Genomic DNA, 56,171 nt, shown 5'->3' with positions numbered 1-56,171 from the left:
CGCGTACGAGGCGGCCGGCGATCCCGAGCAGTTCCCCGGAACGGGCGAGGCGTGGGAGGTCTCGAAGCTCTACTACTCCCACGGCTTCATCCGCCAGCGCATGCAGTTGTTCGACGACGAGATGATCGCCTCCGGTCAGGAGGGGCCGTTCACGGAATGGCTCGCGCAGTGGCCGAAGGATCGCGGCGAGATCATGGAGCGCGTCACCACCCAGGTGGAGTGCGCGGACTACTTCCAGCAGCGTGACGACGCACTGCGTGCGCACCGCACCCAGATCGATCCGAACGGCCGCTTCTTCGCGGTCCCGGTCGACGTGCAGAAGAAGCTGTGGCCGACCGAGGAGTACGAGCTGGCGCGGACCCGCGTGCGCACGTCGCTGCCCGAGACCGACCTGTTCGCCGGGATCGAGTCCTAGATGACCGTGCTCAGCGCGTCGATCATACTGGCGCAGAACAACACCGGGCCCGAGTTCGGTAAGGCGTCACCCGTCGGCCTCGTCATCATCGTGCTGTTGCTCATCGGTACCGCCCTGTTGGTGCGGTCGATGAACGCGCACTTCAAGAAGCTTCCGGCGTCCTTCGAGCCGGAGGATCCGACGCCGGACCAGGCGGCGGACGAGGGCACGGACCGCGGAGGCTTCCGACCCGAGCGGTGAGGGGTTTGCGACCCGAGCGGTGATTGCGCCGGGTGTCACGGGGGACACTGCAGGGGTGGCCACCCGTGAGCGCAACACCCTGTCCGACTCGACGAGCCCCTACCTGCGTCAGCACGCCGACAATCCCGTGCACTGGCAGCAGTGGGGTGACGACGCCCTGGCGTGGGCTCGCGAACGAGACGTCCCGGTCCTGCTGTCGGTGGGCTACTCGGCGTGTCACTGGTGTCACGTGATGGCACACGAGTCGTTCGAGAACGACGCCATCGCGGAGATCATGAACGCGAACTTCGTGTGCATCAAGGTCGATCGCGAGGAACGTCCAGACATCGACGCCGTCTACATGAACGCGACGGTCGCGATGACGGGTCAGGGCGGTTGGCCGATGACGGCGTTCCTCACCCCCGACGCGGAACCGTTCTACTGCGGCACCTACTTCCCGCCCACACCTCGGCAGGGGATGCCGTCGTTCACGCAGCTGCTCGAGGCCATCTCCGAGACGTGGCGCACCCGTCGTGACGAGGTGCAGCAGGCGTCGGCCTCGGTGGTCGCCGAACTGCGCAGGACCGCCGCGGGCATTCCGGAGGGCGACCGAGTCGTCGACGCCGCCCTGCTCGACGAGGCGGTGGCGCGCGTTCTGGCGGACGAGGACGTGCCGCGCGGCGGCTTCGGCGGAGCACCGAAGTTCCCACCGTCGTCTCTCGTGGAGGGGCTGCTCCGCCACGTCGAGCGCACCGGGTCGGAGCCTGCCCGCGCTGCGGTGGGCCGTACCGCCGACGCCATGGCCCGCGGCGGGATGTACGACCAGCTCGGGGGCGGTTTCGCTCGGTACTCCGTCGATGCGGACTGGGTGGTGCCGCACTTCGAGAAGATGCTCTACGACAACGCGTTGCTGCTGCGCTTCTACGCTCACCTGGCGCGCCGCGGCGATGCGTTCGCTCATCGTGTGGCCGTCGACACCGCCGACTTCCTCCTGCGCGATCTCGGCACGGACGACGGGTGCTTCGCCTCCGCCCTGGACGCCGACACCGACGGGGTGGAGGGTCTGACCTACGCGTGGACACCCGCGCAGCTGGTCGAGGTGCTGGGCGACGAGGACGGGGCTCGGGCCGCACAGGTGTTCGGGGTGACCGACACGGGCACGTTCGAGGAGGGGGCGTCCGTGTTGCAGCTGCGGGCCGAACCGACGGACCCCGAGCGTTTCGCACGCATGCGCGCAGCACTGGCCGCGTCGCGTGCCACGCGTCCTCAGCCGGGGCGCGACGACAAGGTGGTGACCGCCTGGAACGGCTTCGCGATCACGGCGCTGGCCGAGGGCGGCGCCGCGCTGGGGTACCGGAACTGGGTCGATGCGGCAGTACGCTGCGCGGACCGCATCCTGGACCTGCACCGCGTCGACGGCCGACTACGGCGTGCGTCCCTGGGCGGTGTCGTGGGCGATGCGGCGGCTATCGCGGAGGATCACGGCGCACTCGCCGTCGCTCTCGCCGCGCTGCACCAGGCGACCGGGGAGGCACGCTGGCTGACGGCGGCGGAGGAGGTACTCGACGTCGCGCTCGACCACTTCGCCGATCCTGAGCAGCCGGGCAGCTGGTTCGACACCGCCGACGACGCGGAGACGCTCGTGACCCGGCCTCGCGATCCACTCGACAACGCGACCCCGTCCGGAGCGGCACTGATCACCGAGGCTCTGCTGACGGTGGCCGCGTCCAGCGAGAACTCCTCGCGCTTCGGTGCGGCGGCGGACAGGTCGCTTGCGCGAGCGTCGATCTTGCTCGAGCGGGCACCCCGTTCAGCCGGCCACTGGTTGACCGTCGCGGAAGCCGCGGTGGCGGGACCGGTGCAGGTGGCGATCGCCACGGAGTCGGTCGACGACGACCTCGTACGCACCGCCCGCCGCGTTGCCGCCGGCGGCACGGTGGTGGTCGCGGGTCCGCCCGACTCGGTCCCGCTGCTCGCGGATCGCCCGCTGGTGAGCGGCGAGTCGGCCGCGTACGTGTGTCACGGCTTCGTGTGCGACCGACCGGTCACCGACCCCGAGGACCTGACCGCACTCCTGGTCCGGTGACGCCGGATCAGGTGAAGAGCACCAGCCACACAGCGACGTAGTGGCACACCGCGGCGACGACCGTCGCGGCGTGGAAGAACTCGTGATGGCCGAACGTGGTGGGCCACGGGTTGGGCCACTTCGTTGCGTAGAGAATCGCGCCGATGCTGTAGAACACGCCGCCCGCCACCAGCAGTGCCATCGGTCCGACGCCCACACGATGGGTGAGTTCGCCCGCGACCGGCACGATGGCCCAGCCCAGCACGAGATACAGGGGCACGCCCAGCCAGCGAGGGGCCGTGGGCCACAGCATCTTCAGCGTCACTCCGGCCAGCGCACCGGCCCACACCACGATCAGCACGATGGTGCCGGTGCGGCTCGGCAGCCCGAGCACCGCGAACGGCGTGTAACTGCCGGCGATGAACAGGAAGATCATCGAGTGATCGGCGCGCTTCATCCACGTCCGGCTGCGAACGGTCTGCCAGTGAACGCGGTGGTATGTCGCGCTCACTCCGAAGAGACCGCACGTCGCGACGGCGTAGACAGTGATCGCGAGACCGGCCCGGACGGACACCGCCGAGTAGGCGAGCACCACGAGCACGATCCCGCAGACCACCGACACCCCGAAGGCGTACAGGTGGATCCATCCGCGCATGCGCGGCTTCACCGGCAGTTCGTCGAGCCCGAAGACAGTCACGAACCTACGGTACCGTAGGTTCGCGCTCCGACCGTGGCCGAACTAGCGGTCACCGAGTGTCAGATCCATCAGGGCACTGATCGTCTTGCGGTGAACCCATCCGCGCACACCGTCGCTCGCCAACGCGGCCCTCGCCGCAGCCAGTCCCGGTGCCCCGTGCACGCCGCCGCCCGGATGGGCGGACGCGCTCCCGAGGAACAACCGACCGACGGGAGTCTCCGTACGTCCGAGTCCGGGAACGGGCCGGAACACCAACTGCTGCTGCAGTTGCGACGTTCCGCCGTTCACCGCGCCACCGAACAGGTTGGCGTCGTCCGCTGTCAGGTCGCCCGGCCGCTGGACGTGCTTGCCGACGATCGACGCCGCGAACCCGGGCGCGTACTCCTCGAGGACGGTGTCGACCCGCTCGGCGAGCAGGTCGCCCGAGGCGTCGTCCGTCACACCGCGGGGGAGGTGTGTGTACGCCCATGCGCTCTCCGTCCCGGCCGGGGAGCGGGTGGCGTCCGCGGTCGTCATCTGACCGAACAGCATGAACGGCCGCTCCGGGATGCGGCCTGTCACCAGGTCGGCGTTCCATCGCACCAGACCGTCGTCGTCTGCGCCGACGTGCACCGTGCCCGCCTCGTTCAGACTCTTCGAGCGCCACGGGATCGGGGAGTCGAGCGCGTAGTTGATCTTCACCACCGGGGTGTCCCACTCGAACTTCTCGAGATCGCTGTGCACCCGGGCGGGAACCGCGTCCCGCGGCAACAGCGAGCCGTACAGCGCGGGAGCGGACACGTCTGCGACGACGGCTCGCCGTGCGACGTACGTGTCGCCGCCTGCCGTCCGCACGCCGCGGGCGACACCGCCGGAGACGTCGATCGAGGTCACCTCGGTTCCGCAGACGACCCGCGCCCCGGCGCTCTCGGCACGGCGCACGAGCGCGCTGGTCAGCTCCTGCGCACCGCCGACCGGGACGGGGTAGCCGACATCCTGCGCGAGCATCGTCAGCAGGTAGCCCATGATGCCGCTCGCGGGTGCGTCGGTGGGGACGTCGGCATGCATGGCGTTGCCGAGCAGCAGGCATCGCGCCGCCTCGCTGTGGAACAACTCGTGCGCCATCGCCCGGGCCGGGAGTACTGCGAAGCGCAGGAACCGCAGTGTCTCCGCGGTCCCGAGGCGCCGGAAGAGCGTCGCGGCACCCTTGACAGGCGGGAAGGAGCTGCCGAACAGCGAGTGCAGCAGAGGATCGCGGATCCGGTTCCACTGGTCCACCACGTACATCCACGCCTCGCCGTCGCGCGGATCGTGCTCCGCCAGCATGGCGGCGGTGTCCTCGGGATCGTGGTGGACCACCGGGGCGTCCTCGTCGTCGGGCGAGCGCGGGTGACCGAAGACGACGGGTGAGTGGGTCCAGCGGAGTCCGTGGCGGTCGAGCTCGAGCGCCGTGAACGCCGGGGACGACGCACCGAGGGGATAGAAGGCACTGAACAGGTCGCTCACGTATCCCGGGGTGAGCTCGGCGCTGCGGACCGCGCCGCCGGGCACCGGGGCGGATTCCAGGACGACGACGTCCCATCCTGCGTCGGCGAGCACGGACGCCGCGACGAGTCCGTTGTGGCCCGCTCCGATCACGACGGCGTCCACCGTCGTGGTCGTCATCGGGGAACCGCGGAACGCTCGGCCAGCAGCGCGAGTCGCCGTGTCGCCTCGGTGTTGCGGGGATACACGAGTGCGTGCTGGACCGACTCGGGAACGAGCGAGAACGGAAGGGTCCGAGCGTGCTCGATCATCTCGATCCGGCACCCCGAGCCTCGCGGCGTCAGGCGCAGGACGATCGTCGCCTTGCCTGCCGGCATCCCGCGCGCTTCGAGTGTCACCTCGTGTCCCTCCGTCATGCTCAGTACCCGCGTCTCGTCGTTCAGCACGGCGGGCCACAGCCCGACCGAATGGTGGATCCGCGAGCCGGGCGCGGGGAACTCGGGGTCGACGGCGCGGATGCGCGAGGCGCCCACCACCCACGTCGCGTAGCTCCACCCGTCGGAGAGCACGTTCCACACGGCTTCGACGCTCGCCGTGGTGTCCCGGACAACAGTCATGACTGCTCCTGTTCTCTCGTGTGCGGTCGGAGCCGGGTACCCCGTACGCCACGGAACCATCATGCGGCGCGGTGACGAGTCGGTCACGCCGATCGCGTCGTACTGCGGGCGTAGGGTGATCACCTGCTGAACAATTCTGTCGAAGTGGGGAGCTGGGTGAAGGCTCGCGGTCTGCTGTACACGCTCTACGAGAGGCGCCTGCTGCGTCAGCTCGAGGGCGCTCAGCACCCTCGGCACGTCGCCGTGATGTGCGACGGCAACCGTCGCTGGGCTCGGGAGAACGGCTTCACCGACGTCAGCCACGGGCACCGGATGGGCGCGCTCAAGATCGCGGAGCTGCTCACGTGGTGTGACATGGCCGGCGTCGAGATGGCCACCATCTACCTGTTGTCCACCGAGAACCTGCGCCGGTCACCGGACGAGCTCGACTCGCTGCTCGAGATCATCACCGACGTCGTCGAGGAGATCAGCGGACCGGGAAAGAACTGGTCCGTGAAGATCGTCGGCACGATGGATCTGCTTCCCGCCGAATCCGCCCGCCGCCTCAAGGAGGCCGCCGCCGGTACGGCCGGCCGCTCGGGAACGCACGTCAACGTCGCGGTCGGGTACGGCGGCCGTCAGGAGATCGCCGACGCCGTGCAGTCGCTCATCGCGGAACGGCTGTCCGACGGTGCCGACGGGGAGGAGTTGCTCCGCTCGGTCACCGTCGAGGGCATCGACTCGCACCTCTACACGTCGGGCCAGCCGGATCCGGATCTGGTGATCCGCACGTCGGGGGAGCAGCGGTTGTCCGGGTTCCTGCTGTGGCAGAGCGCGTACTCGGAGATCTGGTTCACCGAGGCCTACTGGCCCGAGTTCCGCCGCGTCGACTTCCTGCGCGCGCTGCGCGACTTCGCCGCGCGGCACCGGAGATTCGGTACCTGAGCCGGAGCCGGGCAGGCCGGAGGCCGGCCGTCACAATTTGCGCAGGCGCAGCCGGTTGATGGTGTGGTCGGCGTCCTTGCGCAGCACCAGGGTGGCGCGGGGGCGCGTCGGCAGGATGTTCTCCACCAGGTTGGGCCGGTTGATCGACTGCCAGATGTCCGCGGCCGCGATCCTGGCGTGCTCGTCGGACAGTCCCGAGTAGTGGTGGAAGTGCGAGGCCGGGTCGGCGAACGACGTGGAGCGCAGGGCGAGAAAGCGGTCGACGTACCACTTCTCGATGTCCTCGATGCGGGCGTCGACGTAGATGGAGAAGTCGAAGAGGTCCGAGACCATGAGGCGCGGACCGGTCTGCAGGACGTTGAGTCCCTCGATGACGAGGATGTCCGGCTGTCGCACCTCGGTGTACTTGCCCGGCACGATGTCGTACGAGACGTGCGAGTACACGGGTGCGCGTGCGGATTCGGCGCCGGATTTCACCTCGGTGACGAAGCGCAGAAGCTTGCGCCGGTCGTAGCTCTCGGGAAAACCCTTGCGGTGCATGATTCCTCGACGCACCAGCTCGGCCGACGAGTAGAGGAACCCGTCCGTCGTCACCAGGTCCACGCGCGGGTGGTGCTCCCATCGCGCCAGCAGTGCCTGCAGCACGCGCGCGGTCGTGGACTTGCCGACGGCGACGCTGCCGGCGATGCCGATGACGAAGGGGACCTGGCGGTCCGGCGTCTTCTCCCCGAGGAACGTGGCCGTCGCCGCGAACAGGCGTTGGCGGGCGGCCACCTGGAGATGGATGAGTCGAGCGAGGGGGAGGTAGACCTCCGCGACCTCGTCGAGGTCGATCTGTTCGCCCAGGCCGCGCAGGCCGGTGAGCTCGTCCTCGGTCAGGACCAGGGGTGTCGCGTTCCGGAGAGTGCGCCACTGTCGACGGTCGAATTCGACGTACGGACTCGACTCGCTCACTCGGGACACGCTGCCTCCATGACTGAATTGTGCTGGGTGGCTCCGGCGAACCGACAGCCGGGTGGTGCGTGACTAGAGTCGAGCGTCATGCACGCCGACACTCTCGTCCACGACTACCTCGTGCTGGGGTTGTCCTTCGATCGCCTCGAGGAGGGGTTCGTCGACGCCTACACCGGCGACCCCGCTCTGCGACGCCAGGTCGAGAACGCGCCCCCGCCCGAACCCCGCGCGCTGGCGCGGCGGGCGGCGGAACTGCGGACCGAACTGCCCTCGTCGGGGCTCTCCGAGGACCGCGCCGCGTTCCTCGACGTCCACCTGCGCGCGCTCGAGACGTCGGCACGGAAATTGGCCGGTGACGAGATCGGATTCGTCGACGAGGTGCACGACTACTTCGACGTCGCGATCGCACCGGGCGACACCGACGACTACCGCGAGGCACATCGCCTGATGGACGAGGTGCTGGCCGGGGCGGGGCCACTGGGGGAGCGGGTGCGCGCTCACCGCGTGGCCGACGAGATCCCGCCCGAGCGGCTCGCCGAGTGCGTCGAGGCGTTCTCCAGTGCGTTGCGCGACAAGGTGCGCGGCCGATACCCGCTGCCCGACACCGAGAAGGTCACCTACGAGGTGGTGGGCGACAAGCCGTGGTCCGGGTTCAACTACTACCTGGGCGACTACCGGTCCACCGTCGCGATCAACTCGGACCTCAAGCAGCACATGGCGCATCTGCCCCATCTCATCGCACACGAGTCGTACCCGGGCCACCACACCGAGCACTGCCGCAAGGAGGCCGGGCTCGTGCGCGGTGCCGGGCAGGCGGAGCAGACGCTCTTCGTCGTCAACACTCCGCAGTGCCTGATGGCCGAGGGCCTCGCGGACCTGGCGCTCGAGTCGATCGTCGGGCCGGGCTGGGGAGTGTGGGCGCAGGAGGTCTACGCCGACCTCGGCCTGCGATTCGACGGGGAACGCGCCGAGGCGCTGCAGACCGCGTCGGCGAAGCTGCTGGGGGTCCGTCAGGACGCCGCGCTGCTGATGCACGACGAGCACCGCAGCGAGGACGACGTGGCCGCGTTCCTGGTGCAGTGGTCGCTCGCGACACCGGAACGCGCCCGTCAGATGCTGCGATTCCTGTCCTCACCGCTCTGGCGTGCCTACACCAGCACCTATGTCGAGGGGTATCGCCTGCTGCACTCGTGGCTGCACCGGGCCGACTCGGCGGACGGCCGAGCCGACCGCTTCGAGCGGCTGCTCGACGAACCCCTCATCCCGTCTCAACTGCGCTGATCACGGGCATTAGACTCGGCGGCATGACTGCTGCGCCCGTCTCTGCCACCAACATCGACACCGCCTCCCTCGCCGAGGTGGATCCCGAGGTCGCCGCGGCGATGGCCGGCGAGCTGGGACGCCAGCGCGACACCCTGGAGATGATCGCGTCGGAGAACTTCGTTCCCCGCGCGGTGCTCCAGGCGCAGGGCAGCGTCCTCACCAACAAGTACGCCGAGGGTTACCCCGGTCGTCGGTACTACGGCGGGTGTGAGCACGTCGACATCGTCGAAGATCTGGCTCGGACCAGGGCGAAGGAGCTGTTCGGTGCCGAGTTCGCCAACGTGCAGCCGCACGCGGGCGCCCAGGCCAACGCCGCCGTTCTCATGGCTCTGATCAACCCGGGCGACAAGATCATGGGTCTGGACCTGGCGCACGGCGGCCACCTGACGCACGGCATGAAGCTGAACTTCTCGGGCAAGCTCTACGAGGTCGAGTCCTACGGTGTGAGCAAGGAAGACCACCGCATCGACATGGACGAGGTGCGCAAGCAGGCGCTGCACGCACGCCCACAGGTGCTCATCGCCGGATGGTCGGCCTACCCGCGGCACCAGGACTTCGCCGCGTTCCGCTCCATCGCCGACGAGGTCGGTGCGCTTCTGTGGGTCGACATGGCGCACTTCGCCGGGCTCGTCGCCGCCGGTGTGCACCCGTCGCCGGTGCCCTACGCGGACGTCGTGTCCTCCACCGTCCACAAGACCCTCGGTGGGCCCCGCTCGGGCATCATCCTCGCCAAGAAGGAGTGGGCGAAGAAGCTCAACTCCGCGGTGTTCCCCGGCCAGCAGGGCGGTCCGCTCATGCACGCGATCGCGGCCAAGGCCGTCGCCTTCAAGATCGCCGGCACTCCCGAGTTCCGGGAGCGTCAGGAACGCACCCTGCTCGGTGCGTCGCTGCTCGCGGAGCGGCTGACCGGCGCCGACGTCTCCGACAAGGGTGTCTCGGTGCTGACGGGCGGAACCGACGTCCACCTCGCGCTGGTGGACCTGCGCAACTCGCAGCTCGACGGCCAGCAGGCCGAGGATCTGCTGCACGAGGTCGGCATCACCGTGAACCGCAACGCGGTGCCGTTCGATCCGCGCCCGCCGATGGTCACCTCCGGTCTGCGTATCGGTACCGCGGCGCTCGCGACCCGTGGGTTCGGCGAGGCCGAGTTCACCGAGGTCGCCGACATCATCGCGACGGCGCTCGCCACCGGCGAGGCCACCGACGACCTGCGTGGTCGCGTCAGCACGCTCGCCCACGACTTCCCGCTGTACGAGGGACTCGAGGGCTGGGGACTGCTGGGCTGATCCGACATGCGGCTCACCGTGGCGGGTCTGCAGACGGCGGGGTCACCCGGTGACGTCGACGCCAACCTCGCGGAACTCGACGGAGCCGCGGGGGCGGCTCTGGCGCGCGGAGCCGACCTCCTGGTCACGCCGGAGATGTTCGTGACCGGGTACGACATCGGCGATCGCCTCGGTGACCTGACGTCACGGGACCTTCTCTCCGAGGTGTGCGCACTGGCGCGCCGCCGCGGCATCGCGCTGCTCGTGGGTCTGCCGGAGACCGAGGCGGGAGCGGTGTACAACACGGTCGCACTCGTCGATGCGGACGGCAGTGTGATTGCGCAGCACCGCAAGTCGCACCTCTACGGTGAGCTCGACCGGGAGTGGTACTCGCCCGGGCTCGACTCGGTGACGGTCGTCGACTTCCGCGGGGTGCGGCTCGGTCTGATGATCTGTTACGACGTCGAGTTCCCCGAGAACGTCCGAGCCGCGGCCCTCGCGGGCGCGCACGCCCTGCTCGTTCCCACCGCGCAGATGGTGCCGTTCACGTTCGTGGCCGACGTCGTCATCCGCACCCGCGCATGGGAGAACCAGCTCTACGTCGCGTACGTCAACCACGTCGGAACCGAGCGCGCCACCACCTACGTCGGCCGTAGCAGCATCGTCGGCCCCGACGCAGAGGTGATCGACCGGCTCGACGACGAGACCGGCCTGATTCTCGGCACGGTGGACACCGAGGTCGTGGCGGCGGCCCATCGAGACAACCCCTACCTGGTGGACCGCCGCCCCGGCCTCTACTCGTCGATCGCCCGCGACCTCAGTCGCGAGTGAGCGGCAGGCCGGCGCGGCCCAGGAAGTCGAGGATGTCCGACTCGACCTCGCTGCGGTTGGTCTCGTTCAGGATCTCGTGCCGCGCACCGGGGTAGACCTTCTCCTCGAACGACGGGCCGCGCAGTGAGCGCATCGCCTCGGTCGTCGGCTCCAGCGGCACCAGCTGATCGTCGCCGCCGTGCAGCCACAACGTCGGCTGGTCGCCGAGAGTGCCGGAGGACGACACCGTCTCCACCGCGGCCGTGAAGGTCTCGAGGGTGACGCGCGCGAAGGGGCCGTGGAAGACCAGCGGGTCCGCCTGGTACGCGGCGCCGACCTCGGGGTCGCGGGACAGCACGGACGGGTCGATCGGGATCTCGGGGATCTCGTCCATCGACAGCAGCATCGAGAAGGCCGGGTTCTGCCCGACCAGCGGACCGGACAGCACGAGTGCCGCCAGCTCGCCGGGGTGGGTCTGCGCGTAGCGCGTGGCGATGAGACCGCCCATCGAGTGGCCCAGCAGCATCACCGGTAGATCGGGGTGCTCGCCGCGGGCGATGTCCGCGATCGAGTGCAGATCGGCGACGATGCCGTCCACGTCCGTGATCTCGGCGGGCGTCCCGTCGGACTGCCCGTGACCGTGATGGTCGGGGGCATACACCGCCGCTCCGGCCGACGTCAGGGTCGACGCCAGGTGGCCGTAGCGACCCGAGTGTTCGCCGTATCCGTGCGCGAGCAGCGCGACGAATCCCGGCGTGGTGGACGGCCAGGAACGGTAGGCGACGGTGCCGTAGGTTCCCCTGAGCTGCTGCATTTCCTGCGCGTTCTGCATCGGCCGAAGTTAACACCGTGGCCTTCGGCCCCGTGCGCCTTTTGCGTACTCCTGGATGCGCGAAAGGCGCACGGGCGTGTAACGCAGACTTCACCCACACGTCCCCACGTGTCGCCGAGCCTGCGCCCCCGATCCGGTCTAGCGTCAGCAGTGCGGGTGGCGGGGAAGCCGTCCGTACGGGAGGTCCTCACACATGACTGAGTCATTCGGTCGGGAGGGGCCGGCCCCGGTCCCTGCGGTGTCGGGATCGACCGGTCCAGCGATCGACGGATGCGCGGTGACCGCGCGTCCTTAGGAGCCCCACGTGACTGCAGCTCGCTCCGGTTCTTCCGTCCGCACCTACGTGCTGGACACCTCGGTTCTGCTCTCGGACCCCTGGGCCGTGACTCGGTTCGCCGAGCACGCGATCGTCCTTCCACTCGTCGTCATCAGCGAGCTCGAGGGCAAGCGGCATCATCACGAACTGGGGTGGTTCGCGCGCGAGTCGTTGCGGATGCTCGACGACCTGCGGATCCGCCACGGGCGCCTCGATCAGCCCGTGCCCATCGGCACCGAGAACGGCACCCTGCAGGTCGAGCTCAATCACACCGACCCCGCTGTTCTTCCCGTCGGCTTCCGGACCGACTCCAACGACTCGCGGATCCTCGCGTGCGCACTGAACCTCGCCGCCGAGGGCAAGGACGTGGTGCTGGTCAGCAAGGACATCCCGCTGCGCGTCAAGGCCGGTGCGGTGGGTCTGCCGGCCGACGAGTACCACGCTCACGACGTCGTCCCGTCGGGATGGACGGGCATGGCCGAGATCGAGGCGTCGCGCGCGACCATCGACGGCCTGTTCGCCGAGGGATTCGCCGACATCGACGAAGCGCGAGAGTTGCCGTGCCACACCGGTGTTCGACTGCTCGGCGGCACGTCCAGCGCATTGGGTCGGGTGACGGCGAACAAGCAGGTGCAGCTGGTGCGCGGCGAGCGTGAGGCGTTCGGCCTGCACGGCCGGTCCGCCGAGCAGCGCGTCGCCCTGGATCTGCTGCTCGACGAGAGCATCGGCATCGTCTCGCTCGGCGGGAAGGCCGGCACCGGCAAGTCCGCGCTCGCGCTCACCGCGGGCCTCGACGCGGTGCTCGAACGACGGACCCATCGCAAGGTCGTCGTGTTCCGGCCGCTGTACGCGGTCGGCGGCCAGGAGCTCGGCTACCTCCCCGGCAGCGAGAGCGACAAGATGGGCCCGTGGGCGCAGGCGGTGTTCGACACGCTCGACGGTCTCGCGAGTCCGGAGGTCATCGAGGAGGTCACCGCACGCGGCATGCTCGAGGTGCTGCCGCTCACGCACATCCGCGGACGGTCGCTGCACGACTCGTTCGTCATCGTGGACGAGGCGCAGTCGCTGGAACGCAACGTCCTGCTGACGGTGCTCTCGCGGCTCGGCACGGGATCACGCGTGGTGCTCACGCACGACGTGGCACAGCGCGACAACCTGCGGGTCGGACGCCACGACGGTGTCGCCGCCGTGATCGAGAAGTTGAAGGGGCACCCTCTCTTCGCCCACATCACACTGACCCGTTCGGAGCGCTCGCCCATCGCCGCACTGGTCACCGAGATGCTCGAGGAGTTCGGGCCGGCCTGAGTCACCGTTCGCGCCGGGCGGCACGGACCGCCCGGCGCGGTGTGACGCCGAACTATCACCGACCTCTTTGTCAGGGAGATCACCGGAATCCGCGTCGCGCGGTCCGAAGGTTCGGAGTGGACACCTACGGCCGTTATGCTGCTGTGATGCCGAAGAGTGACCAGGACCTGTTGAGCGAGCTCGAAGCCGATGCCGCGCACCTGCTGCAGAAGCACATCGACGCTGCTCGGGACTGGCAGCCCCACGACTACGTCCCGTGGGACTCGGGTCGCAACTTCGCGTTCCTCGGCGGCGAGGACTGGTCTCCGGAGCAGGTGACGCTCGGTGACGCCGAGGTCGTCGGTGCCACCGTCAGCGTGCTGGTCGCCGACAACCTGCCCGAGTACCACCGCGACCTGGCGTTCGCTCTCCGGAGCAGCGACGTCTGGTGGAAGCTGATCGGCCGGTGGACCGCGGAGGAGAACCGGCACGCCATCGTGCTGCGCAACTACCTCATGACAACTCGCGCGGTCGACCCGGTGGATCTCGAGCGTGTGCGCATCGAGCACATGACCACCGGCTACTCCGCACCGTCTCTGCACGTGCTGCACATCCTCGCCAAGTTCGCCCTCGACGAGCGCGCAGCGGCCGTGCGCCACCGTCGCGCCTCCGCGTCGTCGCAGGACGCTCTCCTGTCGAGCATCCTCGACCGCATTGCCGAGGACGACGAGCTGCAGACCACGCTCTTCACCGACCTGGTCTCCGCCGCGATCCGCGTCGATGCCGACGGCGCCGTCCGCGCCATCGCCGACACCGTCGCGTCTTTCTCGGTCCCCACCGTCGATCTCCCCGGCCGCGGCGGCAGCGCCGAACTGCTCGCCGGCATCGGGCTCTACGACCGCACCATCGAGACCGAAGAGGTGATCAAGCCACTGCTCGAGGCGTGGAACGTGTTCACCCTCGACGGCCTCGGCGAGGACGGCCTCGCGGCCCGCGCGGAGCTCGAGAGCGCACTCGCCACTGCCGCGTCCTGATCAGCGCGTGATCGCGAACCCGCCCACCACCACCGGCTGACCGGCACCGACGAAGTACACGGTGCCGTTCCAACGGTTCGGGTTCACGGCGTCGCGCGTCATCTCGTCGTGGAAGACGGCTCCGAAGGCGGGGGACAGGCGCGAGTAGTCGACGTGGACCACGTCGGCCCCGGTCGCGATGCTCGGGGCGCGGTAGACGTCGCCCGGGATCGCGTTCACGCCGAGAAGTCGGTTGACCGTCGTGTCGCCGGTGATGGTCTTGCCGTCCCACAGCGGGACGGGAGCGCCGTCGGGCGTGGTGCCGACGTAGACGCCGTCGGGAACGGGTCCGGCGGACGCCAGTGCGGGGGCGGCCAGCGCCGCGCCGATCGCGGCGGCGCCGCCGAGGAGTGCCACTGCAGTTCGTGTCATGACACGTCACACTCCTCCTGATCGCCCCGCACCACAGCGTTTCGCCGTGATGCGGGGCGGGGAGTGCTGGGTCAGTCCTGGACCTTGGCCATCGCCAGGACGTCGAGGCGCTTGTCGAGTTCTTCTTCCGACAACTTCTCGGGGACGAGTCCACGCTCGAGGACGACCTCGCGAATGGTCTTCTTGTCCTTCAAGGCCTGCTTGGCGACGGCCGCAGCTTCCTCGTAGCCGATCGCACTGTTGAGAGGTGTCACGATGGACGGCGACGACTCGGCGAGCTGCTTGAGGTGCTCCTCGTTGGCGACGAGGCCGTCGACACACTTGTCGGCGAACAGGCGGGAGACGTTGGCGAGCAACGTGAACGACTCGAGCAGGTTGCGCGCCATCATGGGGATGTAGACGTTGAGTTCGAAGGCTCCGGCTGCGCCGCCCCATGCGATCGCCGCGTCGTTGCCGACGATCTGCGCCGCCACCTGGGTGGCCGCCTCGGGGAGAACCGGGTTGACCTTACCGGGCATGATCGAGCTGCCGGGCTGCAGGTCGGGGAGCCGGATCTCGCCGAGACCGGTGAGCGGGCCCGACCCCATCCAGCGGATGTCGTTGGCGATCTTGGTCAACGAGACGGCGATGGTGCGCAGCGCGCCCGACGCCTCGACCAGACCGTCACGAGCCGCCTGGGCCTCGAACGAGTTCTTCGCCGCGGTGAGGGCGTCGACACCGGTCGACTTCACCAGCTCGGTCACGACCTTCGGGCCGAAGCCGTCGGGGGCGTTGAGACCCGTGCCGACGGCGGTGCCGCCGATGGGGAGTTCGCCGAGGCGGGGGAGCGTGGACTGCACGCGCTCGATGCCGGCCTCGATCTGACGTGCGTAGCCGCCGAACTCCTGGCCGAGCGTGACGGGCACCGCGTCCATGAGGTGGGTGCGGCCCGACTTCACGACGGTCTTCCACTCGGTCGCCTTGGCCGCCAGAGCGGTGTGCAGGTACTCGAGGGCCGGGATCAGGCTGGTGACCGCGGCCTCGGTCGCGGCGACGTGCGTCGCGGTGGGGAACGTGTCGTTGGACGACTGCGACATGTTGACGTGGTCGTTGGGATGCACCTCGACGCCCGCGTTCTTCGCGATGCTCGCGATGACCTCGTTCGCGTTCATGTTGGAGCTGGTGCCCGAGCCGGTCTGGAACACGTCGATGGGGAACTGATCGTCGTGTTTGCCGTCCGCGATCTCGCCGGCCGCCGCGATGATGGCGTCGGCCTTGTCCGCATCGAGCAGACCCAGGTCTTTGTTGACCTGTGCACATGCGGCCTTGAGCAGCCCCATCGCGCGGATCTGGGTGCGCTCGAGGGGGCGGCCCGAGATGGGGAAGTTCTCGACGGCGCGCTGTGTCTGCGCACGCCACAGCGCGTCGACGGGTACGCGAACTTCTCCCATCGTGTCGTGCTCGATGCGGAACTGCTGATCGTTGTCTGTCATGTACCTCGTGCCTCGGTAGATGGGTCGGGAAGTCGGAGTGCGCGTCAGAAGGACGGGACGGCGCCGGAGGTGTCCCCGTCGAAGTCCACGGACGAATACTCCCGCAGTTTGTTCAGCTGGTGGTACGCGTCGATCATCCGCACGGTGCCCGACTTGGAGCGCATGACGATGGACTGCGTGTGGGCACCGCCGCCGGAGTAGCGCACTCCGCGCAGCAGATCGCCGTCGGTGACGCCGGTCGCGGTGAAGAAGACGTTCTCCCCGGCGACCAGGTCGTTGGTGTTCAGGATGCGATCGAGATCGTGGCCTGCGTCGACGGCCTTCTGGCGCTCGTCGTCGTCCGTCGGGGCGAGCCGGCCCTGCAGTGCTCCCCCCATGCAGCGCATGGCCGCCGCGGCGATGATGCCCTCGGGCGTGCCGCCGGTGCCGATCAGGATGTCGGTGCCCGAATCGGGGCGGGCGGCCGCGATGGCGCCGGCGACGTCACCGTCCGAGATCAACCGGATGCGGGCACCGGTGTCGCGGATCTGCTGCATCAGCTCGGTGTGGCGGGGACGGTCGAGCACACACACGGTGACGTCCGAGGACGACCCCTTCTTGATCTTCGCGATCCGGGCGATGTTCTCGGCGACCGGAGCGGTGATGTCGATGGCATCGGCGTAGTCGGGGCCGACGGCGATCTTCTCCATGTAGAACACGGCCGACGGATCGAACATCGCACCGCGCTCGGCCACCGCGAGCACGGAGATCGCGTTGGGCATGCCCTTGGCCATCAGCGTCGTGCCGTCGACGGGATCGACGGCGAAGTCGACCTCGGGACCGTTGCCGTTGCCCACCTGCTCGCCGTTGTAGAGCATGGGCGCCTCGTCCTTCTCGCCCTCTCCGATGACCACGACGCCGCGCATCGACACCGAGCTCACCAGCTGGCGCATGGCGTCCACGGCAGCGCCGTCGCCACCCTCCTTGTCGCCGCGGCCGACCCAACGTCCGGACGCGAGCGCCCCGGCCTCGGTGACGCGGACGAGTTCGAGCGCGAGGTTTCGATCCGGCGCCATTTGCGTGGGAACGTCGGTGTTGGCCGTCATGGGGCTGTGCCTCCTTGCACATGGCGCGGTTCGCAGCCCGACTGACGGGCGTCGTCCGCACGGAATGAACATCGACTCGGGCGAAAAAGACTCGGCGTGATTGTCGCACTAGTCGCACGGCCCCGGCCTGCCGGGGGAAGCGCGGAGCTGCGCGGATGGCGAGCCCCCGCGCGCTCGGTGCGATACTGGAGAGGTGGCCGACAAGAAACCCAGGTACCTGCAGAACAACAAGGACATGGCCTGGTCCCTGATCCCGCTTCTTCTCGCATGCCTGGTGATCGCGGCCATCGCCGGTCAGTGTTCGTTGCGTGTGGGCGGCCCCGAGGCGGGTGAGGTTCCTCGCATCGATCTGGGGGCGTCCCTGCAGGCGGACGCGAATGCGCTGACCTTCCCGGTGCGCAGTCCCGACGTGCCCGATCAGTGGATTCCGAACTCGGCGAACCGTGGCCCTGTCTCGGGCTCGGAGTTCCAGTCCAGCACCGTCGGCTTCGTCACCGAGAACGGCAATTTCCTCTCGCTCACCCAGAGCGACGCCTCCGAGGACGAGCTGGTCCGCTCGAAGACCGAGGGATCACGGGTGTCCGCCGGCGGCGCGGAGGCCATCGCCGGGCTGAACTGGGTGGTCTACGGCAACGACGACACGGAACCGTACTGGGTGGCCGATCTCGGCGACACCCGCGCGATGCTCACCGGTTCCGGGTCGCAGGAGGAGTTCGTCGCGCTGGCATCCGCCACGGCGACGGCTCCGGTACTCGACAAGCGCTGACGCGCTCGCTCACTCCTCGTCGCGGGCCAGCGCCTTCTCGATGCGCGTGCGCGCGCCGGCCAGGTGCTGCTCGCAGTGCGTCGCCAGTGCTTCGCCGCGCTCCCACAGCGCCAGTGAGGCATCGAGATCCAGGCCGCCCTGCTCGAGCAGCTTGACCACGTCGACCAACTCGTCGCGCGCGTCCTCGTAGCCCAGCTCGGCGATCGGTGTCTCGTTCATGATTCCCCATGCTGCCTCGAGAGTCCGACAGCGGACGAGTCAGGTGGCGGAACTGCGACCCATCGTGACGGCCGTGACCACGCCGTCCGCGACGCGGACCCGGAGCTGCGTACCCGGCGCGGCGTCGTCGACCGACCGGAGCACCTCGGGGTCGGATCCGGGGACCATGCGCTGCACCACCGAGTAGCCCCTCGCCAGAGTCGCCGCCGGTCCGAGCGTGGTCAGACGCGCGCGCATGTGCTCCACCGTCGTCGCCTCTCGCGACACCGCGCGCTCCACGTCGCGGCGGACGACGCGGCGCATCTCGGCGATCTCCTCCTCGCGGCGGGCGACCGCGGAGAGGGGATCGGCCAGCACGGGCCGGTGCCGCAGGGCGTCCAGTGCGCGCGCCTCGCGCTGCACCCAACTGCGGAGCGCTGCGGCGCTGCGGCTCCGCAGCTCGGCGACCAGTTCCCGTTCGGCCACGGCGTCGGGCACGACGAGCTTGGCGGCATCGGTGGGGGTGGCCGCACGAAGATCCGCCACGTGATCGCTGAGCGGACTGTCCGGTTCGTGTCCGATGGCGCTCACTATGGGCGTCGTCGCACGGGAGATCGCGCGGCAGAGCGCCTCGTCGGAGAACGGCAGCAGATCCTCGACACTGCCGCCGCCACGGGCGAGTATCACCACGTCGACCGTGGGGTCCTCGTCCAGCTCGGCCAGCGCGCGCAGGATGCCGGGCACCGCCGACGGGCCCTGCACGGGAGTGTTGCGTACCTCGAAGCGCACCGCCGGCCACCGCCGTTCCGCGACGCTGAGCACGTCCCGTTCGGCAGCACTGGCGCGTGCGGTGACGAGCCCGACGACGCGGGGCAGGAAGGGCAGCGGCCGCTTGAGTCGCGGATCGAAGAGTCCCTCGGCCGCGAGAAGACCGCGCAGGCGCTCGATGCGGGCGAGCAGCTCGCCGACTCCCACCGCTCGAATCTCCGTGGCGCGCAACGACAGTGTGCCGCGACCGGTGAAGAAACTGAGCTTGCCGTAGAGGATGACGCGAGCGCCCTCGGTCAACGGCACGGGAGAGTTCTGGATGAGCATCGGTGAGCACGTCACCGACAGCGACATGTCGGCGGACGGGTCGCGGAGCGTCAGGAACGCCGTGCGCGTTCCTGCACGCACCGAGATCTGCGTGATCTGGCCCTCGACCCACACGCTGCCGAGGCGATCGATCCACCCGGCGACCTTCGTCGCGACCGTGCGGACGGGGAGCGGGTTCTCGGCGGTGCTGGTGGCGGCCGTGGTCATCGTGGTCCGAGAATCACTTCGCTCGGGCGGTGGTGATGCGGTTCTCGAGCATGGTCCGGTACGGCGCGCGGTCCGAGGCCGACGTCTCGTACTCGAGAAGTGACGTGAGGTCCTCGACCGACAGCGACCGCAGACGGGCACGCAACTGAGCCAGCGTCAGGGCGTCGTAGTCGAGGTACTCCACGATCTCGGGAGTCGCGGTCGGCGCGGTCGCGAGAGCCGGGGCCGGAACGGGTTCGGTCGTCTCGATCTCCGACGGCGGGGTCGAGTACAGGGCGAACCGCCCTGCGGGCGCACCGGGCTCCGGCACGTCGATCTCTCCGGCCGGGTCACCGACCGGCTCGGGCTCGGTGGACAGCGGCACCTGCGTGTACCGCGCGGGTGCGACGTCCGCGTCGTCGTCGAAGGTCGCCCACTCCGCGGTCTCGACCGGGCGGGAGCCGATCAGGGAGAACACCTGGTCACCCTTGATGGCCAGCTCGGTGACGGTCTGTTGCAGACGCATCGCGGTCTGGAGGACCTCGCTCACGGCGGTCATCGGCAGGGAGATGGCGGTGGTGGGGAGACGCCGAGCCTCCTCGACGACGGTCACGGCGATTCCGAGCGCGACGCGGGCGGCGAAGGGTGGACGGATCATGTCTCACAGAGTGCCCCACGTCGCGCATTTTTCCCAGTCGACGTGCGCGGGAAGCGACGCCCACCCGACTACCCGTATCCTCGTGGTATGTCTTCGGCTCTTCCGGTGTCCTCGTCTTCCACCACCTCCTCCGCCATCCCGCTCGAGCTGGGTATCGCCCGGCCGGCGGTCACCGGTGAGGTCTACGACGGCCCGCTGCGCGTTCTGCTCGCCGAGCCGCGCGGGTACTGCGCCGGTGTGGACCGAGCGGTGGAGACGGTCGAGAAGGCGCTCGAGAAGCACGGCGCCCCGATCTACGTGCGCAAGGAGATCGTGCACAACCGCCACGTGGTGGAGACGCTGTCCGATCAGGGCGTCATCTTCGTGGACGAGACCGACGAGGTGCCGGACGGCGCACTGCTCGTGTTCTCCGCGCACGGTGTCTCACCGGCGGTTCACGAGTCCGCGGCCGCCAAGAACCTGCGCACCATCGACGCGACGTGCCCACTGGTGACGAAGGTGCACCAGGAGGCCAAGCGGTTCGCTCGCGACGACTTCGACATCCTGCTCATCGGCCACGAGGGTCACGAGGAGGTCGAGGGCACCGCGGGCGAGGCCCCGAACCACGTGCAGGTCGTGGACGGTCCGGATTCCGTCGACGCCGTCACCGTCCGGGACGAGAACCGCGTCATCTGGCTGTCGCAGACCACGCTGAGTGTCGACGAGACCATGACGACTGTCGCGCGACTGCGGGAGAAGTTCCCCAACCTGCAGGATCCGCCCAGCGACGACATCTGCTACGCCACCCAGAACCGGCAGGTCGCCGTCAAGGCGATGGCGCCCGAATGCGATCTCGTGATCGTGGTCGGGTCGACGAACTCGTCGAACTCCGTCCGTCTGGTCGAGGTCGCGCTCGCCGCGGGCGCGCGGGCGAGCTACCTGGTCGACTACGCCAAGGACATCGATCTCGCCTGGCTCGAGGGCGTCCGGACGGTGGGCATCACGTCCGGCGCATCCGTGCCGGAGGTGCTGGTGCGTGGAGTGCTGGACCTGCTCGAGACGCATGGCTTCGGCGACGTGAAGTCGGTGACGACGGCCAACGAGACGCTGGTCTTCGCGCTTCCTCGCGAGCTGCGGACCACCAGCCGGGTCTGAGCCGACCGCGCCCGGGAGATCAGTCCCGGTCGCGGTAGCGCACCCGTGGTGCGGGGTACGGCGACAGATTCTCCGCACCGGTTCGCCGGGGTTCGTACGGCGTGGGTTCGTACCGGGGGCGAGCTTCCCGTGGGCGACCGTTGTCGGAAGCCGTGACCTGGCCCTCGTAGGCGCGCGGGGCGGGCCGAGCAGCGCGTGACTCCTCGCGCGGTTGCGGTGCGGCGGGCCGTGCACGCCGGGTGCGGTCGTGTCGAGCGTCGGGTGCGTCCGTCCGCGGTTCCTGGCGGGTCCTGCGGCGTTCCTCCGCCCGTCCCGCCGTCTCGCGAGTGGCGGGACGTTCGGAGCGCGACCGTCGGGGTGCGGCGTCACGCGCTGCCGCGGCCGGTCGCGCTGTGCGCGCCGGCTTCCGGACCGGAGTGGGGCGACGATCGAGCGCGAGCCGGGCGCCACCGACGCCGAGGACCAACAGCGTGGTCAGCGCCATGAGCGGGAAGCGATCGACGAGCGGCACGGCGACGGTCAGGACGATGTCCTTGATCGAGGTGCCCGCTCCGTCGGTGAGGATCTGGTATGCGATGGGGACGCCGAGGAACATGATGAGCGGCGGCTGCACCATGGCGGTGAAGAGTCCACGATGGCGGACCGCGACGATGGCGATGAGTGCACCGAGCACGTACAGGACGGCGAACGTCGATCCCAGTTCGTCGCCACGCATGGCATCGACGAGAAAGCCCAGGACGGCTGCGCCCACTGCCACCGCGACGGCGCCCCATGCGGGGATTCCGGGTACCGACGGCACAGCGGAGCGCTGGTCGAGAGGCACTCCCGAGCGTGCGCGTTGGGGGGAAGACACACAGCGAGGTTAGCGTTGATTCAACGACTTGCGTCGTCGGCATGCCCGCGACACGTCGACGAGGTGCCCTCCATCGCAGTCGCGGTCATGGTTCGTGGCCGCTGGTCCACACTCGTGACCTGCGGCGGTTCGCCGTCGAAGAGGGACATCTCGTGCAGCTTGCGTGCTGTGACGAAGACCCGTGCGTCCAACGATCCCGCCGCCGCGTTGAACGAGTCCACGGCCTTGCCCAGCTGTGATCCCAAGCGATCCACGTGGGCTCCGACCGTGCCGAGGCGCTCGTACAGCTCACGGCCCAGCACACGCACGCGAGCGGCGTCCTCGGCCAGTGCGTCCTGTTTCCACGTGTAGGCGACGGTCCGCAGCAGGGCGATGAGAGTGGTCGGGGTGGCGAGCACCACGTTGCGGGAGAAGGCGTGTTCGAGCAGGCCGCGGTCGCGCGTCAGCGCGGCATCGAGGAACGGGTCGCCCGGAACGAAGAGGACGACGAATTCCGGCGACGGGTCGAACGCGTGCCAGTACTTCTTGTCGGCGAGCTGGTCGACGTGTGTGCGCAGGTGTTTGGCGTGGCGTTCGAGATGCCGATCGATGGTCTCGGGATCCTGCTCGGCGCTCGCGTCGAGGAAGGCGACCAGCGGAACCTTGGCGTCGACGACGATGCGCTTGCCACCGGCGAGCTTGACCACCAGATCGGGGCGCACGCCGGGTGCGGCGACCTGGGTGTCGAAGTCGCAGTGGCGCGTCATGCCGGCCAGCTCCACGACCCGCTCGAGCTGGATCTCGCCCCACCGGCCACGAATCTGTGGCGCCCGCAGCGCGGTGACGAGCTGGTCCGTCTGCGACGCCAACTGCCGCGAGGCGCGGTGCATCCCGGCGACCTGCTCGGTCAGTCCCGCGTATGCGTGAACACGGTCGCGCTCGACGAGCCGTACGTGTTCCTCGAGTGCGTCGACCGCCTCCCGCAGCGGGTCGACCAGGTGGGAGACCTGTTGACCGATGGCGCCGGAGTGGCGCCGCGCGGAGTCCTCGTTGAGCAGCGACAACGACCGCCGCAGCGTCTCCTCGTTGTCCGCGGAGACCGCGAGCCGCTCACCCGCACGGGCGAGTTCGACGTCGCCGCGTGCGGCCCGCAACCACCAGCCCAACCCCAGGCCGACGAGAAGGGTGACGAGAGTGGTCACGGCAGCGAGGGCGGTCATGAGGCTCACTATGAACCGGGGTACCGACACACCTTCGGCCCGAGCGTCTTTGTCGTAGGTCTCCGTTAGCGTCGGCGACATGAGAATCCTGCACACCTCGGACTGGCACATCGGGCGCACCTTCCACGGTGTCGACCTGCTGGCCGATCAGCGTCGTGCTCTGGAGGCTCTCGCCACCGTCGTCCGAGAGCAGAGTGTGGACGTCGTCGTGGTCCCCGGGGACATCTACGACCGTGCGGTGCCCAATGCGGACGCGGTCCGGCTGTGCAACAGGGCATTCGAGGCCATCCGTGACGCGGGGGCCGTCATCGTCGCCACGTCGGGCAATCACGACTCGCCCGCCCGGCTCGGTGCCGGGTCGGCGTTCTCCGCTGCCGGCGGTCTGCATCTGTTCACCACCGTCGACGCCGTCGACCGACCGGTCGTGCTGGCGGACGAGCACGGTGACGTGGCGTTCTACGGCATTCCGTACCTCGAGCCGGACGCCACCCGCGCCGAGCTCGGGGTACCCGGCGCTCGTTCGCACGCCGCGGTGCTGCAGGCGGCGATGGGCCGCATCGCGGCCGATCTGGCGACGCGGCACTCGTCGGTCCGCTCGGTGGTGCTGGCCCATGCCTTCGTGATCGGCGGCGAGGGTACGGGTTCCGAGCGTTCGATCTCCGTCGGTGGCGTCGAGACCGTGCCGGCTTCGATCTTCGGCGGTATCGACTACGTCGCGCTGGGCCACCTGCACTCTCCGCAGACCATCGACGACCACATCCGGTACTCGGGATCGCCGCTGCCGTACTCGTTCGGCGAGCGTTCGCATCGCAAGGCTGCGTGGCTCGTCGACATCGACGGCTCGGGTGGCCGCGTCGTCACGCGCGTCGATCTGCCGGTGGTGCGGGGCCTGTCCGTCCTGGAGGGAACGCTCGAGGAGCTCTGCACGGAGAACCGGTTCGATTCCGCGACAGAGCATTACGTCTCCGCTGTGCTCACCGATGCGGTGCGGCCCGTCGACGCGATGCGCCGTCTGCAGGAGCGTTTCCCGCACGCGGTGCACCTCGAGTGGAAGCGCCCGGCCGGTGTCGATTCCGGGAGCTACCGCGAGAAGGTGCAGGGTAGGTCGGACCGTGAGGTGCTCAGCAGCTTCCTCGCGGACGTGCGCAGCGCGCCCTCGTCGTCCGAGGTCGAGCTGCTCGATCGTGCGGTCGAGAACGTCACGGGTCAACGGGATTCGACGTCCGCATCGCCCGTCGAGCACGAGTGGGTGCGCTCGGCGTGAGACTGCATGCGTTGTCGGTCACCGCGTTCGGGCCGTTCGGCGGCACGGTCGACGTCGACTTCGACGATCTCGGGGCCGACGGCCTCTTCCTCCTGCACGGCCCCACCGGAGCGGGAAAGACGTCCGTTCTCGACGCCATCGCCTTCGCTCTCTACGGCGTTCTCCCCGGCTCGCGCCGAGAGAGTCGACGCCTGTTGTCGGATCACGCTGCGCCGGGTGTGGTTCCGCGCGTCGAACTCGACGCGACGTTGGGTGGCCGCCGCCTCACCATCGTCCGGCAGCCGGAGTTCCTGCGCCCCAAGCGGCGCGGGGTGGGAACCACGAAACAGAACGCCAAGGCGACGCTGACATGGCACGACGGCCGGGGCGAGAACCTGACGCGCATCGACGAGATCGCACTCGAGGTCGAGCGCCTGCTCGGCATGCGGGTGGACCAGTTCTTCCAGGTCGTCCTGTTGCCGCAGGGGGACTTCGCGCGGTTCCTGCGGGCGCGCAACGAGGAACGGGGTGCGCTGCTCGAGCAGTTGTTCGACACCGATCGGTTCCGAGACATCGAGACGTGGTTCCAGGATCAGCGTCGCGCCAGCGCGGAGCGTCTCGCCGGGCGATCGGAGTCCGTCGACAGACTGGCTGCCCAGGTGGCCACCGCCGCCGGCGTGGACCTCTTCACGGGCACCGACGTGGTGGAGTGGGGGACGGATCTTCTGGGCGGTGCCCGCGAGCTGGCCCGTGGGCGCACAGAGCATCTGCGGACCGCGCGCGCCGAACACGCCGCGTCTCGTGAGACCGCTCGGATCGCGCACCGCCGCCGGGAGGCACGCGAGCGGGGGGCCGCGGCAGCAGCACGACTCACGGTGCTGGCGGACGGCGACGCCGAGCGCGCGCAGCAGATCGCTGAGCTGGACCGTGCGCGTCGGGCGCTGCCGGTGCGCGATCGCGCCGTCACCCTCGACCAGCACCGTCAGCGCGCGGACGCCGCCGCCGCGACGATGCGGCGCCGGGAGCGGGCAGCTGCCGAGACCGAGGCCGCCGTGCTCGTCGGGACGTTGTCGTGGCCGCCCCGTCCTGCCGATGCGGAGGTGCTCGATGCCGCGGTGCACCGGTGGAGCGGCGAGTGCGCGGTGCTGGACAGTGTCGCCGGCGACGAGTCCGATCGAAGGACGGCGGTGGCCGATCGGGAACGCGCCGTCGGCCGGGTGCGCGGTCTGGAGACGGACCTGCGGGCGGTACGGGTACGTCTCGACGCGGTGCCCGAGGAGCGCGCGGCGCTGGACGCCGAGCATCGAGTAGCCGTCGCGGCTCGTGCGGGTCTCGCCGGCCTGGAGGCGCGGCATCACGGTGCCGAGGACGCGGCACGCGCACACGTCGAGTGGGCTCGCGAGTCCGAGCGCCTCGCGGCGGCCGTCACGACGGCCGAGCGTGCCCGGACCCGCTACGACGATCTGCGCACGGAATGGTTGGACCTGCGGGAACGCCGTCTCGAGGGGATGTCCGCGGAGCTCGCGGCGGGACTCGAGGACGGCGCCCCCTGCGGAGTCTGCGGCGCGACGGAACATCCGGCGCCCGCATCTCCGACCGCGGGGCGGGTGTCCCGGGACGACGAGAACCGCGCGGGACAGCGGGTCGGTGCAGCCGAGGCGGAACGCACCACGGCGGACGCCGCGGTGCAGCGCTGCCGACAGCGTGTGGACGAGCTCGCGACCCGGTGCGCGGATCGCACCGCAGCGGAACTCGCGGCCGAACTGGACGCGGCCACGACGGCACTGGCGGAGGCGCGGCGTGCCGCGGATCGTCTCGCGGCGATCGACACCTCGCTGGCGGCGCTGGACGAGGAGACCGCAGGTCTGCGGGTGCGGGCCGATGCGATCACGACCGAACTGGGCGTCACTCGCGGGCGTACGGAGGCGCTGGAGACTCGGATCGCGGAGGCCACCGCGCGCATCACGGCCGCCGTGGGGACGACGTCCACCGTGGCGGAACGGCGTGCCGCACTCGACGCGGCCATCGCAGCCGCGGTGGCGTGGCGCGACGCTCGCCGCGACGCCGACTCGGCCGATCAGGCGGTGATGCGGCTCGAGACCGACCTGGTGGAGTGCGCGCGCGAGCACGGATTCACCGAGGTCACCGACGCTCTGGCGGCGGTCCGTGACAGGGCCCGGTGCGCGGTGCTGGAGAACGCCGTTCTCGACGCCGAGAAGCAGCGCTCCGCGGCTGCGGCCGTGCTCGCGGAGCCGGACGTGGCGGAGGCGATGGTGGGGGAGACCGTCGACACCGCTGCCGTCGGTGCGGAGGAGATCCGACTGCGGGGGTTGCTGGACGAGGCCATCGCCTCGGCCGGAGACGCCGACAGTCGGCTACGCATGCTCGAGGACCTCGTCGCCCAACTGTGGGCCGCTGCGGACCGTCTGGGACCTGCCCACCTCGAGCACGCGGAACTCGAGCAGCTGGCGGAGGTGGTGGCCGGCAAGGGCGCCAACGCGCGCCGGATGTCGCTGCGGTCCTACGTGCTGGCCGCGAGGCTCGAGGACGTCGCCACTGCGGCATCCGTGCGCTTCCGGTTGGTGTCGCAGGGCCGGTTCGAGTTCGTGCACTCCGACGACGTGGGCCCCCGAGGCACCCGCGGCGGGCTGGGTCTCGACGTACGCGACGACTACACCGGGGTGGTCCGGTCGGCGGGCACCCTGTCGGGCGGCGAGGCGTTCTGCGCGTCGCTCGCGCTCGCGTTGGGTCTCGCCGACGTCGTCGCGGCCGAGGCGGGCGGCATCACCCTGGACACGATGTTCATCGACGAGGGGTTCGGAAGCCTCGACTCGGGATCACTGGACGCCGTCATGGGAGTCCTCGACGAACTCCGGTCCGGTGGGCGCACGGTGGGCATCGTCAGTCACGTCGACGAGATCCGTGACCGGGTCCCCTCACGCCTCGAGGTGATCCGCGAACGTCACGGATCCACGGTACGAGTGCACGCGGGAGTGTGACCGCTCAGTCGTCCTTCTTCTCGTCGTCCTCGTGCGTGTCGACGTCGATCGGAGTCGGTGCCACGTCGTCGGACTGGTCCGAGGGCGCCGGCGCGTATCGGGTCTTCTCGTCGTGGACGACGACGGGCGCGTCGTCACCGGGTGTGCCGAGATCGTCGTGGATGCGTTCGGCGATGTCGTTCGCGCCGGGATCCTCGTCGGACCGAAGTTCGATCTGCTCATTGATGTAGCGCAGCAGCACCGCGGTGGCCGCAGCGACCGGGACCGCGAGGAACGCCCCGATGATGCCGAAGATGGAACCGCCGGCGGTGACGGCCAGCAGCACGATCGCGGCATGCAGGTTCATCGACTTGCTCTGCAGGATCGGCTGCAGGACATTGCCTTCGATCTGCTGCACGGCCAGGATGATCGCCAGGACGATGACCGCGGTGGTGAACCCGTTGGCCACCAGCGCGACCAGGACGGCGAGGGCACCGGCGACGAAGGCACCCACGATGGGGATGAAGCCACCGAGGAAGGTGAGCGTCATCAGCACCGGGGTCAGCGGCACGCCGAGGATCACCAGGCCGATGCCGATGAAGATCGCGTCGATCGCGCTGACGATGGCCTGGGTACGGATGAAGCCACCCAGGGTGTCCCACACCCGTCGGAGTACCTCGGCGAGATGACCACCGGCCTTGCGTCCGGCCAGTCCGTGCAGCCAGGGGAGGAAGCGCGGGCCGTCTTTGATGAAGAAGAAGCTCAGGACGAGCACCAGACCGAGCGTGACCAGGATCGACCCGGCGGTGGCGACGCCGGCGAAGACGCCCGAGGCGATCGCCGTGCCGCTGTCCTGCAGCTGCGTGACGATGGCTTCGACGGCGCTGTCGATCTGCTCGTCGTCCAGATTGATGGGCGGGCCCTCGAGCCACTCCTGGACCTGCGAGACGCCGAGGGTGGCGCTGTCCGCGAGATCGGGAGCCTGGCTGATGACGGAGGGGACGATGAACGCGACCACACCGGCGAGTACCGCGAGGAAGCCGAGGAGTGTGGTCAGTGCGGCGAGCGCGGGCGGAAAGCCGATGCGGCGCAGCAGCCTGGTGGGCGGCCAGAGCACCGTCGCGACCACCAGTGCCAGCAGAACCGGGAGCATGATCACCCACAGCTGGCCGACCAGCCAGCCGGCGATCCACAGCGCTGCCGAGACGACGAGGAGCACGGCGGACCACTTGGCCAGCCAGAGTCCGCCGGCGCCGAACAGGTCGCTGCGATCACGGCCCGACGCGGAGCCTGCGGAAGTGGTGGGCGCGTTCTCGCTCACGTGTGTCCTCTCGTCTGACGATGATGCGGCGAACGCAGAGTCGAACGCGCTGTGACTGTACCCGGGAAGCCGATTCCGCACGCATGGCGACGGAGGGACTACCCGATGGTGAGCCCGCGGGCGAGAAGGGCAGTACGCCACAGGTGCATGGAGGCGTAGGACCGCCACGGTGACCAGTGGGCGGTGTCCGACAGATCGATGTCGAGGAGGGCCGCGCCCTGCCGGACCACCAGATCGGTGTCGAGCAGCACGTCGGGGTCGCCCAGCAACCGCATCGACACGTAGCGGGCGGTCCACGGGCCGACACCGCGCAGTGCCAGCAGTGCACGTTCCTGGGTGGCCGCGTTGCCGTCGTGGCGCACGTCCACGGCGCCCGATGCCAGAGCGTCGGCCGTCGACGCGATCGCGGCGACCCGCTGCGCCGGACCGGTGAGGATCTCGGTGCCGTGTGTGGCCACGGCCTCGGGTGTGGGGAACAGGCGAGTGATGCCGTGGTCGGCTTCGCCCTCGTCGTCGCCCACCGGATCTCCGAGGGCCGCGACGAGCCGGGCTGTGTGCGTGGCCGCGGCACCGAGCGAGATCTGCTGACCGATCATCGTGCGAAGAAGCACCTCCGCGGCATCGAACGCCCCGGGAACGCGGATCCCCGGGGCCGCGGCCACCGACGCGGCGAGCGCAGGATCTGCCGCGAGCGCAGCGTCGACGGGAGCCGCGTCGACGTCCAGGGCCAGTACCCGCCGCACTCGGGACAGCGCGGTGGGGACGTCCGACGCGTCCCGGGCTCGCGTCTCCACCCGGACGACTCCCGCGCCGCCGTCACCCGGGACGAACCGGCACGTGACGACTGCGGGGCCGTGATCGAGGCGCAGAGCCCGGCGGTAGACGCCGTCCGTGAAGGTCTCCATGCCCGGAACCGCGTGACCCGCCAGGAACCACCGCATCCACCCCGTGTCGTACGGAGCGGAGTACGGCAGCTCGGAGGTGTCGAGGGTCCAGCGCGGCGACGTCACCCCGTCATGATCTCAGCAGCAGCGTGCGCCCGGATTCGCGTCCGCCTCCGCATGACGTGCCTTCCAGTACTCGCGCTCGGACGGCACCGGGTGCCCGGGATGGACCCGGTTCCGGTGCTCGACGAAACGCTCGTAGTCGTGATCACCCATGACGGAGGTGATCCACCACGTCGCGGCGCGAACGGACTTCAGGACGGCGTTCATGTCAGTGGCCCGTTCCCGGCCGACGGACCGTGCCGTCGGCGATGAGGACGTCCCACTCCGCCTGCACCGACTTCTCCGCCTCGGTGGGGAGGAAACCGCTGGGCGCGAACAGCTTCGACGGTACGTCCTCCTCCTCGCTGCTGGGCAGTCCACCGGCGCGGATCGCCTTGAAGCAGACGGCGAATCCGGCGAGCGCGACGATGAGGACGAGCACCGCGAAGACGATGGACAGCGTGCCCTGGATGAAGGTGTTGCGGATGACGGCGTCGATGGCCTCCGGTGTGGCGGCAGACCGGAACTCGGTGAGGCCCTGCGACTTCGCTTCCTTGAAGTCGCTGTGCTGCGCCCAGTAGCCGATGGCCGGAACGTCGGAGAAGATCTTCTGGTACGACGCCGTCATGGTGACCACGAGGTCGAAGGCCAGCGGCAGCGCGGGGATCCAGGCCCACTTCAGCAGACCCTTTTTCACCACGACGGTCAGGACGACCGTGAGCGCGATGGCGGCCAGCAACTGGTTCGCGATGCCGAACAGCGGGAAGAGCGTGTTGATGCCGCCCAGCGGATCGGTGACGCCCATGAGCAGGATGGCGCCCCAGGCGGCGACGACGATGACCGAGCAGATCCAGGCACCGACGCGCCACGACGGATCGCGGAACTTCTTCGCGCCGCCGCCGAGGTTGCCGAGCGAGTCCGACAGCATGAAGCGAGCGACACGCGTGCCTGCGTCGACGGTGGTGAGGATGAACAGCGCCTCGAACATGATCGCGAAGTGGTACCAGAACGACTTCAGGCTCTCGCCGCCGAAGACCTGGTGCAGCACCTCGGACATGCCGAACGCGAGCGTGGGGGCGCCGCCGGTGCGCGAGATGATCGACTCCTCACCGACGTCCGTCGCGGCCTGCGACAGCTCGGCCGCGCTGACGTCCCCGCCTGACAGTCCGAGCCCGTTGACGTACGCCGCGGCGGTCTCGGGTGTTCCGCCGGTGAGTGCGGTCGGTGCGTTGAGCGCGAAGTAGATGTGCTGATCGAGAATGCAGGCGGTGACCAGAGCCATGATGGCGACGAAGGACTCGGTGAGCATGCCGCCGTAGCCGATCATCCGCATCTGCTTCTCCTTCTCGAGAAGCTTCGGCGTGGTGCCCGATGAGATCAGCGCGTGGAAACCGGAGAGCGCGCCGCAGGCGATGGTGATGAAGAGGAACGGGAAGAGCGATCCGGAGAACGCGGGTCCGTTGCCCTCGCTGGCGAACGACGTCATGTCCGGCATCTGCAGGACGGGTCGAGCGATGAGGATGCCGACGGCGAGCAGCACGATGGTGCCGATCTTCATGAACGTCGACAGGTAGTCACGCGGGGCGAGCAGCAGCCACACGGGGAGGATCGACGCGGCGAGACCGTAGGCGATGAGCAACCACGCGACGGTGACCTTGGACAGCGTGAACCAGTCGGCGCCCCACTCGGTCTCGGCGACCCAGCCGCCGGAGATGATGGCGAGCAGCAGCAGGACGACGCCGATAAGAGAGACCTCGGAGACCTTGCCCGGGCGCAGGTACCGCAGGTAGACACCCATGAAGAGGGCGATGGGGATGGTCAGTGCGATGGAGAAGACGCCCCACGGGCTCTCCGCGAGTGCGTTCACGACGACGAGTGCGAGCACCGCGATGATGATGATCATGATGACGAAGACGCCGATGAGGGCGGCGATACCGCCGACCACGCCGAGCTCCTCGCGGGCCATCTGACCGAGGCTGCGGCCGCGTCGGCGCGTGGAGATCCACAGCACCAGGAAGTCCTGCACCGCGCCGGCGAAGACGACGCCGATGATGATCCACATCGTGCCGGGCAGATATCCCATCTGCGCGGCGAGGACGGGACCGACGAGGGGACCGGCGCCCGCGATCGCGGCGAAGTGGTGGCCGAACAGCACCCGACGGTCCGTCGGCATGTAGTCCTTGCCGTTCTCCAGGATCTCGGCGGGTGTGGCCCGATCGTCCCGCGGATGGACGATGCGGTTCTCGATGAGGCGTGCGTAGAACCGGAACGCGAAGATGTAGGTGCAGACCGCCGCGACGACGAACCACACCGCGTTGACCTGCTCGCCGCGGATCACGGCGATCACGGTCCAGGCGACAGCGCCCAGCAGACCGATGATGACGAAGACGATGCGTTTGGGCACCGTCATCGGTGAGCGGTCGACGACGCCCACGGGGGGAAGGTCGTCGTCGGTCTTGAGGAACTCGACGTGCGAGTTCCCCTTGTCGGACACGGCAGTCATCTGCGGGCTCCTGGCATGCGGTGGAGGGGCGGCGATCATCGTGTGATCGCAGTCACTGTAAGCAGACCGACCGACATTTCGTGCGGTTGTGAGCCTGGCGTGTGCGGATCGTTGCGCCGAGCGGTCCGGGACCGTCGCCGAACGTCACGACATGACAACGAGACCCCACTCGCGCGCCCCGACTGCCTACGATGCTCGTGTGTCAGACCACCCCGAGTACCCGCAGCAGCCGTACACCGGTTCGTCGTACGAGCCCGACCTGACGAAGGGGCCGACGGACACCGGAGCGTTCCCGACCAGCGGAGCCTTCCCGCAGCAGCAGCAACAGCCGAGTTATCCCCAGCAGCAGTACGGCCCGCCGCCGCTGCCGCCGACCAACGCCGGCTGGGCCGCCGCCGCGCTGATCTTCTTCTGGCCGCTGGCGTTCTCGGCGTTCAACCACTCGAGCTCGGTGCTCCCGCGGTGGTCGCTGGGCGACTATCAGGGTGCGCACTACGCGTCGGAGCGCACGAAGCAGCTGGGCAAGTACTCGCTCTACATCTTCGTGGGGCTCTTCGCGCTGTTCATCCTCTTCTACGTGCTGCTCATCGCCTTCGCGATCTCGGCGGGATCGGGCACCGACTACACGTACTGACAGGGCGGTCGGGGGCGGCACGTAGACTCTCCTCCCTGTGAGCCTCACCCTCGGAATCGTCGGACTGCCCAACGTCGGTAAGTCGACCCTGTTCAATGCGCTGACCAACAACGACGTGCTGGCGGCGAACTATCCGTTCGCCACCATCGAGCCGAACGAGGGCGTCGTACCGTTGCCGGATCCGCGGCTGAACGAGCTGGCCAAGATCTTCGGTTCCGAGAAGATCCTTCCGGCGCCCGTCACGTTCGTCGACATCGCCGGCATCGTGAAGGGCGCGTCCGAGGGCGCCGGCCTGGGCAACAAGTTCCTCGCGAACATTCGTGAGGCCGACGCCATCTGCCAGGTCGTGCGCGTGTTCGCCGACGACGACGTGGTGCACGTCGACGGCAAGGTCGATCCGGCCGCCGACATCGAGGTCATCGAGACCGAGCTGATCATCGCGGACATGCAGACCCTCGAGAAGGCGATCCCGCGTCTCGAGAAGGAAGTTCGCACGCAGAAGGATCGCGCGCCGATGGTCGCCGCGGCCAAGGAAGCGCAGACGATTCTCGACAGCGGCACGACGCTGTACTCGGTGAAGGACACGTTCGACGCGTCGTCACTGCGTGAGCTCAATCTGCTCACCACCAAGCCGTTCCTCTACGTCTTCAACGCAGACGAGTCGGTGCTCACCGACGACGCGAAGGTCGCCGAGCTGAAGGCTGCTGTCGCACCCGCCGACGCCGTGTTCCTCGACGCCAAGATCGAGTCCGAGCTCGTCGAACTCGACGACGAATCCGCGATGGAGCTGCTCGAGAGCATCGGCCAGACCGAGCCCGGCCTGCACGCCCTGGCCCGCGCCGGCTTCCACACCCTCGGACTGCAGACCTACCTCACGGCGGGGCCGAAGGAGTCCCGCGCGTGGACCATCCATCAGGGCGACACCGCACCCCAGGCCGCCGGTGTCATCCACACCGACTTCGAGAAGGGCTTCATCAAGGCGGAGGTTGTGTCCTACGACGACCTCGTCGCCGCCGGATCCATGGCCGCCGCCAAGTCGGCCGGCAAGGTCCGCATCGAGGGCAAGGAATACGTCATGGCCGACGGGGATGTGGTGGAGTTCCGCTTCAACGTCTGAGCGGGACTGCTACCGCCAGCCCAACTCCGGCGCCACGTGCGTCAGCACCGACTCGATGAGGTGTGCGCAGTACTCGACGCCGAGCTGGTTGGGCACGGTCAGGAGCAGTGTGTCGGCCGCGGCGACGGCTTCGTCCTTCGCCAGCTCCGCGATGAGCTTGTCTGGTGAGCCGGCGTAGGTCTTGCCGAAACGAGCGATGCCGCCGTCGATGTAGCCGACCTGATCGCCGCTGCCGCCCTCGCGGCCGAAATACGCACGATCCACGTCGTCGACGATCGGGAAGATGCTGCGGCTCACGGACACTCGCGGTTCGAACGAGTGGCCGACGTCGGACCACGTCTTGCGGAAGCGCTCGATCTGTTCGGCCTGCAGTTCGTGGAACGGCACGCCGGTGTCTTCGCTGAGCAGAGTCGAGCTCATGAGGTTCATGCCCTGCTGCGCCGTCCACTCGGCGGTCGCACGAGTACCTGCACCCCACCAGATGCGCTCACGCAACCCGTCGGAGTGCGGCTCGAGGCGCAACAGGCCGGGCGGGTTGGGAAACATGGGGGAGGGGTTCGGCTCCGCGAAGCCCTTGCCCTCCAACAGGTCCAGGAAGATGCGCGTGTGCTCACGGGCCATGTCTCCGCTGTCGGTGCCCTCGGCCGGGGCGTAGCCGAAGTAGCGGAAGCCGTCGATGACCTGCTCGGGCGATCCCCGGCTCACTCCGAGCTGCAGCCGCCCGCCGGAGATCAGGTCGGCGGACCCGGCGTCCTCGGCCATGTAGAACGGGTTCTCGTAGCGCATGTCGATGACGCCGGTGCCGATCTCGATGCGACTGGTCTTGGCACCGACGGCCGCGAGCAGAGGGAACGGCGACGCGAGCTGGTTCGCGAAGTGGTGAACGCGGAAGTACGCGCCGTCTGCACCGAGTTCCTCTGCGGCGACCGCGAGGTCGATCGACTGCAGCAACACGTCCGATGCGGAGCGCGTCTGCGAGTGCGGCGACGGTGACCAGTGCCCGAACGACAGGAACCCGATGTTCTTCATGCACCGGAGAACGCTGACGGCGCCCGAATATTTCCCTTCCGACGGCCGCCACTGTCGCCTAGCGTGGATCCATGGCTCAGGTGAGACAGGTGCAGGTCACCTTCGATTGCGCGGACCCCGAGCGAGTCGCCCGATTCTGGTGCGAGGTTCTCGGATACGTGGTGCCGCCGGCGCCCGCGGGCTTCGCCGACTGGGCGGAGTTCGACCGTTCGCTCCCTGCCGAGAGACAGGGGTCGGCCTTCGCCTGCGTGGACCCGAACGGGGTGGGTCCACGCCTGTACTTCCAACGCGTACCCGAGGCGAAGACCGTCAAGAACCGCGTCCACCTCGACGTCCGTGTGGGCGTCGGCATGGTCGGTGACGAGCGCCTCGGGGCTCTGGAAGCGGAATGCGCACGCCTCGTCGACCTCGGAGCCACGCGAGTGCGGCTCCTGCCCGCGGGCGACGGAGAAGAGTCCTGCATGGTGATGCAGGACGTCGAGGGCAACGAGTTCTGCCTGGACTGACGTCCTGTCAGAACGGTGGTGGGTCGTCGTTGTCGGCGAACTCTCGTCTGCGTCGGTTTCGGGAGCGTTCGGACCGCCGCCGGGCATGCTTGTCTGCCAGGCGGGTTCTTCGCCTGGTCGGTGATGTGCGCGGGGGATCCGGTGGGTCCTGCGCCGGCTGTTCGAAGGTGATGTCGGCGAGTCCGGGGTGCAGGTCGTACCCGTTGTGCGCCGGGCCCGGAATCACGCGTCCCTCGGGTGTGGCGATGGTGGAGACGACTCGTCCGGTGTCTCCGTCGAGGTACTGGTCGTCGACGAAGTCGCCGAACGTCTTCAGGTTGTGGTGAAAGCGGCACTTGGCGCCGAGGTTGACGTCGGTCGTCTGACCGCCGGCCGCGGGGCTGTCGTGGTCGTACTCGGTGATGTGGTCGAGGTCGCCGGTCCAGACGGCGTTGCTGCAGCCGGGCCAGGTGCAGTACTGATCGCGGATGCGCACGAACGTGTCGAGGGCACTGGACGGGCGGTAGGGATCCGCGGGTTGCGAGGCGGGGTTGGTGGCGGCGACCGGCCTCAGAACCGCGTCGGGGCGCGCGGCGAGGTCGGCGACGTGGTCTGGGGAGATGACGCCGTGGCCCGCGAGGAAACCCGGGTTGCCCTGCTGTGCGGAGGTGGTGTCCGCGTTCACGGTGGCGGCGTCGGCGACGACGTGCACGATGACGGTGGTCAGGAGGCCGTCCTCGCCGGTCCAGCCGGGAGCGTCGCAGTCGTCACGGTCACACTGGCATTCGAAGGGGGTGCGCGTGGCGAGGGCGAAGAGGGCGTCGCTGCGTCGGGCGCCGGCGCTGCGCGGGTCTTTCGGGCAGACGCGTCCGGCGAGGTCGTCGACAGCAGCGGCGACGAGGACGGCGTTCTCGGCGGGCATGGTGGCGCACTGATAAGCCATGCCGTCGGGTGCGGGGTCGATCCAGAAGCCGCGGTCGTCCTTCGCGCGAGTGCGACGCTCGCGGACGGCGTCGGGGTCGTGGCGGTAGACGATGCGGTCGACCATGTCGCGCATCCGGGCCACTGACCAGGAGCCGCGTCGCCGTAGTGCCGCCGCGATCTCGGCATCGACCAGGTGGGCATGGTCGGTGCCGTCGACGAGGTCGGTGCGGGCGATGATGGTGTGGATGTACTTCGGGGTCACGAGGCCGTCGCGGAGGCAGGCGGCAACGTCGGGCAGACGATCTCGCAGGGCCACGGCACGGGTGAGGATGCCCTCGCCTGCGCCCTGGGTGATCGACAGGACTGCGGCGATGCGGGCGGCGCAGTGAGTGGTGGCGTCGAATCGGCGGCGGTCGGCGGTGTCCAGCGGCGCGACCAGTCGGGTGTGCAGTTCCGCCGCGGCCCGGTAGCGGGTCCATTCGAGGTACGCGGCGCCGGCGGTGGCGTGGGTGAGTGCGCCGAGGACGCCGTCGACCGTGACGTCGGCGAGGTGTCCGGGTAGGCCCATGGCCTCCGGATCGCGCGTCGCCCACCCCTGTTCGAACATGTGTTCGAAGGTAGCAGCGGGCACCGACACGAACAGGCCGAGAGGGGCAGAATGCGCACCATGCGAGTCGAGCGCATCACCACCAACCTGCCGGTCGAGGACATCGCCGACGCGAAGTCGTTCTACACCGATTTCCTGGGACTCGCGGTCGAGGAGTTCGATCTCGGTTGGGTCGCCCGCTTCACGTCACCGGAGACCGGTGCGCACGTACAACTGGTGACGCGAGATGCGACGAGTCCGGTGGAGTCGGCGATGTCGGTTCACGTCGACGACGTCGATGCGGCGTACGAGGAGGCCGTCCGTCGCGGTCACGAGATCGTGCATCCGCTCACCACGGAGGAGTGGGGAGTCCGACGATTCCTCGTGCGCGCTCCTGACGGAAACGTCGTGAATGTCGTGATGCACCGAGCGTGACAGTGACTCGTCACCGACATCCGCCGTCCGAGGTGCACGCCTGCAACGACGCGTCTTGACTGTCGGGGACAGATGTTCCCTGCAGTGAGGACTACCGCCATGCTTTCGCTCTGGATCTGGAATCAACCGTGGGTCTGGTCCTCGATCGTGTCGAACCTGACCGATCTCCTCTGACGGAGACGTCAGCCGAGGTCGATACCCGTGGCCTCCACGACCGCGCCCCACAGTGCGTCCCGTGCCTCCGGCGAGTCCCGCCGCCAGGACGGGTAGTGCGTGGGGCGCGGTCGTCTGTCGTGCCAGAACATCCCCGTGGACGCGAGTGGCTGATCGGCGGCCGCGAGCCACACGATGGTGTCGGCTCCGTCGTCGGCGGTGCGCAGGATCGGTTTCATCACCGAGCCGAACATCGGAATGGAGTCCGTGACACCGGGTGTGGCCGCCCACCCCGGGTGCATGCTGTGCACGACGGGATCGTCGGGCCCGGTGAGGCGCTCCGCCAGTTGCTCGGTGATCACCACCTGCATGCGCTTGGTGCGGGCGTACGCGGTGAGGCCCGAGTAGTCGCCGTGAGCGAACTCGACGTCGGTGGTCTGCAGCGGAACCGGATACATGCCGCCGCTGGAGACGAACACCACGCGGGACCCCGCGTCGAACAGCTCGCGTAGCCCGACCGTGAGCGCGACGGGCCCGAGCACGTGGGTCGCGAAGGCCATCTCGTGCTTCTGTGCGGTCTCGGTGCGCTCGGGCGGCATGACGCCGGCGCAGTGCACCACCGCGTGGATCGACGTCAGCTGAGCGGTCAGGGTGGTGACCAGCGCAGCCACGGCATCGAGGTCGCTCATGTCGCACTCGTGCGCGACGAGCTCGGCGCCGGGCACGGTGTGGCGGATCTCGGTCGCGGAGGCGTCGAGCCGCCGCGCCGAACGCCCGACCAGGTGCACCCGCGCACCGAGGACGGCCAGTTGTCCGGCGGCAGCTGCGCCGAGACCCGAGCTGCCGCCGGTGACGATCACGTCGATGGGGGCGGGGAACGGGGCCGGATCGGCCGCCCAGAATCGACGACGGACGGCCGACCCGATACGGGAGTAGCCGGGCACGACCGTCCGGTCGAGCGCCTCGTCCAGCACTCCTGTCAGAAAGTTCCCCACCGCGACCACTAGGCGGGAGGACCGTCGGTGCGGTCGCTGTTCTTCTCGCCGATGGCGTCCTTGGCCTTGTCCAGCGCGCCGTCGATCTGGGAGTCGTGCCCGGCGAACTTCTTCTTGGCCGCGTCGCCCGCTTTGTCCAGTGCCTGTTCGACCTTCTCCTCGTTCTGGTCGAGCTTGCGCTTGATCTCGCCGAAGTTCACCATCGGTCGTCCTCTCGTTGATCGTGTGAGCTGCAGTTCGAGGCTACCCACTGCCGGGCGTGGAAGAATCCCGACCATGCCGCGCACCGCCGTACCCGACGCGATCCACGACATCATCGGTGCGGCACTCGCCCCGCTCCCGCCGCACCGGCGGGACACCTTCACTCTCCGTGTCGAGCGCTGGTGGCCCGATCTCCACGAGGCCGTCACCGCCCTGTACGCGGAGCCCGATGCGGTGGCGCGCACCCTCGTCGAGCGCGCGGCACACGCGTTCGCGGACCGGCCCGACGAGCTGCACCGGCTCGACGAGCGGCGTCTGCTGGAGCCGGACTGGTTCCAGCAGCCCACCATGTTCGGGTACGCCTGTTACGTCGACCGTTTCGGTGACACTCTGTCCGGTCTGGCGGATCGGCTGGACCACCTGACGGATCTCGGTGTCACCTACCTGCACCTGATGCCGCTGCTCACGCCGCGTCCGGGCGACAACGACGGCGGGTACGCGGTCATGGATTACCGCACGGTGCGGGAGGACCTCGGGACGGTCGACGATCTGCGGGCGCTCGCCACCACCCTGCGCGAGCGCGGGATCAGTCCCGTGATCGACCTGGTCCTCAATCACGTTGCTCGCGAACACGAGTGGGCGGAACTGGCGCAACAGGGCGACGCAGTCCACCGCGACTACTTCCACATCCATCCCGATAGGTCGACGCCCGACGCCTACGAGCGCACGCTGCCCGAGGTGTTCCCCGACTTCGCACCGGGGAACTTCACGTGGGACGACGGCGTCGACGGCTGGGTCTGGACGACCTTCAACGAGTGGCAGTGGGATCTGAACTGGGCCAATCCCGCGGTGCTGGTCGAGTTCGTCGACATCGTCGCCGCTCTCGCGAACCTGGGCATCGAGGTGGTCCGTCTCGACGCCATCGCCTTCCTGTGGAAGCGGCTGGGAACCAACTGTCAGAATCAGCCCGAGGTGCACGCGATCACGCAGATCCTGCGGGCGACGGCGCGCATGGCCTCGCCTGCGCTGTTGTTCAAGGCCGAGGCGATCGTCGGACCACGAGATCTGTTGCCCTACCTGGGAACCGGATCGCACACCGGTCGGGTGTCCGACATCGCTTACCACAACAGCCTCATGGTCCAGGTGTGGTCGATGCTGGCCTCGGGCAGTACCGAGCTGGCGCGCCACGCCCTGTCGACACTGCCACCGACTCCGCCGGGCGGGACGTGGGTGACGTACGTGCGGTGCCACGACGACATCGGATGGGCGATCGACGACGGCGACGCGGCCGCGATGGGTCTGTCCGGCGCCGGCCACCGACACTTCCTCGCCGACTGGTATTCCGGAGAGTTCCCGCAGTCGTGGGCGGAAGGTCTGGTGTTCCAACACAATCCGGACACCGGCGACCGTCGGATCAGCGGGACGGCGGCGGCGCTCTCGGGCCTCGGTGCGGAGCGACGGGATCCGGACGGCGCGTTCGCCCGGCTGTTCCTCGCCCACGCCCTCGTCGCGGTCTGGGGCGGGATCCCCGTGGTGTGGAGCGGGGACGAGATCGGCTCGCCGGGTGATCCCGACTGGGCGGCGGAACCCGGCCACGAGGACGACAACCGGTGGGTGCACCGACCGCGCGTGACCGACGCCGACAGGGCGCGACGCCACGAGCAGGGCTCCGACGCGCAGCGGGTGTTCGACGGCATCGCGCACATAGCCCGCGTGCGGTCGGATCTGCCCATGCTGCATGCCGAGGCGCCGGTCGACGTTCTGGGCGATCTGGACGACGGAGTGCTGGGTGTCCGCCGTCGGCACCCGAGCGGCACACTCGTCGCCCTGTTCAACGTGAGCGACACACACCGCCCGGTGGCGGTGTCCGTCCTCGGCCGCTCGGGAATCGTCGCTCCGCGGGAGGTGCTGACGGGCGTCGGGTCGGTCGACGACGACACCGTCTGGCTCCCGCCGTACGCCGCCTGGTGGGTGGTGGACGGCTAGCCGTCCCGGAACCTCGCGTCGATCCACCGCATCGCGAACGGCAGACCGGACAGCGCGCCCACGAAGTGGTCGCCGAACACAGGCCGGTACTCCACGTCCGCGCCGCGTCCGCGCCACGCGTCGACCAGGTTCAGGACGCCCTGCTCGGGGATCCACCGATCGGCGAACCGGGGCACCGCAGCACCGTGATAGAACGCCACGGGTACGACGGGCGCGTCCGCCCCCGGAGTGTTCGCCTCGATGACGGCGCGCGCGGTGGCGGACTCGAACACGCCCGGGTCCACGGACAGCCGTTCCACTCGCAACCGCGCCAGCCCGGACAAGGCCAGCGGGACGACGGACAGGTCCTTGATCATCGACGCGAGAACGATGCCGGTGGGGCTGAACTGCTCGACCAGGGCTGGGTGTTCGCGAGCCATGCCGATGATCGCCGCCCCGAAGAGGCCGGCTCCGAGAGTGCCGTTCATGGTCCCGCGCAGCAAGCCGACGTCGACCGGTGATCCTCCAGCCACGGCGCCGCGCAGGACGAGCTCGGGCGCGTAGGAGGGGTGCAGTTGCGCGGCCCAGGCCGTCGCGATGGCACCGCCGCTGTAGCCGTAGAGGGCGGTCGGGCTCGTCGCGTAGGACGGGTCGAGCGCGACGAGTCCGCGGATGCTGTCGAGCACGGCGTGCCCTGCCATGGTCCCCTCGGCGTAGGCCATACGCGGTCCCTGATGGTCCGGGATCAGCACCGCGTACCCGCGCTGAAGCCAGAGCGGAACCACCGTGGGGAAGTCCTGGCCGACGCCGTGGACGATGCGATACGACGGTGTCGACCGGGTGCCGAGCGAGTCGATCGCGACGTTGTGCACGACCACGGGCCGGGTACCCGACCCGCGCCACGGCCTCCTCGGTTCCATCAGCGTGGCGGTGACGGGCACCGAACGACCGAGAGCGTCGGTGGAGCCGACCATGAACTGGCGCAGGCGGGTTCGTGGTCGCGGGAACCATCCCGTCGCATCGCGGTGGCGCACGAGGACACCCGGTGACAGGTCGTGATCAGGCGTGTCGAAGAAGGAGTCGCCGGCGATGGGGGTCGGCAGGATGGCCGCGTGTGGATCCGCCGCCATCTCCGATGTGATCCGCCCCGCGATCAGTCGATTCATGCTGCGCGACAGCGCCATGGTTCCCCCCGTTCGGGTCACCGTACTGCCTCGGGCAGCGGCCGTGGCAAGAATCTCCTCGAGTCCAACGGTGTCGGCCGACGGCGCCGACGTGCAGTCTCGTCTCCCGTGACGACGACACACGACCGAGTGACCGACGGCCCGGCGACCGACGAGGCCCTCCGCGCCCGCTTCCAGCCCGTCTTCGACCGCATCGCCGAGGGCGCGGTGGCCCGCGAGAAGGACAGACGGCTCGCCCACGACGAGATCGCGCTGCTGCGCGAGGCCGGCTTCGGCGCACTGCGCGTGCCGGTCGAGCACGGTGGCTACGGCGCCTCGGTGACGCAGTTGTTCTCGCTGCTGGTCGATCTCGCGGCCGCCGAGTCGAATCTGCCGCAGGCGCTGCGCGTGCACTGGAGCTTCGTCGAGGACCAGGTGGCGGCAGAACCGGGACCCGACCGCGACGCGTGGCTGCGGGCGATCGCCGACGGCACTCTCGTCGGCAACGCGATCACCGAGCCGGGTGTCGGGGCGGTGGACCACTACCGCACGACGGTCACGCGCGGCCCGGACGGTCTGCGTCTGAACGGCGAGAAGTTCTACAGCACGGGCAGTCTCTACTCCGACCACATCCTGGTCGCTGCCGACCTCGACGGCGAGCGGGTGTCCGTGCTCGTCGACTCGGACGCTCCCGGCGTCGTGCAGCGTGACGACTGGGACGGCTTCGGGCAGCGGCTCACCGTCAGCGGCACCACCACGTTCACCGACGTCGCCGTCGACGAGTCGCGCCTGCTCGGACCGGGGTACGGCGCACCCGGACGCACGTACGCGACGTCGTACCTGCAGCTGGTCCAGCTCGCGGTCCTGGCCGGCATCGCGCGCCGCGCCGCCGACGACGTCACCGCGTGGGTCCGCGCCCGCACCCGCAGCTACACCCACGCCGCCGCCGACCTGCCGCGACACGATCCGGTGGTGCAGCAGCTCATCGGGCGGCTCGAAGCTGCCGCCTGGTCCTCCCGCGCCCTGGTCCTGTCGGCGGCCGCGGACGTCGAGAGCGCCGTCGAGGTGGGCGACGACGCATCGCTCGACCGGGCCGAGCTGAGCACGTCGCACGCCCAGGCCGTGGTCGTCGACCTCGTGCTGGACGCGACGACGCAGTTGTTCGAGGTCGGCGGAGCATCGATCGTGTCGGAGACCCTGGCCCTCGACCGGCACTGGCGCAACGCGCGCACCATCTCCGTGCACAACCCGGTGCTCTACAAATTGCGCTCGGTGGGTGCTCACGTGCTCAACGGCGATGACCTGCCCTACGCCTGGTCGGCGGGGAACAAGACGAGCATCGCGGCGCCCGCTACGGGCAGGGGATAGCGTCACGGGCATGACACACGCCGGTGGCACCGACCCGAAGCCCTACTCAACGGGGGAGCGGGTGTTCGGTCCGCCCAACGGCACGTTCGACGCGGACTGGGCGGCGACGGCCCTGCGCTCGAACCGGCCGGAACTCGACCACGCGACGTCGGTACGTCTGGTGGAGAAGGCCTGGGACCTGCTGCGCTCGCAGGGGCTGCGCGGCAGCGAACTCGCCGATGCCCTGGATCTCGAGCCCGGGCTGGCGTCCGCGGTGTCCGACGTGGCGACCGAGACCGCGCGCTTCTACCTCGACCGGTGACCGCTACCCGGTGGTCGGCCGAGCGCAGTGCCGAGGACTCGCACGCCTACGTCGCCCGCTTCCGGGAACTGGAGGCGTCGGGCGCGGACATGCACGGGGAGGCCCGCTTCGTCGACGCCGTGCTGCCCCGAGCCGCGCGTGTCCTCGACGCAGGATGCGGAACCGGACGACTGGGCGCGGAACTCGCGCGGCGCGGACACACGGTGACCGCCGTGGATCTCGACTCGGTCCTGGTCGAGGAGGCGTGTCGACAGCACGGCATCACGGTGGTGGAGGGCGACCTGGCGACCATGGATCTGGAGCCGCAGTCGTTCGACGCGATCGTGGCCGCCGGCAACGTCATGGTCTTCCTCGCCCCGGGCACCGAGTCGACGGTGCTCCGGCGCTGGCACGACGCGGTGGTCCCGGGCGGGGTGGTGATCCTGGGGTTCGCGACGGACCGCGAGTACACCGCCGACCGGGCCGAACGAGACGTCCGGGAGGCCGGCTTCACGGCCGTGCAGCGCTTCTCCACCTGGTCGGTGGCACCGTGGCGCGAGGGTGCGGAATGGGTTGTCCTGACCGGGTACCGACAAGCGGGAAGTCTCTCGGGCATCGGCACGCCTGGCTAGAATTCGGACATGACACGACCCACGATCGACATGGACTACACGGTTCTCGACTGTCCCGATCCGGTGGCGCTCGGGCGTTTCTACACCGCTCTGCTGGGGTGGAAGGTGGTGCAGGACGATCCCGACTGGACCGTGATCGAGGGCACCGGCGGCTCGCGTCTGGCCTTCCAGAAGGCGCCCGACTTCGTCCCGCTGTACTGGCCTCGGGAGGGCATCCGCATCCACCTCGATCTCGTGGTCGACGACATGGAGGCGGCGCAGGCCTTCGCTGTGGAGCAGGGTGCCCGCGTGCTGGACGACGACGGCGAACACCCGGGTTTCCGCGTGTTGCAGGATCCCGTCGGTCACCTCTTCTGCCTGTGCAGGCGCGACTGACTGCTGCGCCCTACCATCACCCCATGACCACCGACAGGGTCCACGAGTTCGTGATCGAACGTTCCGTCCTCGTCGACGCTCCGGCGTCGACCGTGCACGGTTTCCTCGACGATCTGCACCGGTGGACGTCCTGGTCGCCGTGGGAGGGCAGCGACCCCGATCTGTCCCGCACCTACAGCGGCTCGGAGTCCGGGGTCGGGGCGTCCTACGCCTGGTCGGGTAATCGCAAGGCCGGTGCCGGGTCGATGACCATCGTGGATTCGACGGACGATCGTGTCGTGCTCGATCTGCTGTTCACGAAACCGTTCAAGGCCACGAACGTGACTGTCTTCCTGCTGTCGCCGGCAGGAAGCGGCACCGAGGTGACGTGGCGAATGACGGGACAGCAGAACCTCGTCGCGCGTCTCGTCGGCAGGATCGTGCCGATGGACAGGTTCATCGGCAGGGACTTCGAGAAGGGACTCGCCGCGCTGAAGTTGCAGGCGGAGCAGCAGGACCGTTGACGTGACCGGTCGGCTCACGGCCACCGACGCCCGCATGTACTGGCTGTCGCGGCGCCTGCCGAGCGACCAGTTCCTGCTCTACGCGTTCGACGGTGTGCTCGACGACCCGGACGCCGTCGCCACGGCACTCGTGCGTCGGGCGCGGGCGGTGGGCGGGCTGTCGGTCCGTCTGCGCGAGACGCGGTGGACGGCCGACTACCCCTACTGGGTGCCCACGGAGGTGACCCGCGACCGGGTCCGCGTCCACGCCGGCGGGATGTGGCAGGACTGCCTCGACCGGGTGGCGGAGACCTTCGGGGATCAGGTCGAGCCGCGCCGCGAGCCGTGGCGCGTGCATCTGTACCCGTGCGTCGACGGGGTGCCCGGCACGACGGGGTCGGCGACGGTGCTCGTCCTGCAGATCGCGCACGCTCTCGGGGACGGCGGGCGGGTGTCGGCGCTGGCTCGCGCGTTGCTGTCGGACGAGCTGTCAGCGGCGGTGCGCACGGTGGTGGTGTCGGCGCCCCTCGCGGTCGCGCGTGGTGCCGTCGAGCTTCCCGCGCGGGTGATCGGCATGGTGCGTCGGGCACGTGAGGCGGTGGTGGCCGATCGTCGGCGCACGGCCGACACGGCGGCCGGCGTCATCCCCGGCCCGCCGCTTCCCCGAGCGCCGACGCTGTTGTCCCGCCCGGCAGGCGGGACCACCCGCATCCGGTGCGTGGTGTGCCCGGCGTCGGACCTCCGCACCGACACCGTCAGTGTCACCGTGGCCGCGCTCGTCGTGGTGTCGGACGCGATGAGTCGGCATCTCGCGTCCCTGGGCGAGCCGGTTCCGGACGACCTCGGGGCCGAGGTCATGATCGCCATACCGGGGGAGAGTCGAACCACCGCTGCTGCCAATGCTTTTCACAACGCGGGGGTGGATCTGCACCCGTCCGTGCAGGATCTCCGCGCGCGGGCGCGGGCGATCGACGACTCCCTGCAAGATCGGCGAAGACGGCTGGAACACCCCGCGTTCGGGGTCGGCGATCGCGCGACGGAGACCGTTCCCGCGGTGATCGTCCGGCGCGACGTCGACCGCGCCGACCTGTCGGTGGCGCCGACGACGGTGGCGGGTCACACGGTGGTCTCCAGTGTGAACCGAGGCGTCGCCGACCTCACGCTGAGCGGTCGGCCCGTCGTGCTGAGCGCCGGGTTCCCGGCCCTCTCGCCGACGGTCGGCGTCACGCACGGAGTGCACGGCATCGGCGACGTGGTGACCCTCTCGATCGTGACGAGCGACGACGTCATGGACGCCGACGCGTACACCGACTGCCTGCGGGAGGCCGTCGATCGAGTGCGGGAAGCGCTCAGGTGACCCGCCTACGCTGCTGACATGGCACTGTCCACGTCGGTACGACCCAGCCCCGTCTTCCTCGCGGTCGTCGCCGTCGCCGTGATCGGCGGTGTTCTGGCCTGGAACTCGACCAGGCCGGGCGACGTCCTGTCGTACGCCGGTGTCTTCGTCCTCGTCATCGGTGGATGGGTTGTGTCCCTGTGTCTCCACGAGTTCGCCCACGCGGTGACGGCCTGGCGCTTCGGTGATCACGACACCGCCGCGCGCGGCTATCTCACGCTGAACCCCCTGAAGTACACGGTGCCCGGACTGTCGATCGTGCTGCCGCTGATCTTCGTCGCGCTGGGCGGGATCGGTCTGCCGGGCGGCGCCGTGTGGCTGAACACCAGCGGTATGACCAGGCGGCAGCGGACGACGGTGTCCCTGGCCGGCCCGTTCGCCAATCTCGTTCTCGCGGTGATCCTTCTGGCGATCGTCGCGGTGTGGGCACCGGGCAGCGAGCACGCCTCCTTCTGGTTCGGCATGAGCTTCCTCGCCTTCCTGCAGGTGGTCGCCGTCGTGCTGAACCTGATCCCGATGCCGGGCCTGGACGGTTTCGGGGCGATCGAGCCCTACCTGTCGCCCGGTGCGCGGCGGTCGTTCGCGCAGATCGGGCCCTACGGGGTTCTCATCGTGGTGGCCCTGCTGTTCGTGCCGCAGGTCAACCGCGTCTTCTTCGACGCGGTGTACTCCCTGTACGAGCTGTCCGGCGTCCCCGCGGGGTGGGCCCAGAGCGGCGGCGTGCTCACGCGGTTCTGGACGCAATGGTACTGATCGCTGGGGACGAGGGGACTCACGGGACTAGCGGGGTCCCTGAGGTCTGTGGTGCAATAGCGCCGGAAATCGTGAGAAGTTACCAGCCCGGGGCGTTATGTCGAGGAAGGCGCGCCGGGCGAATCGAGAGGTAGACCCCAGTGCACGTGTCGCGTCGTCAATTGTTCCGCTATGCCGCCGCCGGTTCCGTCGCGGTCGGGGTCACCGGTGTCGCCGCTCGTGGCGTCGCCTCTGCCGCGCCCTCAGCACCCGCAGCGTTGGGCACGATCGTCGACTACGCCGGGGGAGTGCCGTCTGCCTCCGCCATCGCCGCCGCCGGCCATCTGGGCGCCATCCGCTACGTCTCGGACCGTCGACCCGGTGCGTCCTGGATGACGGGCAAGCCGATGACCGCCGCCGAGGCGGACGAGCTCACCGCGGCCGGTCTCCAGGTGGTGTCGTGCTACCAGTTCGGCAAGGGGGCGACGGCCGACTGGCGTGGCGGATTCGCCGCCGGCGTGAAGCACGCGACGCGCGGCCTCGAATTGCACACGGAGGCAGGCGGACCGGCGGACCGGCCCATCTACGCGTCGATCGACGACAACCCGACCGCGGTCGAGTTCGCCGCGATGATCGCGCCGTACCTGCTCGGCTGGCAGTCGGTGGTCGGGGCCGAGAACACGGGCGTGTACGCCAACTCGCCGACCATCGACCTCGCGGCGGCAGCGGGACTCGGTGCCTGGTACTGGCAGCACAACTGGGGGACGCCGAAGGGCTACGTGAACCCGGCTGCCCACCTGCATCAGATCGAGATCGACAAGCGAGCGATCGACGGAGTGGGTGTGGACGTCAACACCGTGCTGCGCGAGGACTACGGGCAGTGGAGCCTGTCCGCGTAACGCGGCGGCGGCCTCTCACGACACACCTGTCACAGCAGTCACACCTACGGAGAGGCACCATCGTGGAGTTCATCGACTACCTGTACGCGATCGCCGGAGCGATCTACACCCAGATCTCGACCGCGTTCGGTTCCTGAACACCGTTCTCGTCCCGATCGTCAGACGACGAAGGCACCGATGGTCGGCAGGAAGCTGCACGTGATGCCGGCCTCGGTGCTGATCGACCCGGAGACGGCGGCCAGGACGCGACCGGTCCCGGTGTCCGCGAGTGCCGAGAGCGTGGCCGGGCCGTCGGGGTTGATCCCCGCGGCACCCGTGAGCACGGTCGCTCCGGTGCGACCCGTGTCGACGTTGACCCAGTTCGCCGTCAGCGGCGCTGCCTGCACGTCGGCGAGCGGTGCGGTGCCGAGTGCCGTGAAGACGAAGCCGGCCTGACCGGCTGCGGGTCCGGGAGGCGGCAACTGTGCCGGGCCGGGTACCGCGAGCGCGCTCGCGACGGAGTCGGCCGTGGCCGAGATGCAGCCCTTGCCGACGGTGGGGTAGAAGAACTGCGAGATGACCGGGCCGTTCTGGGGGATCTCGGGGCCGCCACCACCGCTGCCGTCGAGGAACGTGATGATGCTGGTGAGGATGCGTTTCGCCTGGTCCGACAGCGGGGCCGTGGCCAGCAGCGCCTTCGCGCGCACCAACAGATCGCTCTGCGGCGACGCTGCGTCGCGCTCCGCGGCGTCGAGCAGGGTGGGGGCCAGGGCGGCCAGTGCCTCGTAGCCCGGCATCACCGGAACCTCGGCGGGCAGCGGCAGGACTGGGGCGGGTGCTGCGCCCGCCGCAGCGGGTGCGACGAAGGCGCAGGCGGCGGCGACGGCCACTCCGCTCAGAACACGTCGCGCTGCGACGCGCGTTCCCGTTGTCCCGATGTCCCGCATGATGTCCCCGTTTCTCCTCCGGCCGCCTCGAACCGTTCCGAGGCGACCCACGATGCACTATCTGCCCGTCACCGCCGTGCGAGGCAGTCGGGCGCGGGGTCACTCTATGTACACGGAGTGACGGTTGTACAGCAGCTCACCGGTCGATCGACCCGTGTCGCTCGCTCCGATTCGAACGGTAGTCTGTTAATAGAGTGTCTGGTGTTGCCAGAGTGAACAGTGATGCGATCGTTACTGCTGTGAGCCGTGTCGCGTGACAACGCGGCGGCCCCGTGGTGCAGAAGAGTCACGTCGCACGGTGCGGATAGGCTGCGCTCTGGCTTCGACCCCCGTCGATCGGAAGAACACTCGTGAGTGAAGTACGGCGATCGGCCGGGCGCACGTTGCTGGCAGCAGCACCGGCCCTGTTCGTGATCTCGCTGATCCTGCGTGTGGTGTGGACCGTCGCCACCCCCAACGGCAGCAACTGGGTCGATCTCCACGTGTACGTCGACGGTTCGGCCCGCCTGTTCAGCGGCGACCTCTACGACTTCACCTACTCGGAGGAGACTCCCGACTTCCCCCTGCCCTTCACGTACCCACCGTTCGCCGCGCTCGTGTTCTATCCGCTGCATTTCCTGCCGTTCCCGGTGGTGGGCGCTGCCTGGATGATCGCCACGATCGCCGCGCTGTACGCGGTGGTCCGGCTCGCACAGGGCATGGTCGGGTCGGGCCTCTGGTCCGGACACCGGGCGGCGTTGCTCTGGACGACGGTGGGCCTGTGGACCGAGTCGATGCGCACCACCCTGGACTACGGCCAGGTCAACGTGTTCCTGGTTCTGCTGGCGATGCTCGCGGCCCGCAGCGCCCGCTGGTGGCTGTCGGGTGCCCTGGTCGGCGTCGCGGCAGGCGTCAAGCTCACCCCCGCCATCACCGGCCTCTACTTCCTGGCGCAGCGTCGGTGGGCGGCCGCCGCGTTCTCCGCCGTCGCGTTCGCGGCGACGGTCGCGATCAGCTTCCTGCTCGTGGGGTCCGCCGCGACGACGTACTTCACCACCCTGCTGGGCGACGCGGACCGGATCGGTCCCGTCGGCTCGGTGTGGAACCAGTCCCTGCGCGGAGCGCTGTCACGCGTGGCCGGGCAGGACGTCGGCCAGGGGCCGGTGTGGCTGGTCGCGGCGGCCGTGGTGCTGGCCGCGGCATTCCTGGCCTGGCGGACGCTGGCACGCGACGATCGCCTGGGGACGCTCGTCGTCGTCTCGTTCGTGGGCCTGATGATCTCGCCGATCTCCTGGTCCCACCACTGGGTCTGGGTGGTGCCCATGTCGATCTGGCTGATGCACGGTCCGTTGTCGGGTGCGCCGGGAGCGCGCGTGCTCGCGGGGTACTGGCTCGTGGTCACCCTGATCGGCGTGCCGTGGATCCTCAGCTTCGAACAACCGTCCATCTGGGACATCTCGCGCCCGTGGCCACTCGCTCTGGCGGGATCGGTCTACGCCGTCGGCACCCTGGCACTGTTCGTCTGGATCGCGGTGGTGGGCCGCCGCGTCACCTCGCCAGGCGGTCGATCGCGGCCGCGAGCAGGACGTCCTTCCCGGTGAGTCCACCCGCGGAGTGCGTCGACAGCCGGTAGGTCACCGACCGCCATCGGACGTCGATGTCCGGATGATGGTCCGCCGATTCTGCCTCCTCCGCGACGCGCCGGACGAGGTCGATCGCCTTGAGGAAGCTCGCCGACTCGACGGTGCGGACCAGGGTGTCCCCGTCTCGCTGCCAGTCGGTCAGGCGTGTGAGTGCGTCGTCGATCTCCGTGTCGTTCAGCAAGTCGGCCATACTGCGATGGTGCCAGTTCCCGAGCCCGCGCTGGTGGTCGCGGGCGCCCTCGTCGAGAACGGGCGCCTGCTGCTCGCGCGTCGCGCCTTCCCACCGGAACTGGCGGGACTCTGGGAACTGCCCGGCGGCAAGGTCGACCCCGGCGAGACCCCCGAGGACGCACTGGTCCGGGAACTGCGCGAGGAACTGGGTATCGTGGTGACCGTCGGCGAGCCCGTCGGTGTCGACGTCGCACTCTCGGCGTCGCTGACACTGCGCGCCTACGCGGTCACACGGTTCTCCGGGACGGCGACGGCGCTCGAGCACGAAGCCCTCCGCTGGGTCGACGCGGCGGATCTGCACGGAGTCGATCTGGTGCCGGCGGACGCCGCGTGGCTGCCGGATCTCGCGGCGCTGCTGTAGTCAGGCCGCGCGGGCTTTCTTCAGACCCTTCTTCAGGTCCTTGCCCGTGACACCTGCTTGTTCCAGTTTCTTCATCCGCATGATCACCACCGGACACGTCAGACAGCGAGTCTTGCTGCGGCAGCACTTCTTCTTGGCCTTGCCGCGAGCGACCTTCGATGCCGAGGACATCGGGTGAGGGTACCCTGAGGTGGAGCCCGTGCCGACCGTCCCGGCCTGCGTGACCGCCGTCACCCGAGCCGACCGAGTAAACTGATCCGGTCGCGCTTCTCGTCGGCGACGCAGCGCGCTCTCTGGGAGAGGAAGCCGCTCGCTCTTCACCCCGCATTCGACCCAGGAGATTTCACGCGTGACCAGCCCCACCGCCAGTCAGACCGTACCCACCACCTTCCGCAACGTCGCCATCGTCGCGCACGTCGACCACGGCAAGACCACGCTCGTCGACGCGATGCTGCGCCAGTCCGGTGCCTTCGAGGAACGCGCCGAGGCCATCGACCGCGTGATGGACTCGGGTGACCTGGAGAAGGAGAAGGGCATCACGATCCTGGCCAAGAACACGGCCGTGCACAAGCGCAACGCCGACGGCAGCACCACCGTCATCAACGTGATCGACACCCCCGGCCACGCCGACTTCGGTGGCGAGGTCGAGCGCGGCCTGTCCATGGTCGACGGTGTCGTGCTGCTCGTCGACGCCTCCGAGGGCCCGCTGCCGCAGACGCGCTTCGTGCTCCGCAAGGCGCTCGCCGCGTCGCTGCCCGTCATTCTCGTGGTCAACAAGACCGACCGTCCCGACGCGCGCATCGAGGAGGTCGTCTCCGAGAGCCACGACCTGCTCCTCGACCTGGCGTCGGACCTCGACGACGAGGCCTCCGAGGCTGCCGAGCTGGCCCTCGACCTCCCCGTCCTGTACGCCTCCGGCCGTGAGGGCAAGGCGTCGACGAAGCAGCCGGAGAACGGACACGCTCCCGACGCGGAGAACCTCGACGAGCTGTTCGAGATCCTGCTCAGCTACATCCCGGCACCGAAGGGCAACGTCGAGGCGCCGCTGCAGGCTCACGTCACCAACCTCGACGCCTCCGCCTTCCTGGGCCGTCTCGCCCTGGTCCGCATCCACAACGGTGAGCTCAACAAGGGTCAGACCGTGAGCTGGATGCGCGAGGTCGACGGCGAGCCCGTCGTCCAGAAGGCCAAGATCACCGAGTTGCTCACCACCATCGGTGTCGAGCGCGTTCCCGGTCAGAAGGGTGTCGCCGGTGACATCGTCGCCGTCGCAGGCTTCCCGGACATCATGATCGGTGACACGCTGGCCGACCTCGAGAACCCGGTCGCCCTGCCGCGCATCACCGTCGATCAGCCGGCCATCTCGGTGACCATCGGTACCAACACGAGCCCCCTGGTGGGACGCGTGAGCGGCCACAAGCTGACCGCCCGCATGGTCAAGTCGCGTCTGGACCAGGAGCTCATCGGCAACGTCTCGCTCAAGGTCCTCGACATCGGTCGCCCCGATGCGTGGGAGGTCCAGGGTCGTGGCGAGCTCGCGCTCGCCATTCTGGTCGAGCAGATGCGCCGCGAAGGCTTCGAGCTCACCGTCGGCAAGCCGCAGGTGGTCACCCGCCAGGTCGACGGCAAGCTGCACGAGCCCTTCGAGGAGCTCACCATCGACACTCCCGAGGAGTACCTCGGCGGCGTCACGCAGCTGCTCGCCGCCCGTAAGGGCAAGATGGTCCAGATGACGAACCACGGCGCAGGCTGGGTTCGTATGGAGTTCATCGTCCCCTCGCGCGGTCTCATCGGCTTCCGTACGGACTTCCTCACCGACACGCGCGGCACCGGCATCGCCAACGCCGTCTTCCACGGTTACGCACCGTGGGCCGGCGAGATCCGCGCGCGCCACACCGGCTCGCTCGTCTCGGACCGTCAGGGCAGCGTCACCCCGTTCGCCATGATCCAGCTGGCCGACCGCGGCACGTTCTTCGTCGAGCCCGGTGCGGACACCTACGAGGGCATGGTCGTGGGCATCAACCCCCGCCAGGAGGACCTCGACATCAACGTCACCCGCGAGAAGAAGCTGACCAACATGCGTCAGTCCTCCGCCGACGTGATGGAGACCCTCGCCAAGCCGAAGAAGCTCGACCTCGAGATGGCGATGGAGTTCTGTGCCGGCGACGAGTGCGTCGAGGTCACGCCGGAGGTCGTCCGCGTGCGCAAGGTGCACCTCGACTCGAACGAGCGTGCGCGTGAGCGTTCGCGCAGCAAGTCGCGTGACAAGGCTGCTCTGTAATCATGTCGGTGGCGCGGGTGGGTGCGGCGCTGGCCGCTGCCCTGCTCGCGCTGTCCGCGTGCACGGCCGATCCGCCGCCGCCGATCCAGAGCACCGAGACGGCCACGACGACGCCTCCCGCAGCGCCGGCGGCCACGGGTAATCCGGTCGTGGTGGCCATCGACGACGTCGGTACGGGATTCAACCCGCACCTGCTGGCCGACCAGTCGCCCGCGAACACCGCGGTGTCCACGCTGGTGTTCCCCAGCCCCTTCCGCCCCGCGTCGGTGGGGACAGGAGTCGAGTGGCTGCCCGACGCGTCGCTGGTGCTGTCGGCCGAGGTGACGTCGCAGGCCCCGTTCACCATCACCTACCGGCTGCGCAACGAGTCGCAGTGGTCGGACGGTGCGCCCATCGCGGCCGAGGACTTCCGCTACCTGTGGCAACAGATGATCGACGCGCCCGGCGTGGTGGATCCCGCAGGCTACGAGGCGATCGACGACATCGCGTCCTCGGACGGTGGCAAGACCGTCACCGTCACGATGGCGACGCCGTACCCTGCGTGGCGCGAGCTCTTCGAGAATCTGTTGCCCTCCCATCTGCTCAAGGACTCGCTGGGCGGCTTCGAGCGCGGACTGCGCGACAACGTGTCCGTCTCCGGCGGACACTTCCGCATCGAGTCGATCGATCGTGGCCGCGACGAGATCCTGCTCGAGCGCAACGACCGCTACTGGGGGTCACCCTCCACGCCCGATCAGATCCTCCTCCGACGCGGGGGCAGCGACGCCCAGCTCGCCGACTCGATGCGCTCCGGTGACGCCCAGATCGCCGAGGTGCGTGGCGGTTCGGCGACACTGGCGCAACTGGGCGCCATCCCCAACGTCCGCACGGACACCCGGTTCCGTTCGCGGACCCTCGAACTGACGTTGAACGGCCGGGTGCCGGAACTCGCGGACGCCGACGTGCGCCGCGGCGTCATGGGTCTGCTGGACGTGGACCTGCTGTCCACCGTCGCGTCGGGTACCGGCACGGCCGCGAACACCGTTCGCGCGCAGGTTCTCTCGCCGTCCCAGCCCGGCTACGTCCCCACGGCTCCGCAGACTCTCCCGCGGGACGAGGCACTGCAGCTGCTCGCCGACGCGGGATTCGTGCCGGTGCCGCTGCCGCCGGCCCTGGCTCCCACCTCGGGCCAACCCACCGCGACGACGACGCCGGTGCCGGGTAGCACGCGCGCGCTGACCGTCGTGATCGGCGCTCCCGAGAACGACGCGGTCGCGGTCGCGGTGGCCAACACGGCCGCCGATCAACTCCGCGACGCGGGCGTCGACGCCAGCGTCGCTCCCACCGATCCGGAGGAGTTGTACGGCACCGCGCTGCTCGAGGGCACGGTCGACGCCGTCGTCGGGTGGAGCCACGTGGGTACCGATGTGGCCACCGCCTGGTCGTCGCGCTACGGATGTGCAGCAACCGATCTCGCGACGTCGACGACGACGGCACCCGATTCCGACGCCGACCCGGTGGCGGCGAGCAACCTGTCCGGAGTCTGCGATCCGTCGCTCGAGCCGGTGATGGACCAGAGCCTGAGAGGCGACGTGAACCCGACCGAGGCCGTCATCGCGGCGCAGCCGCAGCTGTGGAACCTGCACACCGTGCTTCCCATCGCGCAAGACAGTTCCGTCGTCGCCGTGGGTCCCGGCGTGAGCGGCGCGACGCTCGCGGGGCCCGTCGAACTCGGTGTCTTCGGGGACGCGGACGACTGGATGCGGGTGACGCCGTGACGGAGCGGCCCCGGATGCTGGTCGTCCATGCGCACCCCGACGACGAGACCATCACCACCGGCGGCACCATCGCCCGCGCCGTGCGGGCGGGCGTGGACGTGACGGTCCTGACCTGCTCGCTCGGCGAGGAGGGTGAGGTGATCGGGGAGACGTGGGCCGGACTGGTCGCGGATCGCGCGGATCAGTTGGGCGGGTACCGCATCCACGAGCTGACCGTGGCGCTCGAGGCGCTCGGATGCCGGCCGCCGCGGTTTCTCGGCGGTGCCGGGCACTGGCGCGACTCGGGCATGGCCGGAACCCCCGCGGCACGCCACCCGCGTGCCTTCGTCAACGCCGACCCGGACGAGGCCGTCGGCGCGATGGTCGAGGTCATCCGTGACGTTCGCCCGCAGGTCCTCGTGGCCTACGACCCCGAGGGCGGCTACGGCCACCCGGACCACATGCAGGTGCACCGGCTGGCTGGACTGGCCGTCGAGGCGGCGGAGGACCCTGCCCGGTTCGCCGAGACGGGGCCGGCCTGGTCGGTGGACAAGATGTACTGGACGGTCACCGGTCTGCATCAGTTGACCGCAGGCCTGAGCGACCTCGGCGACGTCCCCCAGCAGTGGCGCATGCCTGTCGAGGGCGAGCTGCCGAGCGTGCCCGACGACACGATCACCACGTCCGTCGACGTCCGCCCGGTGCTCGATCTCAAACGACTCGCGTTGCGCGCGCACCGAACTCAGGTCACCGTCGCGGAGTCCGGTCGGGTCTACGCCCTGTCGAACGACATCGCGCAGCCGGTCCTCGAGGACGAGCAGTACATCCTCGTCCGCGGCGATCTCGGACCGGTCGA

At 69.3% G+C, this 56,171-nt stretch carries 56 protein-coding genes (2 of these 56 only partly in view); 31 read left to right on the top strand and 25 right to left on the bottom strand.

What is annotated here, in order from left to right; genetic code table 11:
* The 3 genes in view from mca to QE397_RS12655 are tightly spaced (at most 55 nt apart) and all read left to right on the top strand, a layout consistent with a single transcriptional unit that may run on beyond the window.
* Positions 1-415 carry the 3' end of a mycothiol conjugate amidase Mca gene (gene mca, locus QE397_RS12665; protein WP_037184227.1) on the top strand. 434 nt of this gene lie to the left of the window's left edge, so only the last 415 of its 849 coding nucleotides appear in the window; its start codon lies beyond the left edge, outside the window; its stop codon occupies positions 413-415.
* The gene (locus QE397_RS12660; protein WP_027503939.1) at positions 416-655 is read left to right on the top strand and encodes a hypothetical protein; all 240 of its coding nucleotides are present in this window, start codon (positions 416-418) and stop codon (positions 653-655) included.
* Positions 656-710: 55 nt separating this feature from the next.
* The gene (locus QE397_RS12655; protein ID WP_307095094.1) at positions 711-2,720 is read left to right on the top strand and encodes a thioredoxin domain-containing protein; all 2,010 of its coding nucleotides are present in this window, start codon (positions 711-713) and stop codon (positions 2,718-2,720) included.
* Between the two features lie 7 nt (positions 2,721-2,727).
* Here the strand turns inward: QE397_RS12655 and QE397_RS12650 are convergent, their stop codons facing one another.
* Genes QE397_RS12650 through QE397_RS12640 form a run of 3 tightly spaced genes read right to left on the bottom strand, consistent with a single transcriptional unit; the run spans position 2,728 to position 5,477 of the window.
* A complete protein-coding gene (locus tag QE397_RS12650) occupies positions 2,728-3,396 on the bottom strand; it encodes a hemolysin III family protein (RefSeq protein ID WP_222627455.1) in 669 nt (222 codons plus the stop codon).
* 42 nt (positions 3,397-3,438) lie between these two features.
* Positions 3,439-5,040 carry an NAD(P)/FAD-dependent oxidoreductase gene (locus QE397_RS12645; protein WP_222650242.1) on the bottom strand — a complete coding sequence of 534 codons (1,602 nt, stop codon included), beginning with the start codon at positions 5,038-5,040 and terminating at the stop codon, positions 3,439-3,441.
* A complete protein-coding gene (locus QE397_RS12640) occupies positions 5,037-5,477 on the bottom strand; it encodes an SRPBCC family protein (RefSeq protein ID WP_222627450.1) in 441 nt (146 codons plus the stop codon). The genes QE397_RS12645 and QE397_RS12640 overlap by 4 nt, the downstream gene beginning before the upstream one ends.
* Positions 5,478-5,633: 156 nt before the next feature.
* Between QE397_RS12640 and QE397_RS12635 the strand changes: the two genes are divergently transcribed.
* Entirely contained in the window at positions 5,634-6,401 is a 768-nt protein-coding gene (locus tag QE397_RS12635) for an isoprenyl transferase (protein WP_204866693.1), read from the top strand.
* A 30-nt stretch (positions 6,402-6,431) separates the two neighbouring features.
* On the opposite strand, the gene coaA is transcribed toward QE397_RS12635, so the two are convergent.
* Positions 6,432-7,364 (bottom strand): type I pantothenate kinase, encoded by a 933-nt coding sequence (gene coaA, locus QE397_RS12630; RefSeq protein ID WP_027503933.1) that lies wholly within the window; start codon positions 7,362-7,364, stop codon positions 6,432-6,434.
* 78 nt (positions 7,365-7,442) lie between these two features.
* Here coaA and QE397_RS12625 point away from each other — a divergent pair, with 78 nt between their 5' ends.
* From QE397_RS12625 to QE397_RS12615, 3 genes are read left to right on the top strand one after another with little or no spacing between them, the layout of a single operon-like run.
* Positions 7,443-8,636: a DUF885 domain-containing protein gene (locus QE397_RS12625; protein ID WP_307095088.1), complete on the top strand. Its 1,194-nt coding sequence runs from the start codon at positions 7,443-7,445 to the stop codon at positions 8,634-8,636.
* Between the two features lie 23 nt (positions 8,637-8,659).
* Positions 8,660-9,964, top strand: a complete 1,305-nt coding sequence (glyA, locus tag QE397_RS12620; protein WP_027503931.1) for a serine hydroxymethyltransferase — start codon at positions 8,660-8,662, stop codon at positions 9,962-9,964.
* A 6-nt stretch (positions 9,965-9,970) separates the two neighbouring features.
* Positions 9,971-10,774 (top strand): carbon-nitrogen hydrolase family protein, encoded by an 804-nt coding sequence (locus QE397_RS12615; RefSeq protein WP_307095086.1) that lies wholly within the window; start codon positions 9,971-9,973, stop codon positions 10,772-10,774.
* Here QE397_RS12615 and QE397_RS12610 read toward each other — a convergent pair.
* On the bottom strand, positions 10,761-11,585 hold the full coding sequence (locus QE397_RS12610; RefSeq protein WP_307095084.1) for an alpha/beta hydrolase: 825 nt from the start codon (positions 11,583-11,585) through the stop codon (positions 10,761-10,763). The two genes, QE397_RS12615 and QE397_RS12610, sit on opposite strands and share 14 nt — an antisense overlap.
* A 304-nt stretch (positions 11,586-11,889) precedes the next feature.
* Between QE397_RS12610 and QE397_RS12605 the strand changes: the two genes are divergently transcribed.
* Together QE397_RS12605 and QE397_RS12600 are read left to right on the top strand one after the other, a co-directional pair.
* Complete coding sequence (locus QE397_RS12605) at positions 11,890-13,206, top strand: PhoH family protein (protein ID WP_027503928.1); 1,317 nt, start codon at positions 11,890-11,892, stop codon at positions 13,204-13,206.
* Between the two features lie 146 nt (positions 13,207-13,352).
* Positions 13,353-14,219, top strand: a complete 867-nt coding sequence (locus QE397_RS12600; protein ID WP_027503927.1) for an acyl-ACP desaturase — start codon at positions 13,353-13,355, stop codon at positions 14,217-14,219.
* Here QE397_RS12600 and QE397_RS12595 read toward each other — a convergent pair whose 3' ends face one another.
* From QE397_RS12595 to glpX, 3 genes are all read right to left on the bottom strand, one after another.
* The gene (locus QE397_RS12595) at positions 14,220-14,630 is read right to left on the bottom strand and encodes a hypothetical protein (protein WP_222646074.1); all 411 of its coding nucleotides are present in this window, start codon (positions 14,628-14,630) and stop codon (positions 14,220-14,222) included. It abuts the gene before it with no gap.
* A gap of 71 nt (positions 14,631-14,701) precedes the next feature.
* On the bottom strand, positions 14,702-16,102 hold the full coding sequence (locus QE397_RS12590; RefSeq protein ID WP_027503925.1) for a class II fumarate hydratase: 1,401 nt from the start codon (positions 16,100-16,102) through the stop codon (positions 14,702-14,704).
* Positions 16,103-16,146: 44 nt separating this feature from the next.
* Entirely contained in the window at positions 16,147-17,187 is a 1,041-nt protein-coding gene (gene glpX / locus QE397_RS12585) for a class II fructose-bisphosphatase (RefSeq protein WP_027503924.1), read from the bottom strand.
* Positions 17,188-17,380: 193 nt separating this feature from the next.
* Between glpX and QE397_RS12580 the strand changes: the two genes are divergently transcribed.
* Positions 17,381-17,953 carry a DUF4245 domain-containing protein gene (locus tag QE397_RS12580; RefSeq protein ID WP_027503923.1) on the top strand — a complete coding sequence of 191 codons (573 nt, stop codon included), beginning with the start codon at positions 17,381-17,383 and terminating at the stop codon, positions 17,951-17,953.
* 9 nt (positions 17,954-17,962) lie between these two features.
* On the opposite strand, the gene QE397_RS12575 is transcribed toward QE397_RS12580, so the two are convergent.
* Genes QE397_RS12575 through QE397_RS12565 form a run of 3 tightly spaced genes read right to left on the bottom strand, consistent with a single transcriptional unit; the run spans position 17,963 to position 20,090 of the window.
* Positions 17,963-18,172: an exodeoxyribonuclease VII small subunit gene (locus tag QE397_RS12575; RefSeq protein ID WP_027503922.1), complete on the bottom strand. Its 210-nt coding sequence runs from the start codon at positions 18,170-18,172 to the stop codon at positions 17,963-17,965.
* Positions 18,173-18,211: 39 nt separating this feature from the next.
* Positions 18,212-19,453, bottom strand: a complete 1,242-nt coding sequence (xseA, locus tag QE397_RS12570; RefSeq protein WP_056447374.1) for an exodeoxyribonuclease VII large subunit — start codon at positions 19,451-19,453, stop codon at positions 18,212-18,214.
* 13 nt (positions 19,454-19,466) lie between these two features.
* Positions 19,467-20,090: a lipid droplet-associated protein gene (locus tag QE397_RS12565; RefSeq protein ID WP_027503920.1), complete on the bottom strand. Its 624-nt coding sequence runs from the start codon at positions 20,088-20,090 to the stop codon at positions 19,467-19,469.
* An 87-nt stretch (positions 20,091-20,177) separates the two neighbouring features.
* Between QE397_RS12565 and QE397_RS12560 the strand changes: the two genes are divergently transcribed.
* The gene (locus QE397_RS12560) at positions 20,178-21,224 is read left to right on the top strand and encodes a 4-hydroxy-3-methylbut-2-enyl diphosphate reductase (RefSeq protein WP_307095077.1); all 1,047 of its coding nucleotides are present in this window, start codon (positions 20,178-20,180) and stop codon (positions 21,222-21,224) included.
* A 19-nt stretch (positions 21,225-21,243) separates the two neighbouring features.
* Here QE397_RS12560 and QE397_RS12555 read toward each other — a convergent pair whose 3' ends face one another.
* Together QE397_RS12555 and QE397_RS12550 are read right to left on the bottom strand one after the other, a co-directional pair.
* On the bottom strand, positions 21,244-22,077 hold the full coding sequence (locus tag QE397_RS12555) for a DUF6542 domain-containing protein (RefSeq protein WP_307095075.1): 834 nt from the start codon (positions 22,075-22,077) through the stop codon (positions 21,244-21,246).
* A 20-nt stretch (positions 22,078-22,097) separates the two neighbouring features.
* Positions 22,098-23,276: a DNA recombination protein RmuC gene (locus tag QE397_RS12550; RefSeq protein ID WP_307095073.1), complete on the bottom strand. Its 1,179-nt coding sequence runs from the start codon at positions 23,274-23,276 to the stop codon at positions 22,098-22,100.
* A 79-nt stretch (positions 23,277-23,355) separates the two neighbouring features.
* Between QE397_RS12550 and QE397_RS12545 the strand changes: the two genes are divergently transcribed.
* Together QE397_RS12545 and QE397_RS12540 are read left to right on the top strand one after the other, a co-directional pair.
* Positions 23,356-24,540 (top strand): exonuclease SbcCD subunit D, encoded by a 1,185-nt coding sequence (locus QE397_RS12545; protein WP_307095071.1) that lies wholly within the window; start codon positions 23,356-23,358, stop codon positions 24,538-24,540.
* Positions 24,537-27,518: an AAA family ATPase gene (locus QE397_RS12540; protein WP_307095070.1), complete on the top strand. Its 2,982-nt coding sequence runs from the start codon at positions 24,537-24,539 to the stop codon at positions 27,516-27,518. Before QE397_RS12545 ends, QE397_RS12540 begins: the two co-directional genes overlap by 4 nt.
* Positions 27,519-27,522: 4 nt before the next feature.
* Here the strand turns inward: QE397_RS12540 and QE397_RS12535 are convergent, their stop codons facing one another.
* The 4 genes from QE397_RS12535 to QE397_RS12520 all read right to left on the bottom strand — a co-directional run bounded on the left by QE397_RS12535 (position 27,523) and on the right by QE397_RS12520 (position 32,307).
* On the bottom strand, positions 27,523-28,818 hold the full coding sequence (locus QE397_RS12535; RefSeq protein ID WP_082544615.1) for an AI-2E family transporter: 1,296 nt from the start codon (positions 28,816-28,818) through the stop codon (positions 27,523-27,525).
* Positions 28,819-28,916: 98 nt separating this feature from the next.
* On the bottom strand, positions 28,917-29,828 hold the full coding sequence (locus QE397_RS12530) for a DNA-3-methyladenine glycosylase (RefSeq protein ID WP_307095068.1): 912 nt from the start codon (positions 29,826-29,828) through the stop codon (positions 28,917-28,919).
* A 12-nt stretch (positions 29,829-29,840) separates the two neighbouring features.
* Positions 29,841-30,032 (bottom strand): YbdD/YjiX family protein, encoded by a 192-nt coding sequence (locus tag QE397_RS12525; RefSeq protein ID WP_051612930.1) that lies wholly within the window; start codon positions 30,030-30,032, stop codon positions 29,841-29,843.
* A gap of 1 nt (position 30,033) precedes the next feature.
* Positions 30,034-32,307 (bottom strand): carbon starvation CstA family protein, encoded by a 2,274-nt coding sequence (locus QE397_RS12520; RefSeq protein WP_307095066.1) that lies wholly within the window; start codon positions 32,305-32,307, stop codon positions 30,034-30,036.
* Between the two features lie 199 nt (positions 32,308-32,506).
* Here QE397_RS12520 and QE397_RS12515 point away from each other — a divergent pair, with 199 nt between their 5' ends.
* The gene (locus QE397_RS12515; RefSeq protein WP_307095064.1) at positions 32,507-32,941 is read left to right on the top strand and encodes a CD225/dispanin family protein; all 435 of its coding nucleotides are present in this window, start codon (positions 32,507-32,509) and stop codon (positions 32,939-32,941) included.
* A 37-nt stretch (positions 32,942-32,978) separates the two neighbouring features.
* Positions 32,979-34,058 (top strand): redox-regulated ATPase YchF, encoded by a 1,080-nt coding sequence (gene ychF / locus QE397_RS12510; protein WP_027503913.1) that lies wholly within the window; start codon positions 32,979-32,981, stop codon positions 34,056-34,058.
* A 9-nt stretch (positions 34,059-34,067) separates the two neighbouring features.
* Here the strand turns inward: ychF and QE397_RS12505 are convergent, their stop codons facing one another.
* Entirely contained in the window at positions 34,068-35,087 is a 1,020-nt protein-coding gene (locus QE397_RS12505; protein ID WP_222646067.1) for an LLM class flavin-dependent oxidoreductase, read from the bottom strand.
* 71 nt (positions 35,088-35,158) lie between these two features.
* Between QE397_RS12505 and QE397_RS12500 the strand changes: the two genes are divergently transcribed.
* Positions 35,159-35,593 (top strand): VOC family protein, encoded by a 435-nt coding sequence (locus tag QE397_RS12500; RefSeq protein ID WP_222638184.1) that lies wholly within the window; start codon positions 35,159-35,161, stop codon positions 35,591-35,593.
* Positions 35,594-35,600: 7 nt separating this feature from the next.
* On the opposite strand, the gene QE397_RS12495 is transcribed toward QE397_RS12500, so the two are convergent.
* On the bottom strand, positions 35,601-37,103 hold the full coding sequence (locus tag QE397_RS12495; protein ID WP_307095060.1) for a DUF222 domain-containing protein: 1,503 nt from the start codon (positions 37,101-37,103) through the stop codon (positions 35,601-35,603).
* Between the two features lie 60 nt (positions 37,104-37,163).
* Between QE397_RS12495 and QE397_RS12490 the strand changes: the two genes are divergently transcribed.
* Complete coding sequence (locus QE397_RS12490) at positions 37,164-37,517, top strand: VOC family protein (protein ID WP_056447622.1); 354 nt, start codon at positions 37,164-37,166, stop codon at positions 37,515-37,517.
* Positions 37,518-37,699: 182 nt separating this feature from the next.
* On the opposite strand, the gene QE397_RS12485 is transcribed toward QE397_RS12490, so the two are convergent.
* Complete coding sequence (locus tag QE397_RS12485; protein ID WP_307095058.1) at positions 37,700-38,665, bottom strand: SDR family NAD(P)-dependent oxidoreductase; 966 nt, start codon at positions 38,663-38,665, stop codon at positions 37,700-37,702.
* Between the two features lie 8 nt (positions 38,666-38,673).
* Positions 38,674-38,868 (bottom strand): antitoxin, encoded by a 195-nt coding sequence (locus tag QE397_RS12480; RefSeq protein ID WP_037183861.1) that lies wholly within the window; start codon positions 38,866-38,868, stop codon positions 38,674-38,676.
* Between the two features lie 73 nt (positions 38,869-38,941).
* Here QE397_RS12480 and QE397_RS12475 point away from each other — a divergent pair, with 73 nt between their 5' ends.
* Positions 38,942-40,852: an alpha-amylase family protein gene (locus QE397_RS12475; RefSeq protein ID WP_051612929.1), complete on the top strand. Its 1,911-nt coding sequence runs from the start codon at positions 38,942-38,944 to the stop codon at positions 40,850-40,852.
* Here QE397_RS12475 and QE397_RS12470 read toward each other — a convergent pair.
* Positions 40,849-42,015, bottom strand: coding sequence for a lipase family protein (locus tag QE397_RS12470; protein ID WP_307095056.1), 1,167 nt, complete (start codon positions 42,013-42,015; stop codon positions 40,849-40,851). The genes QE397_RS12475 and QE397_RS12470 overlap by 4 nt on opposite strands.
* Before the next feature lie 108 nt (positions 42,016-42,123).
* Here QE397_RS12470 and QE397_RS12465 point away from each other — a divergent pair, with 108 nt between their 5' ends.
* The 8 genes from QE397_RS12465 (at position 42,124) to QE397_RS12430 (ending at position 48,158) form a co-directional block, all read left to right on the top strand.
* The gene (locus tag QE397_RS12465) at positions 42,124-43,362 is read left to right on the top strand and encodes an acyl-CoA dehydrogenase family protein (protein ID WP_051612928.1); all 1,239 of its coding nucleotides are present in this window, start codon (positions 42,124-42,126) and stop codon (positions 43,360-43,362) included.
* A 10-nt stretch (positions 43,363-43,372) separates the two neighbouring features.
* Entirely contained in the window at positions 43,373-43,663 is a 291-nt protein-coding gene (locus QE397_RS12460; RefSeq protein ID WP_027503896.1) for a hypothetical protein, read from the top strand.
* Positions 43,660-44,274 (top strand): bifunctional 2-polyprenyl-6-hydroxyphenol methylase/3-demethylubiquinol 3-O-methyltransferase UbiG, encoded by a 615-nt coding sequence (locus QE397_RS12455; RefSeq protein ID WP_307095053.1) that lies wholly within the window; start codon positions 43,660-43,662, stop codon positions 44,272-44,274. Before QE397_RS12460 ends, QE397_RS12455 begins: the two co-directional genes overlap by 4 nt.
* 9 nt (positions 44,275-44,283) lie before the next feature.
* Positions 44,284-44,649 (top strand): VOC family protein, encoded by a 366-nt coding sequence (locus QE397_RS12450; protein ID WP_027503894.1) that lies wholly within the window; start codon positions 44,284-44,286, stop codon positions 44,647-44,649.
* 23 nt (positions 44,650-44,672) lie between these two features.
* A complete protein-coding gene (locus QE397_RS12445; RefSeq protein ID WP_222638179.1) occupies positions 44,673-45,152 on the top strand; it encodes an SRPBCC family protein in 480 nt (159 codons plus the stop codon).
* Position 45,153: 1 nt separating this feature from the next.
* Positions 45,154-46,488 carry a WS/DGAT domain-containing protein gene (locus tag QE397_RS12440; protein WP_307095050.1) on the top strand — a complete coding sequence of 445 codons (1,335 nt, stop codon included), beginning with the start codon at positions 45,154-45,156 and terminating at the stop codon, positions 46,486-46,488.
* 18 nt (positions 46,489-46,506) lie between these two features.
* Complete coding sequence (locus QE397_RS12435) at positions 46,507-47,280, top strand: site-2 protease family protein (RefSeq protein WP_027503891.1); 774 nt, start codon at positions 46,507-46,509, stop codon at positions 47,278-47,280.
* A gap of 140 nt (positions 47,281-47,420) precedes the next feature.
* Complete coding sequence (locus tag QE397_RS12430; RefSeq protein ID WP_307095047.1) at positions 47,421-48,158, top strand: DUF1906 domain-containing protein; 738 nt, start codon at positions 47,421-47,423, stop codon at positions 48,156-48,158.
* Between the two features lie 158 nt (positions 48,159-48,316).
* Here QE397_RS12430 and QE397_RS12425 read toward each other — a convergent pair whose 3' ends face one another.
* Positions 48,317-49,084, bottom strand: coding sequence for a hypothetical protein (locus QE397_RS12425; protein WP_222638176.1), 768 nt, complete (start codon positions 49,082-49,084; stop codon positions 48,317-48,319).
* 350 nt (positions 49,085-49,434) lie between these two features.
* Here QE397_RS12425 and QE397_RS12420 point away from each other — a divergent pair, with 350 nt between their 5' ends.
* Positions 49,435-50,664 (top strand): mannosyltransferase, encoded by a 1,230-nt coding sequence (locus QE397_RS12420; RefSeq protein WP_051612927.1) that lies wholly within the window; start codon positions 49,435-49,437, stop codon positions 50,662-50,664.
* Here the strand turns inward: QE397_RS12420 and QE397_RS12415 are convergent.
* On the bottom strand, positions 50,612-50,896 hold the full coding sequence (locus QE397_RS12415; protein WP_285188410.1) for a 4a-hydroxytetrahydrobiopterin dehydratase: 285 nt from the start codon (positions 50,894-50,896) through the stop codon (positions 50,612-50,614). The genes QE397_RS12420 and QE397_RS12415 overlap by 53 nt on opposite strands.
* Before the next feature lie 9 nt (positions 50,897-50,905).
* On the opposite strand from QE397_RS12415, the gene QE397_RS12410 reads away from it, so the two are divergent.
* On the top strand, positions 50,906-51,298 hold the full coding sequence (locus tag QE397_RS12410) for a (deoxy)nucleoside triphosphate pyrophosphohydrolase (protein ID WP_307095043.1): 393 nt from the start codon (positions 50,906-50,908) through the stop codon (positions 51,296-51,298).
* Here the strand turns inward: QE397_RS12410 and QE397_RS12405 are convergent, their stop codons facing one another.
* On the bottom strand, positions 51,299-51,469 hold the full coding sequence (locus QE397_RS12405) for a hypothetical protein (RefSeq protein WP_204866762.1): 171 nt from the start codon (positions 51,467-51,469) through the stop codon (positions 51,299-51,301). It lies immediately after the preceding gene.
* Between the two features lie 178 nt (positions 51,470-51,647).
* On the opposite strand from QE397_RS12405, the gene typA reads away from it, so the two are divergent.
* The 3 genes in view from typA to mshB are tightly spaced (at most 2 nt apart) and all read left to right on the top strand, a layout consistent with a single transcriptional unit that may run on beyond the window.
* A complete protein-coding gene (gene typA, locus QE397_RS12400) occupies positions 51,648-53,579 on the top strand; it encodes a translational GTPase TypA (protein WP_037183854.1) in 1,932 nt (643 codons plus the stop codon).
* 2 nt (positions 53,580-53,581) lie between these two features.
* Entirely contained in the window at positions 53,582-55,336 is a 1,755-nt protein-coding gene (locus tag QE397_RS12395) for an ABC transporter family substrate-binding protein (protein WP_222638172.1), read from the top strand.
* Positions 55,333-56,171, top strand: partial view of an N-acetyl-1-D-myo-inositol-2-amino-2-deoxy-alpha-D-glucopyranoside deacetylase gene (gene mshB / locus QE397_RS12390; RefSeq protein ID WP_285188415.1) — the 5' portion only. Its footprint extends 43 nt past the window's final position; 839 of the gene's 882 nt are visible here — the first part of the coding sequence; it begins with the start codon at positions 55,333-55,335; its stop codon lies beyond the right edge, outside the window. Before QE397_RS12395 ends, mshB begins: the two co-directional genes overlap by 4 nt.

The organism is Rhodococcus sp. SORGH_AS_0301 (assembly GCF_030818285.1).
Lineage (GTDB): Bacteria > Actinomycetota > Actinomycetes > Mycobacteriales > Mycobacteriaceae > Rhodococcoides.
The sequence above is the reverse complement of the archived record's forward strand: the minus strand, read 5'-3'. Positions and strand labels throughout refer to the sequence as shown.

What these genes read in the sequence shown, in the direction of transcription:
- QE397_RS12660 (WP_027503939.1), top strand. Translation starts at nt 416, where the DNA reads ATGACCGTGCTCAGCGCGTCGATCATACTGGCGCAGAACAACACCGGG.
- QE397_RS12520 (WP_307095066.1), bottom strand. Translation starts at nt 32,307, where the DNA reads ATGACTGCCGTGTCCGACAAGGGGAACTCGCACGTCGAGTTCCTCAAG.
- QE397_RS12425 (WP_222638176.1), bottom strand. Translation starts at nt 49,084, where the DNA reads ATGCGGGACATCGGGACAACGGGAACGCGCGTCGCAGCGCGACGTGTT.
- QE397_RS12545 (WP_307095071.1), top strand. Translation starts at nt 23,356, where the DNA reads ATGAGAATCCTGCACACCTCGGACTGGCACATCGGGCGCACCTTCCAC.
- QE397_RS12460 (WP_027503896.1), top strand. Translation starts at nt 43,373, where the DNA reads ATGACACACGCCGGTGGCACCGACCCGAAGCCCTACTCAACGGGGGAG.
- QE397_RS12590 (WP_027503925.1), bottom strand. Translation starts at nt 16,102, where the DNA reads ATGACAGACAACGATCAGCAGTTCCGCATCGAGCACGACACGATGGGA.
- QE397_RS12475 (WP_051612929.1), top strand. Translation starts at nt 38,942, where the DNA reads ATGCCGCGCACCGCCGTACCCGACGCGATCCACGACATCATCGGTGCG.
- QE397_RS12600 (WP_027503927.1), top strand. Translation starts at nt 13,353, where the DNA reads ATGCCGAAGAGTGACCAGGACCTGTTGAGCGAGCTCGAAGCCGATGCC.
- QE397_RS12640 (WP_222627450.1), bottom strand. Translation starts at nt 5,477, where the DNA reads ATGACTGTTGTCCGGGACACCACGGCGAGCGTCGAAGCCGTGTGGAAC.
- QE397_RS12480 (WP_037183861.1), bottom strand. Translation starts at nt 38,868, where the DNA reads ATGGTGAACTTCGGCGAGATCAAGCGCAAGCTCGACCAGAACGAGGAG.
- QE397_RS12395 (WP_222638172.1), top strand. Translation starts at nt 53,582, where the DNA reads ATGTCGGTGGCGCGGGTGGGTGCGGCGCTGGCCGCTGCCCTGCTCGCG.
- QE397_RS12445 (WP_222638179.1), top strand. Translation starts at nt 44,673, where the DNA reads ATGACCACCGACAGGGTCCACGAGTTCGTGATCGAACGTTCCGTCCTC.
- QE397_RS12625 (WP_307095088.1), top strand. Translation starts at nt 7,443, where the DNA reads ATGCACGCCGACACTCTCGTCCACGACTACCTCGTGCTGGGGTTGTCC.
- QE397_RS12525 (WP_051612930.1), bottom strand. Translation starts at nt 30,032, where the DNA reads ATGAACGCCGTCCTGAAGTCCGTTCGCGCCGCGACGTGGTGGATCACC.
- QE397_RS12560 (WP_307095077.1), top strand. Translation starts at nt 20,178, where the DNA reads ATGTCTTCGGCTCTTCCGGTGTCCTCGTCTTCCACCACCTCCTCCGCC.
- QE397_RS12615 (WP_307095086.1), top strand. Translation starts at nt 9,971, where the DNA reads ATGCGGCTCACCGTGGCGGGTCTGCAGACGGCGGGGTCACCCGGTGAC.
- QE397_RS12490 (WP_056447622.1), top strand. Translation starts at nt 37,164, where the DNA reads ATGCGAGTCGAGCGCATCACCACCAACCTGCCGGTCGAGGACATCGCC.
- QE397_RS12505 (WP_222646067.1), bottom strand. Translation starts at nt 35,087, where the DNA reads ATGAAGAACATCGGGTTCCTGTCGTTCGGGCACTGGTCACCGTCGCCG.
- QE397_RS12435 (WP_027503891.1), top strand. Translation starts at nt 46,507, where the DNA reads ATGGCACTGTCCACGTCGGTACGACCCAGCCCCGTCTTCCTCGCGGTC.
- QE397_RS12415 (WP_285188410.1), bottom strand. Translation starts at nt 50,896, where the DNA reads ATGGCCGACTTGCTGAACGACACGGAGATCGACGACGCACTCACACGC.
- QE397_RS12610 (WP_307095084.1), bottom strand. Translation starts at nt 11,585, where the DNA reads ATGCAGAACGCGCAGGAAATGCAGCAGCTCAGGGGAACCTACGGCACC.
- glyA (WP_027503931.1), top strand. Translation starts at nt 8,660, where the DNA reads ATGACTGCTGCGCCCGTCTCTGCCACCAACATCGACACCGCCTCCCTC.
- xseA (WP_056447374.1), bottom strand. Translation starts at nt 19,453, where the DNA reads ATGACCACGGCCGCCACCAGCACCGCCGAGAACCCGCTCCCCGTCCGC.
- QE397_RS12645 (WP_222650242.1), bottom strand. Translation starts at nt 5,040, where the DNA reads ATGACGACCACGACGGTGGACGCCGTCGTGATCGGAGCGGGCCACAAC.
- QE397_RS12595 (WP_222646074.1), bottom strand. Translation starts at nt 14,630, where the DNA reads ATGACACGAACTGCAGTGGCACTCCTCGGCGGCGCCGCCGCGATCGGC.
- QE397_RS12470 (WP_307095056.1), bottom strand. Translation starts at nt 42,015, where the DNA reads ATGGCGCTGTCGCGCAGCATGAATCGACTGATCGCGGGGCGGATCACA.
- glpX (WP_027503924.1), bottom strand. Translation starts at nt 17,187, where the DNA reads ATGACGGCCAACACCGACGTTCCCACGCAAATGGCGCCGGATCGAAAC.
- QE397_RS12405 (WP_204866762.1), bottom strand. Translation starts at nt 51,469, where the DNA reads ATGTCCTCGGCATCGAAGGTCGCTCGCGGCAAGGCCAAGAAGAAGTGC.
- QE397_RS12500 (WP_222638184.1), top strand. Translation starts at nt 35,159, where the DNA reads ATGGCTCAGGTGAGACAGGTGCAGGTCACCTTCGATTGCGCGGACCCC.
- QE397_RS12565 (WP_027503920.1), bottom strand. Translation starts at nt 20,090, where the DNA reads ATGATCCGTCCACCCTTCGCCGCCCGCGTCGCGCTCGGAATCGCCGTG.
- QE397_RS12495 (WP_307095060.1), bottom strand. Translation starts at nt 37,103, where the DNA reads ATGTTCGAACAGGGGTGGGCGACGCGCGATCCGGAGGCCATGGGCCTA.
- QE397_RS12575 (WP_027503922.1), bottom strand. Translation starts at nt 18,172, where the DNA reads ATGAACGAGACACCGATCGCCGAGCTGGGCTACGAGGACGCGCGCGAC.
- QE397_RS12550 (WP_307095073.1), bottom strand. Translation starts at nt 23,276, where the DNA reads ATGACCGCCCTCGCTGCCGTGACCACTCTCGTCACCCTTCTCGTCGGC.
- QE397_RS12450 (WP_027503894.1), top strand. Translation starts at nt 44,284, where the DNA reads ATGACACGACCCACGATCGACATGGACTACACGGTTCTCGACTGTCCC.